This window comes from Bacillus sp. USDA818B3_A (genome assembly GCF_009928415.1).
GTDB lineage: Bacteria > Bacillota > Bacilli > Bacillales > Cytobacillaceae > Neobacillus.
On record NZ_JAABNN010000010.1, the window covers coordinates 14,884 to 72,554 of the forward strand.

Annotated in this window: 50 protein-coding genes (1 of these 50 running past the window's edge); 42 read left to right on the forward strand and 8 right to left on the reverse strand. The window is 41.5% G+C overall.

Features of this window, described 5'->3' with window-relative positions:
- Positions 1-323: 323 nt before the first annotated feature.
- Complete coding sequence (locus GXK58_RS16415) at positions 324-617, reverse strand: YgaP family membrane protein (RefSeq protein ID WP_160724248.1); 294 nt, start codon at positions 615-617, stop codon at positions 324-326.
- 164 nt (positions 618-781) lie between these two features.
- Between GXK58_RS16415 and GXK58_RS16420 the strand changes: the two genes are divergently transcribed.
- From GXK58_RS16420 to GXK58_RS16500, 17 genes are all read left to right on the forward strand, one after another.
- On the forward strand, positions 782-2,527 hold the full coding sequence (locus tag GXK58_RS16420; RefSeq protein WP_160724249.1) for an adenine deaminase C-terminal domain-containing protein: 1,746 nt from the start codon (positions 782-784) through the stop codon (positions 2,525-2,527).
- Positions 2,528-2,597: 70 nt separating this feature from the next.
- Complete coding sequence (locus GXK58_RS16425; protein WP_160724250.1) at positions 2,598-3,644, forward strand: DUF3048 domain-containing protein; 1,047 nt, start codon at positions 2,598-2,600, stop codon at positions 3,642-3,644.
- Between the two features lie 30 nt (positions 3,645-3,674).
- Positions 3,675-3,986 (forward strand): YerC/YecD family TrpR-related protein, encoded by a 312-nt coding sequence (locus tag GXK58_RS16430; protein WP_160724251.1) that lies wholly within the window; start codon positions 3,675-3,677, stop codon positions 3,984-3,986.
- 193 nt (positions 3,987-4,179) lie between these two features.
- On the forward strand, positions 4,180-4,863 hold the full coding sequence (locus GXK58_RS16435; protein ID WP_160724252.1) for a heptaprenylglyceryl phosphate synthase: 684 nt from the start codon (positions 4,180-4,182) through the stop codon (positions 4,861-4,863).
- 71 nt (positions 4,864-4,934) lie between these two features.
- The gene (pcrA, locus tag GXK58_RS16440; protein ID WP_160724253.1) at positions 4,935-7,205 is read left to right on the forward strand and encodes a DNA helicase PcrA; all 2,271 of its coding nucleotides are present in this window, start codon (positions 4,935-4,937) and stop codon (positions 7,203-7,205) included.
- Between the two features lie 46 nt (positions 7,206-7,251).
- Positions 7,252-9,258 (forward strand): NAD-dependent DNA ligase LigA, encoded by a 2,007-nt coding sequence (ligA, locus tag GXK58_RS16445; RefSeq protein WP_160724254.1) that lies wholly within the window; start codon positions 7,252-7,254, stop codon positions 9,256-9,258.
- Positions 9,259-9,272: 14 nt separating this feature from the next.
- The gene (locus tag GXK58_RS16450; protein WP_160724255.1) at positions 9,273-10,433 is read left to right on the forward strand and encodes a CamS family sex pheromone protein; all 1,161 of its coding nucleotides are present in this window, start codon (positions 9,273-9,275) and stop codon (positions 10,431-10,433) included.
- A 136-nt stretch (positions 10,434-10,569) separates the two neighbouring features.
- Complete coding sequence (pruA, locus tag GXK58_RS16455) at positions 10,570-12,117, forward strand: L-glutamate gamma-semialdehyde dehydrogenase (RefSeq protein ID WP_160724256.1); 1,548 nt, start codon at positions 10,570-10,572, stop codon at positions 12,115-12,117.
- 285 nt (positions 12,118-12,402) lie between these two features.
- Positions 12,403-12,636 (forward strand): hypothetical protein, encoded by a 234-nt coding sequence (locus tag GXK58_RS16460; protein ID WP_160724257.1) that lies wholly within the window; start codon positions 12,403-12,405, stop codon positions 12,634-12,636.
- A 72-nt stretch (positions 12,637-12,708) separates the two neighbouring features.
- Entirely contained in the window at positions 12,709-13,695 is a 987-nt protein-coding gene (locus GXK58_RS16465; RefSeq protein WP_160724258.1) for a hypothetical protein, read from the forward strand.
- Positions 13,696-13,884: 189 nt separating this feature from the next.
- Positions 13,885-16,308, forward strand: coding sequence for a nitrite reductase large subunit NirB (gene nirB / locus GXK58_RS16470; protein WP_160724259.1), 2,424 nt, complete (start codon positions 13,885-13,887; stop codon positions 16,306-16,308).
- Positions 16,305-16,625, forward strand: a complete 321-nt coding sequence (nirD, locus tag GXK58_RS16475; protein ID WP_160724260.1) for a nitrite reductase small subunit NirD — start codon at positions 16,305-16,307, stop codon at positions 16,623-16,625. Before nirB ends, nirD begins: the two co-directional genes overlap by 4 nt.
- Before the next feature lie 21 nt (positions 16,626-16,646).
- Entirely contained in the window at positions 16,647-18,101 is a 1,455-nt protein-coding gene (cobA, locus tag GXK58_RS16480) for a uroporphyrinogen-III C-methyltransferase (protein ID WP_160724261.1), read from the forward strand.
- On the forward strand, positions 18,098-18,715 hold the full coding sequence (locus tag GXK58_RS16485) for a precorrin-2 dehydrogenase/sirohydrochlorin ferrochelatase family protein (RefSeq protein WP_160724262.1): 618 nt from the start codon (positions 18,098-18,100) through the stop codon (positions 18,713-18,715). Before cobA ends, GXK58_RS16485 begins: the two co-directional genes overlap by 4 nt.
- 210 nt (positions 18,716-18,925) lie before the next feature.
- Positions 18,926-20,518 carry a malate synthase A gene (gene aceB, locus GXK58_RS16490; RefSeq protein WP_160724263.1) on the forward strand — a complete coding sequence of 531 codons (1,593 nt, stop codon included), beginning with the start codon at positions 18,926-18,928 and terminating at the stop codon, positions 20,516-20,518.
- A 38-nt stretch (positions 20,519-20,556) separates the two neighbouring features.
- A complete protein-coding gene (gene aceA, locus GXK58_RS16495) occupies positions 20,557-21,846 on the forward strand; it encodes an isocitrate lyase (RefSeq protein WP_160724264.1) in 1,290 nt (429 codons plus the stop codon).
- Between the two features lie 281 nt (positions 21,847-22,127).
- Entirely contained in the window at positions 22,128-22,568 is a 441-nt protein-coding gene (locus GXK58_RS16500) for a YueI family protein (RefSeq protein ID WP_337248196.1), read from the forward strand.
- Positions 22,569-22,633: 65 nt separating this feature from the next.
- Here the strand turns inward: GXK58_RS16500 and GXK58_RS16505 are convergent, their stop codons facing one another.
- A complete protein-coding gene (locus GXK58_RS16505; RefSeq protein WP_160724266.1) occupies positions 22,634-23,089 on the reverse strand; it encodes an OsmC family protein in 456 nt (151 codons plus the stop codon).
- 90 nt (positions 23,090-23,179) lie between these two features.
- Between GXK58_RS16505 and GXK58_RS16510 the strand changes: the two genes are divergently transcribed.
- Positions 23,180-23,665: a VanZ family protein gene (locus tag GXK58_RS16510; RefSeq protein WP_160724267.1), complete on the forward strand. Its 486-nt coding sequence runs from the start codon at positions 23,180-23,182 to the stop codon at positions 23,663-23,665.
- Between the two features lie 6 nt (positions 23,666-23,671).
- On the opposite strand, the gene GXK58_RS16515 is transcribed toward GXK58_RS16510, so the two are convergent.
- Positions 23,672-24,334 (reverse strand): lysozyme family protein, encoded by a 663-nt coding sequence (locus GXK58_RS16515; protein ID WP_160724268.1) that lies wholly within the window; start codon positions 24,332-24,334, stop codon positions 23,672-23,674.
- Positions 24,335-24,531: 197 nt separating this feature from the next.
- On the opposite strand from GXK58_RS16515, the gene gatC reads away from it, so the two are divergent.
- The 11 genes from gatC (at position 24,532) to dgoD (ending at position 38,436) form a co-directional block, all read left to right on the forward strand.
- Entirely contained in the window at positions 24,532-24,825 is a 294-nt protein-coding gene (gatC, locus tag GXK58_RS16520; protein ID WP_160724269.1) for an Asp-tRNA(Asn)/Glu-tRNA(Gln) amidotransferase subunit GatC, read from the forward strand.
- Positions 24,826-24,837: 12 nt separating this feature from the next.
- Positions 24,838-26,295: an Asp-tRNA(Asn)/Glu-tRNA(Gln) amidotransferase subunit GatA gene (gatA, locus tag GXK58_RS16525; protein WP_160724350.1), complete on the forward strand. Its 1,458-nt coding sequence runs from the start codon at positions 24,838-24,840 to the stop codon at positions 26,293-26,295.
- A 15-nt stretch (positions 26,296-26,310) separates the two neighbouring features.
- Positions 26,311-27,738, forward strand: a complete 1,428-nt coding sequence (gene gatB, locus GXK58_RS16530; RefSeq protein WP_160724270.1) for an Asp-tRNA(Asn)/Glu-tRNA(Gln) amidotransferase subunit GatB — start codon at positions 26,311-26,313, stop codon at positions 27,736-27,738.
- A gap of 427 nt (positions 27,739-28,165) precedes the next feature.
- Positions 28,166-28,960 (forward strand): IclR family transcriptional regulator, encoded by a 795-nt coding sequence (locus tag GXK58_RS16535; protein ID WP_202171382.1) that lies wholly within the window; start codon positions 28,166-28,168, stop codon positions 28,958-28,960.
- A 195-nt stretch (positions 28,961-29,155) separates the two neighbouring features.
- The gene (locus GXK58_RS16540; RefSeq protein ID WP_160724271.1) at positions 29,156-30,469 is read left to right on the forward strand and encodes an ABC transporter substrate-binding protein; all 1,314 of its coding nucleotides are present in this window, start codon (positions 29,156-29,158) and stop codon (positions 30,467-30,469) included.
- A gap of 51 nt (positions 30,470-30,520) precedes the next feature.
- Positions 30,521-31,453, forward strand: a complete 933-nt coding sequence (locus tag GXK58_RS16545) for a carbohydrate ABC transporter permease (RefSeq protein WP_160724272.1) — start codon at positions 30,521-30,523, stop codon at positions 31,451-31,453.
- Positions 31,453-32,283 carry a carbohydrate ABC transporter permease gene (locus GXK58_RS16550; protein ID WP_160724273.1) on the forward strand — a complete coding sequence of 277 codons (831 nt, stop codon included), beginning with the start codon at positions 31,453-31,455 and terminating at the stop codon, positions 32,281-32,283. Before GXK58_RS16545 ends, GXK58_RS16550 begins: the two co-directional genes overlap by 1 nt.
- 58 nt (positions 32,284-32,341) lie before the next feature.
- Positions 32,342-35,530, forward strand: a complete 3,189-nt coding sequence (locus GXK58_RS16555; RefSeq protein ID WP_337248194.1) for a glycoside hydrolase family 2 TIM barrel-domain containing protein — start codon at positions 32,342-32,344, stop codon at positions 35,528-35,530.
- Between the two features lie 67 nt (positions 35,531-35,597).
- Positions 35,598-36,221, forward strand: a complete 624-nt coding sequence (locus GXK58_RS16560; RefSeq protein WP_160724274.1) for a bifunctional 4-hydroxy-2-oxoglutarate aldolase/2-dehydro-3-deoxy-phosphogluconate aldolase — start codon at positions 35,598-35,600, stop codon at positions 36,219-36,221.
- A 42-nt stretch (positions 36,222-36,263) separates the two neighbouring features.
- Positions 36,264-37,283, forward strand: coding sequence for a 2-dehydro-3-deoxygalactonokinase (locus GXK58_RS16565; RefSeq protein WP_160724275.1), 1,020 nt, complete (start codon positions 36,264-36,266; stop codon positions 37,281-37,283).
- Between the two features lie 4 nt (positions 37,284-37,287).
- Positions 37,288-38,436 carry a galactonate dehydratase gene (dgoD, locus tag GXK58_RS16570; RefSeq protein ID WP_160724276.1) on the forward strand — a complete coding sequence of 383 codons (1,149 nt, stop codon included), beginning with the start codon at positions 37,288-37,290 and terminating at the stop codon, positions 38,434-38,436.
- Positions 38,437-38,773: 337 nt separating this feature from the next.
- On the opposite strand, the gene GXK58_RS16575 is transcribed toward dgoD, so the two are convergent.
- Positions 38,774-39,205, reverse strand: a complete 432-nt coding sequence (locus GXK58_RS16575; RefSeq protein ID WP_160724277.1) for a VOC family protein — start codon at positions 39,203-39,205, stop codon at positions 38,774-38,776.
- 160 nt (positions 39,206-39,365) lie between these two features.
- Here GXK58_RS16575 and GXK58_RS16580 point away from each other — a divergent pair, with 160 nt between their 5' ends.
- Positions 39,366-39,902: a DUF1697 domain-containing protein gene (locus tag GXK58_RS16580; protein WP_160724278.1), complete on the forward strand. Its 537-nt coding sequence runs from the start codon at positions 39,366-39,368 to the stop codon at positions 39,900-39,902.
- A gap of 17 nt (positions 39,903-39,919) precedes the next feature.
- The gene (locus tag GXK58_RS16585; RefSeq protein ID WP_160724279.1) at positions 39,920-40,471 is read left to right on the forward strand and encodes a thioredoxin family protein; all 552 of its coding nucleotides are present in this window, start codon (positions 39,920-39,922) and stop codon (positions 40,469-40,471) included.
- 57 nt (positions 40,472-40,528) lie between these two features.
- On the opposite strand, the gene putP is transcribed toward GXK58_RS16585, so the two are convergent.
- Positions 40,529-42,022 (reverse strand): sodium/proline symporter PutP, encoded by a 1,494-nt coding sequence (gene putP, locus GXK58_RS16590; protein WP_160724280.1) that lies wholly within the window; start codon positions 42,020-42,022, stop codon positions 40,529-40,531.
- A 198-nt stretch (positions 42,023-42,220) separates the two neighbouring features.
- A complete protein-coding gene (gene plsY / locus GXK58_RS16595) occupies positions 42,221-42,850 on the reverse strand; it encodes a glycerol-3-phosphate 1-O-acyltransferase PlsY (RefSeq protein ID WP_160724353.1) in 630 nt (209 codons plus the stop codon).
- A 393-nt stretch (positions 42,851-43,243) separates the two neighbouring features.
- On the opposite strand from plsY, the gene GXK58_RS16600 reads away from it, so the two are divergent.
- From GXK58_RS16600 to GXK58_RS16640, 9 genes are all read left to right on the forward strand, one after another.
- The gene (locus tag GXK58_RS16600) at positions 43,244-44,185 is read left to right on the forward strand and encodes a diacylglycerol kinase (RefSeq protein WP_160724281.1); all 942 of its coding nucleotides are present in this window, start codon (positions 43,244-43,246) and stop codon (positions 44,183-44,185) included.
- A gap of 142 nt (positions 44,186-44,327) precedes the next feature.
- Positions 44,328-44,873, forward strand: a complete 546-nt coding sequence (locus GXK58_RS16605; protein WP_160724282.1) for a cysteine hydrolase family protein — start codon at positions 44,328-44,330, stop codon at positions 44,871-44,873.
- Positions 44,874-44,937: 64 nt separating this feature from the next.
- Positions 44,938-46,410, forward strand: coding sequence for a nicotinate phosphoribosyltransferase (locus tag GXK58_RS16610; protein ID WP_160724283.1), 1,473 nt, complete (start codon positions 44,938-44,940; stop codon positions 46,408-46,410).
- A 154-nt stretch (positions 46,411-46,564) separates the two neighbouring features.
- Complete coding sequence (gene rlmD, locus GXK58_RS16615; RefSeq protein ID WP_160724284.1) at positions 46,565-47,935, forward strand: 23S rRNA (uracil(1939)-C(5))-methyltransferase RlmD; 1,371 nt, start codon at positions 46,565-46,567, stop codon at positions 47,933-47,935.
- Between the two features lie 15 nt (positions 47,936-47,950).
- Complete coding sequence (locus GXK58_RS16620) at positions 47,951-48,445, forward strand: DUF1456 family protein (protein WP_160724285.1); 495 nt, start codon at positions 47,951-47,953, stop codon at positions 48,443-48,445.
- 18 nt (positions 48,446-48,463) lie between these two features.
- Entirely contained in the window at positions 48,464-49,171 is a 708-nt protein-coding gene (locus GXK58_RS16625) for a M48 family metallopeptidase (protein WP_160724286.1), read from the forward strand.
- A gap of 156 nt (positions 49,172-49,327) precedes the next feature.
- Positions 49,328-50,440: a cell division protein FtsZ gene (locus GXK58_RS16630; RefSeq protein WP_160724287.1), complete on the forward strand. Its 1,113-nt coding sequence runs from the start codon at positions 49,328-49,330 to the stop codon at positions 50,438-50,440.
- A gap of 177 nt (positions 50,441-50,617) precedes the next feature.
- A complete protein-coding gene (locus tag GXK58_RS16635; RefSeq protein WP_160724288.1) occupies positions 50,618-51,388 on the forward strand; it encodes a TerC family protein in 771 nt (256 codons plus the stop codon).
- A 125-nt stretch (positions 51,389-51,513) separates the two neighbouring features.
- Entirely contained in the window at positions 51,514-52,263 is a 750-nt protein-coding gene (locus GXK58_RS16640; RefSeq protein ID WP_160724289.1) for a sulfite exporter TauE/SafE family protein, read from the forward strand.
- 49 nt (positions 52,264-52,312) lie between these two features.
- Here GXK58_RS16640 and GXK58_RS16645 read toward each other — a convergent pair whose 3' ends face one another.
- Together GXK58_RS16645 and GXK58_RS16650 are read right to left on the reverse strand one after the other, a co-directional pair.
- Positions 52,313-54,490, reverse strand: a complete 2,178-nt coding sequence (locus GXK58_RS16645; protein ID WP_160724290.1) for a glycosyltransferase family 39 protein — start codon at positions 54,488-54,490, stop codon at positions 52,313-52,315.
- Between the two features lie 19 nt (positions 54,491-54,509).
- Positions 54,510-55,493: a glycosyltransferase family 2 protein gene (locus GXK58_RS16650; RefSeq protein WP_160724291.1), complete on the reverse strand. Its 984-nt coding sequence runs from the start codon at positions 55,491-55,493 to the stop codon at positions 54,510-54,512.
- A gap of 170 nt (positions 55,494-55,663) precedes the next feature.
- Between GXK58_RS16650 and GXK58_RS16655 the strand changes: the two genes are divergently transcribed.
- Positions 55,664-56,569 (forward strand): Gfo/Idh/MocA family protein, encoded by a 906-nt coding sequence (locus GXK58_RS16655; RefSeq protein WP_160724292.1) that lies wholly within the window; start codon positions 55,664-55,666, stop codon positions 56,567-56,569.
- Between the two features lie 241 nt (positions 56,570-56,810).
- On the forward strand, positions 56,811-57,671 hold the 5' portion of the coding sequence (gene nagE / locus GXK58_RS16660; protein WP_160724293.1) for an N-acetylglucosamine-specific PTS transporter subunit IIBC. It continues 585 nt past the right edge of the window; the window shows 861 of its 1,446 coding nt (coding positions 1-861); it begins with the start codon at positions 56,811-56,813; its stop codon lies beyond the right edge, outside the window.

The following is a 57,671-nucleotide window of genomic DNA, read 5'->3' on the forward strand; positions in this document are numbered from 1 at the left end:
CCGAGGGTGCTCTTATTTGGCAAGTTCAGTCGACAAAAGAGCCTATTGTCTACCGAAGATGCTCTTATTTGACAAGTTGAGTCGACAAAAGAGCCTATTGTCTACCGGCAATGCTTTTATTTGGCAAGTTCAGTCGACAAAAGAGCCTATTGTCTACCGACGATGCTCTTATTTGACAAGTTGAGTCGACAAAAGAGCCTATTGTCTACCGACGATGCTTTTAATTAGCAAGCTCAGTCGTCAAACACATCTAATTTCCTAAAAGAGAAAAAGAAAGAGCTCTGCGAGGTAAATGAACCAACCCCAAGAGCTCTTCCTAAAGTTCAAGTCGGATTATAAGCCCCATCCAAATCCGCCAGCTCTTCCGTTTCATCCGACGGAGCAGTCGCATGCTGATGATCCTTCACCATATCCGACCACCGTTCACATAAAGCCGTCAAAGGACAATAACGGACAATTCCCTCAGCAACCTTCATCGCACCACAAAAAGCAATAAACAAATAAGAATCTCTCCAAGGGCGCTTAATCATCTTAGAAGTACTCCAAGCGACAATCGTTAACCCAAACGTAATCCGAATTAACGCATTCAAAATCCCTATATTAGGTGCAATTTTCACCTTGATCACTCCTTCACAACTTTTATACAAATTTTTGAAATACTTTACTGCTTTAAAAAGTAAAATATGATAAGATAAGTATCTAAAGTCATTTTGTAAGGGCTTTCTTTATTATTAAATCAACATATTATTATATAGATAGTTTTTATAGGGAGGGACATGGTATGCTGGAACAACGCTACCGCTGGAAAAACAAACAATTACGCATGCATGTATCCGTTTTAGAAGGAAAAACATCACCAACAATATTATTGAAAAATGCACTATATTTAAATCAGACCTTTCGCAAATGGATGAGAGCGAACATCTGGATTTATGAAGACCGCATTGTCTATGTTGGCGATAACATGCCTTCTTTGATCGAGGACTGTGAGATCATTGACTGCACTAATGAATTCATTGTGCCAGGATACATCGAGCCGCATGCACATCCGTTTCAATTATATAATCCCCTGACATTAGCCGCCTATGCATCCCAATTTGGCACAACAACGCTAATTAACGACAATATGGCGCTAATTTTACATTTAGAAAAAAAGGAAGCGTTTTCACTATTAAGAGACCTCCGCTCTATCCCATCAAGCATGTATTGGTGGAGCCGTTTTGACTCACAAACAGAATTAATGAATGAAGAAGAGAAGTTTTCACATAGTAATGTAAAAGCGTGGCTCGAACATGATGCTGTGCTGCAAGGCGGGGAATTAACAGGCTGGCCTAAATTACTCGATGGCGATGACATGATGCTTCATTGGATTCAAGAGGCCAAACGAATGCGCAAACAAATCGAGGGTCATTTTCCGGGCGCTTCTGAACAAACATTAGCAAAAATGATGCTGTTAGGAGCGGATAGCGACCATGAGGCTATGACCGGAGAAGATGTATACAATCGGCTTATGCAGGGCTACATGGTCTCCTTACGGTACTCATCCATCCGTCCTGACCTTCCGCAAATTTTGGATGATATGAAACGGCTTGGGATTGAAGCTTATGACCGGCTAATGTTTAATACCGACGGTTCATCCTCTACTTTTTATGAACAAGGGATGAATGACCAAATGATCAGAATCGCGATCGAAAAAGGTGTACCAATGGTGGATGCCTATAACATGGCAACCATCAATATTGCCCGGTATTATAATATTGAACATCTCCATGGCACGATTGCCACAGGCCGTATTGCCAACATTAATTTCTTATCAAGTATGGAAGATCCAACGCCAGTTTCCGTTTTAGCCAAAGGTAAATGGGTAAAGAGGAACGGTGTAAAAGTGGAAGGCATGTATGGAGAACTTAACTGGAATGAATATGGATTTAAGCCATTGGAAATGGATTGGCACCTGTCGGTTGACGACATGCAATTTTCTATGCCGTTTGGAATTAAGATGGAGAACTCCGTCATTACAAAACCATATTCCATTTCCATTGATGCATCAGTAGAACAACTTCCAAAAGATTCGGATGAATGCTATTTCATGCTGCTGGACCGTAATGGAGTATGGAGAATAAACACATTGGTAAAGGGTTTTGCAAGAAACCTATCGGCTTTAGCCAGCTCTTATTCGAATACGGGTGACATTATCCTGATTGGTAAAAATAGAAGTGATTTAGTAAGCGCCTTCAATAGAATGAAAGAGTTAGGCGGCGGAATAGTCATGATGGAAGACTCCAAGGTTGTTTGTGAAATTCCTCTAAATTTAAGCGGAATCATGTCAGATGTTCCAATTGAAAAATTAATAGAACAAGAGACAAGATTATTAACAGAATTGAGAGACCGGGGATATCAATTTTCAGACCCTATTTACAGCCTTGCTTTTTTCTCAGCTACACACTTACCTTACATTCGGGTTACACAGCAAGGAATCTATGATGTAATGAACAAATCAGTATTCTTTCCGTCGATAATGCGATAAACTGTAGGTAAGTAAAGAGTTAAAGCGTGAAAGTGTCAATAAAAATGGATAAAATAGAGGTGTTCACTTCATGAAAAAATGGGCTGTTGCCATGGCAGCTACTCTTTTGCTTTTTACTGGGTGTACTGTTAAGGAAACCGTAAAAAAACCTGTTAATAATGACAAAACAGATGCGGGACAAGAGAATAAACCAGAAGATGCAGCGAAAGATAACCTCTATTTTTATCCATTAACAGGTATAGGAACAGACACTAAACCAGACCAGCGAGCCGTAGCTGTCATGGTTAATAATCATCCAAAAGCAAGACCGCAATCAGGTCTGATCAAAGCTGATATTGTTTATGAGATTCTTGCTGAAGGGGATATTACACGCTTCCTTGCTGTCTTTCAGAGCCAGAGACCCACAAACATAGGGCCGGTAAGAAGCGCAAGGGATTATTATATTGAGCTGGCAAAAGGTTTAAACGCACTCTATATTGCCCATGGTTATAGTCCAAAAGCCAAACAGCTGCTCGAAAGCAATTATGTAGATAATTTAAATGGTATGGTTTATGATGGTACATTATTTAAACGCTCCCGTTCCCGAAAACCACCTCATAACTCTTATATTACCTATAAAAACATTTTGAAAGGTGCCGGGCAAAAAGGGTATACGATGAAGAACAGTCCCCCTTCTTTTACTTTCTACTCTATGGAGGAAAGCAAAACACTATCGGGACAAGAGGCTAAGTCGGTCAGCATCACTTATTCAAAAAGCGGAACATTTAATTCAACATACGAATTTGATGAAACGGCCGGCAAGTATAAGCGTTTTTCTGCAGGAGAGCAAACCGTAGACCTAGAAACCGGTGATCCGATTCTGCTTGATAATATTTTTATTATTGAAGCGGTGCATCGAACAATTGATACCTATGGGCTTAGAGACATTGACTTAAAGTCTGGTGGAAAAGCATATTTGCTGCAGATGGGGAAGTTGAACGAGATCGAGTGGGCTAATAAAAATGGCAGGATTATTCCTGTGAAAAATGGTGAAGAAATACCATTGGTACAAGGGCATACTTGGGTCAATGTGATCCCAGCCGAGCCTGGACTCGAGGAAAGTGTTACAATTAATTAACTAACTATAATAAATAAAGGGGTAAAATACATGCAAATCAACAAATTGCGGGGAAAAGAACTCGACCAATTATTCCAGGCGGTTCTTTCATTACAAGATCTAGAAGAATGCTATCGCTTTTTTGATGATTTATGTACGATTAATGAAATCCAATCGTTAGCACAGCGTTTGGATGTAGCAAGAATGCTCCGTGAAGGTAATACGTATCATAAAATTGAAACGGAAACAGGAGCAAGTACAGCGACCATTTCCAGAGTCAAGCGCTGTTTGAACTTTGGAAACGATACGTATGAAATGGTTTTAGAACGGATTAAGGAAGAAAAGCAGACGGAAGAGGAATAACACAAACCGGAGACAGTTATCTTCGGTTTTTTTTTGTGGAAGTTAGGGCTTCTTGAGCTTTGCGTATCTGTTTAGGGCGCTTACACTTTTGATTGGATATGATTTCTATATATAGATTTATTGTTTTCTTTTTTAATACAAAAAAGCTAATGCTATAATGGTGTAATGGAAAGTTGATAGGAGGATTCCTTGAATGTATGATATTCGCGAGTGGCGGCATGTCTTTAAACTCGATCCTAATAAAGAAATAACCGATGTCGAACTTGAACAGATCTGTGAATCAGGTACAGATGCCGTGATGGTAGGCGGATCGGACGGAGTGACACTCGAAAATGTCCTTGATTTGATGGCAAGAATTCGCCGCTACACCGTTCCATGTGTTCTGGAAGTGTCTAGCATAGAAAGTGTTACACCGGGATTTGATCTTTATTTTATCCCAACCATCTTAAATAGCCGAGATCCTAAATGGATTACAGGGCTGCATCATCAGGCGGTTAAAGAATTTGGAGAAGTCATTGACTGGAATGAATTCTTTATGGAAGGTTATTGTATTCTTAACGAAGATTGTAAAGCAGCAAAACTAACCCAGGCAAACGCCCATTTAACCACTGAAGATGTTAAGGCATACGCGATGATGGCTGAAAAAATGTTTCAGCTCCCAATCTTTTATTTAGAATATAGCGGTAAATATGGAGACCCGGCAGTAGCAGCGGAAGTGAAAAAGACACTGGAAAACACAACCCTTTTCTATGGCGGAGGCATTTGCTCTTTTGAGCAGGCAGCTGAAATGGCTAAACATGCTGATGTAATTGTGGTCGGGAACGTCATTTATGAAGATTTTCAAAAGGCTCTTGAAACGGTAAAGGCCGTTCGATAGAAATTTGCTTTACAAGGATATAAACAGTATGATAAAAACGAGAACAAATGTTTGTAATGGTGGTGGAATAAGTGCAATTTTTAACAGATAAGCTTTTAAACGGTCTTAATCCGGAGCAGCAAAGTGCTGTTAAGGCAACGGATGGTCCACTTCTTCTAATGGCAGGTGCCGGAAGTGGTAAAACAAGAGTATTAACGCATCGAATTGCGTATTTAATTGTGGAAAAGCGTGTGAATCCCTACAACATTCTTGCAATTACGTTTACAAATAAAGCCGCAAGAGAAATGAAGGAACGTATCGGTAAAATGATGGGCGGGGCGGCTGAAGAAATTTGGATTTCCACGTTTCACTCCATGTGTGTAAGGATCTTGCGCCGCGACATTGATCGGATGGGTTTTAACAGGAACTTTACGATTCTCGATACTACCGACCAGCAATCGGTCATTAAGGCCATCCTAAAGGATAAGAATCTTGACCCTAAGAAAAATGACCCGCGTGCCATCTTGGGGTCGATTAGTTCGGCCAAAAACGAACTAATCGATCCGGAAGAATACGAAAAGACTGCTGGTGGGTATTTTGAACAAACGGTTAGTGATGTTTACAAGGAATACCAAAAGCGGCTTAGAAAGAATCAAGCCCTCGATTTTGATGACTTAATCATGATGACGATTCAGTTATTCAAGCGGGTGCCTGAGGTACTAGAGTATTATCAGCGAAAATTTCAATATATTCACGTCGATGAGTATCAGGATACAAACCGGGCTCAGTATATGCTTGTACAAATGCTCGCGAGCAGGTTCCGTAATCTTTGTGTTGTCGGTGACTCTGATCAGTCGATCTACAGATGGCGCGGTGCCGATATTGCCAATATCCTTTCGTTTGAAAAAGACTACCCGAATGCCACAGTGATTCTGTTGGAGCAGAACTATCGCTCCACCAAAAGAATTCTCCTGGCTGCAAATAAGGTGATTGAAAATAACCTCAACCGGAAGAAGAAAGATCTTTGGACAGAAAATCCGGAAGGAAACAAGCTAGTGTATTACCGGGCGGATAGCGAGCAGGGGGAAGCCCAGTTTGTTGCTGGGAAAATTAAAGAATTAACGCGTGATAATAATCGTCAGCTTTCCGATATTGCGATCCTTTACCGGACCAACGCTCAGTCGCGTGTAATGGAGGAAGTGCTCTTAAAATCAAATATCGATTACTCCATTGTCGGCGGCATCAAGTTCTATGACAGAAAAGAAATTAAGGACATGCTTGCCTACCTGCGTTTGATATCTAACCCGGATGACGATATCAGTTTACAGCGTGTGATCAATGTACCGAAACGCGGAATTGGTTCAAGTTCATTAGATAAAATTGCGGACTTTGCTGCACAGCATGATATCTCTATGTATCAGGCTTTAGAATCGGTTGAACTCCTTGGCTTAAGTCCAAAAATTACAAAAGCAGCTGCCCAGTTTAGGGATTTAATTGGAAACTATACAAATATGCAGGAATTCCTCTCAGTTACAGAATTGGTAGAAGAAGTGCTCGATAAGACGGGATACAGGGAAATGCTTAAGGCCGAAAAGTCTCTTGAGGCCCAAAGCCGACTTGAGAACCTGGAGGAATTATTATCCGTAACCAAAAACTTTGAGAATGCAAGTGAAGATAAGAGCCTTGTTGCTTTCTTAACAGATTTGGCTTTAGTTGCTGATATAGACTCATTGGATGAAGATGGGGAAAAGGCGGATTCCATTACCCTTATGACACTGCACTCCGCCAAAGGACTGGAATTCCCAGTCGTCTTCTTGATTGGTATGGAAGAAGGCGTATTCCCGCATAGCCGTTCCTTAATGGAAGAAGCGGAGATGGAGGAGGAGCGCCGGCTTGCATATGTAGGTATTACAAGGGCTGAGCAGACCTTATTTTTAACAAATGCACAAATGAGAACCTTGTTTGGCAGAACAAATATGAACCCGGCTTCAAGGTTTATATCAGAAATCCCAGAGGATTTAATTGAAGGGGTGGAATCAGAGAAACCGGCAGCAGGCCGTACCTTTGGAGCTGGCGGAAGATCTTTTGGGTCACAAGGGACCGCATTTGGCTCGCAGCGCGCGACGTTTACAACACCGGCTGCCCCAAGAAAGCCTGTCATGCGCCCTGTTTCTGCTGGAGCTTCTGGTGGAGAGGAGCTCGGCTGGAAGGTCGGCGATAAAGCTGAACATGGCAAGTGGGGAATTGGAACGGTTGTAAGTGTAAAAGGACAAGGTGAAGGAACTGAGCTTGATATTGCTTTCCCAAGCCCTGTAGGAATTAAACGCCTATTAGCAAAATTTGCGCCTATTAATAAGGCATAATAGCTGTCTTGACAGTTTGGATTACCTTTATGAAAGGGCTGGATATATGGATCTTCAAACCGCTGAAAGAAATATTGAGGAAATAAGAAGCCTTTTAAATCAATATGGCTATGAATATTATGTGCTCGACAACCCTTCGGTACCCGATGCCGAATACGATAGGCTGATGCAGGAGCTGCTGGAACTGGAGGATCAATTCCCTGAACTAAAAACGCCAGATTCACCGTCAGTGCGTGTCGGAGGTTCTGTGCTTGCTGTTTTTGAAAAGGTAGAACACCGTACACCCATGTTAAGTTTAGGAAATGCCTTTAATGAGGAAGATTTAAGGGATTTTGACCGCAGGGTCCGGCAGGCGGCAGGCGGGAATGTTTCGTATGTCGCTGAGTTGAAAATTGATGGACTTGCCGTATCGCTCCGCTATGAAAATGGACTTTTTCTTCAGGGAGCAACCCGTGGGGACGGTACAATCGGCGAAGATATTACGGCCAATTTAAAAACGATTAATGCCATTCCGCTTCGGCTCCGTGAAAATGTTTCTATTGAAGTGCGCGGGGAGGCATACATGCCTAAGCGCTCATTTGAAGCCTTGAATCAGCAGCGGGCGGAACGGGGCGAAGAGCTGTTTGCTAACCCGAGGAATGCAGCAGCCGGTTCATTAAGGCAGCTTGACCCGAAAATTGCAGCATCAAGAAAACTCTCGGTGTTTTTATATGGAATCGGAAATACAGATGAAACAGGTGTCGTAACGCATAGTGAAGGCTTGGATTATTTAGACCAGCTTGGCTTTAAAACCAATAAAGAGCGTAAAAAATGTGCATCAATCGAGGATGTCATTGAATATGTCAACAGCTGGATCGATAAACGTCCGCATCTTCCATATGAGATTGACGGAATAGTAATCAAAGTGGATTCGCTTGCCCTTCAGGCAGCGCTTGGTACAACCGCAAAGAGTCCGCGCTGGGCCATTGCCTACAAGTTTCCGGCTGAAGAAGTCGTGACGACTCTTTTAGAGATTGAATTAAGTGTAGGGAGAACGGGTGTGATTACCCCGACAGCGATTCTTGAACCTGTTAAGGTAGCAGGCACAACCGTCCAGCGGGCTTCCTTGCATAACGAGGATTTAATCCGCGAAAAAGATATCAAAATCGGTGATAAAGTGGTTGTTAAAAAAGCGGGCGATATCATCCCTGAAGTGGTTAATGTTTTGGCTGATCAACGAACAGGGGAAGAAGTGGATTTTCATATGCCGGCACATTGTCCGGAATGTGAAAGTGACCTCGTCCGTCTTGAAGGTGAAGTGGCATTAAGATGCATTAATCCTAAATGTCCTGCACAAATTCGTGAGGGACTGATCCATTTTGTTTCCCGTGACGCCATGAATATTGATGGTCTGGGGGAAAAGGTGATCAGCCAGTTATTTGCTGAACAGTTAATCAGCGATGTGGCGGATATTTATAAACTGACCAGGGAGCAGCTTCTTGCCCTAGAAAGAATGGGGGAGAAGTCTGTCACAAACCTGTTAAACGCGATTCAAGCTTCCAAAGCTAATTCGCTTGAAAAACTGTTATTCGGCCTTGGCATTCGTCTTGTGGGGGCAAAAGCGGCAAAAACACTTGCGCAGCAATTTCTATCCATGGATAAATTAGCCCAAGCAACTAAAGATGAGTTAGTCAGCATCAATGAAATTGGTGATAAGATGGCTGATTCGATTGTCTCGTTTTTTGAGCAGGAAGAGGCTCGGGAGCTTATGAATGAATTGGCAGCGGCGGGCGTGAATATGGAATACAAAGGAGCAAGACCTGTTTCAGTCGAAGAATCTGACAGTATTTTTGCTGGCAAAACCGTAGTCCTAACAGGAAAACTGGAACAGCTATCACGAAATGAAGCGAAGGAAAAAATCGAAGCGCTTGGCGGTAATGTCTCCGGAAGTGTGAGTAAGAAAACACATCTCGTCATCGCAGGTGAGGATGCTGGTTCTAAGTTAACCAAAGCTCAGGATCTAGGTATCGAAGTGTGGGACGAAGAGAGGCTTTTAGTGGAATTAAATAAATAAGAGGTGGAACGAACGTGAGGAAAATCTCATTGCTCGCTCTCTCCCTGGTCTTTTTGCTAAGTGCTTGTGCACCTAACTTTCAAAAGCAAAATGAAACAGTTCAAACGGATGAGGAGTCATCAGATAAGGCGATTATTCCTAAGTACAATATCTCGAATAATTATTACAGGACCATCCTGCCATTTGAACAGGGGGAAGCGCGCGGATTAGTCGTTAACAATATTAATACCAGGTATGACTTGAATGAGTTTGAAATGGGTTTAATGAGAATTGCACAGAATAGCTTTGATACAGATAAATATTATTTCCAAGAAGGCCAGCAGCTGAAAGCGGAAACCATAAAAAAATGGTTAAATCGTCAATATACGGCTGCCCAGCTTAAGAAAAATGAAATGAAAGCAGCTGATAATATCGGCTTAAATCCAGTCAATACCAGTTCAGATGGCACTACTCCATCGAGCCCTATCTATCTAGCTCACATTCTGGAACATGACTACCTGACAAAAGATGATGAGGGAAATGTATCTCTTGCAGGAATTACGATAGGTCTGGCCTTAAATTCGATTTACTATTATAAATTACAATCGGATGGAGATACCTTAGAGAAAAAGATCTCGTTCTCTCAAATGGAAAGTGAAGGTAAGAAAATGGCGGCAGAAGTGGTTAAACGTCTCCGCGCCACGAAGGGTTTAAGCAACATACCAATCACGATAGCTTTATTTGAACAGCAAAGTAAAACATCGGTTGTACCTGGAAACTTTTTTACCTATACAACGGTTGATCAAGGAAGTTCTGAGCTAAATGGCTGGGAAAAGGTCGATGAAAAATACTATCTATTTCCTTCAACTGATGCAGAAAATGACCATCGTGACGATACCATTGCCTTCTTGAACTTTAAACAGGATGTAGAAGAATATTTTCCTAACTACAATGGGGTAATTGGAAAGGCATTTTATGTTGGTGATCAACTTCAGGATTTAAGTATTACGATTCCCATTCAGTTTTACGGAAAGACAGAAGGGATTGGGTTTACTCAATATGTAACAGGGCTTGTAATGGAACATTTCCCTAAATATCTATCTGTTTCTGTTAGTGTAACATCCGTAGATGGTCCCGAAGCATTAATTGTCAAAGAGGCTAACTCTACAGAACCATTTGTTCATATTTATCAATAAGACCCGGCGCTTGCTGGGTCTTTTTGTGCTGAAAGCATGGGTTTAGGCCTTTATTCAGGTATTTCCTAATCATTCTTAATCATGATAGAATGAACATGATGTAACCGTTTTATACATAAAGTGGGAGGGGATAAGAATGATACAACCTTACAAGCATGAACCATTCACTGATTTTTCACTGGAAGAAAACCGCCAGGCCTATCTTGAGGCGTTACAAACTGTTGAGGGATATTTAGGGCAAGATTATCCACTTGTCATTGGCGGTGAGAAAATCACAACAGAAGAGAAAATCATATCCTATAATCCAGCTAATAAAGAAGAAATAATCGGCCGTGTGTCAAAGGCGAACAAAGAGCTAGCTGAAAAAGCAATGCAAGCGGCTGTTGAGACATTTCATACTTGGAAAAAGACGAAAGCAGAAGTACGTGCAGATGTATTATTTAAGGCAGCGACAATTATTCGCCGCCGGAAACACGAGTTTTCTGCACTGCTTACAAAAGAGTCAGGCAAACCTTGGAGAGAAGCGGATGCAGATACAGCAGAAGCCATTGATTTCCTTGAATATTATGGACGCCAAATGCTTGCACTGAAAGATGGTGCCCCAGTCCAAAGCCGTCCAAATGAATTTAATCGGTATCATTATATCCCGCTTGGTGTCGGTATTATTATTTCACCATGGAATTTTCCTCTTGCGATTATGGCGGGTACAACGGTAGCTGCCATTGTATCTGGTAATACGGTTCTATTAAAACCAGCTTCAACCACACCAATTGTGGCAGCTAAATTTGTGGAAGTAATGGAGGAAGCAGGTCTTCCAAAGGGTGTATTAAACTTTGTACCAGGAAGCGGTGCGGAGGTAGGCGATTATCTAGTAGACCATAAAGATACTCGCTTCATTAGTTTCACAGGTTCACGTGATGTTGGTCTTCGGATATTTGAACGTTCATCTAAACTTAGTCCAGGTCAAATTTGGATGAAGCGATTAATTGCGGAGATGGGCGGTAAAGATACTATTGTTGTAGATTCAGAGGCAGACCTAGAGCTTGCTGCACAATCCATTGTTGCAGGAGCATTCGGGTTCTCTGGACAGAAATGTTCCGCCTGTTCACGTGCGGTTATTGTGGAAGATGTATATGACCAAGTATTAAACCGTGTTGTCGAACTAACAAACCAGTTAACTGTAGGTAATCCAGCAGAGCACGAGAACTACATGGGGCCAGTAATTGATAACAGTGCGTATAATAAAATTCTTGAATATATAGAGATTGGAAAGCAAGAGGGTACGTTAATGACTGGCGGCCATGGTGATGACTCGAAAGGTTATTTCATCCAGCCAACGGTTTTTGCAGACCTTTCACCAACATCCCGGATGATGCAGGATGAAATCTTTGGTCCAGTGGTTGGTTTTACAAAAGCAAAAGATTTTACAGAGGCAATTGAGATTGCAAACAACACGGAATATGGTTTAACGGGTGCAGTTATTACAAATAATCGCGCACACTTGGAGCAGGCGCGTGAAGATTTCCATGTTGGCAACCTTTATTTCAACCGCTCTTGCACAGGAGCAATCGTCGGCTACCAGCCATTCGGCGGATTTAACATGTCAGGTACTGATTCCAAAGCAGGCGGTCCAGATTACTTACTTCTGCATCTGCAGGCAAAAACAACCTCAGAAATGTACTAAAATACTTCAACACAAAGACCCCTTCTCCGGTGAGAAGGGGTCTTTGTGTTGAGGTGCTATAGCAGGACAGTGAAGGGATGCATGAATCTTTTTAAGTGGTCATTAATCAAATTCTAATTAAACCTTTACATGAAATTAATACAAAAGTATGAAGCAGATGATAATATTCGAGAGTACAAGATGAAAAGAAAATTTCTTAATAAGAATATCGTCATTAATGAAGAAACCATTCTATGCATATAGTAACCAAAGACCTATTAATAATTTGTTACCTTGGAGGTAATTATGCCTTTGATTCCAATCTATTTGTTCCATGTCACAGCTGCCGTACACAGTGAAAGTCTGCTCTGGACCTTTCTAATCTGTAATGCTTTTGTTGTCACTTCTGGAATGATCTTTATTTATAGGCTGTTTAAGCAAAAAAAAGTACGGAATGCCGGACTGCTGTTCGGAGCGGCATTAGCTATTAATTATATCCTTATAGCAATATTCGGAGACCCCTTTGACTTGTTGGGATAATAAGACAAATAAAAGCGGAGGTCACTTGGTAATGGGACAAATGAGCGTTATTGAAGAGAGGGGCTGATTGGATTGAAATATTACCGTTTATGGGTAATTGCATTTTTATTAAAATTCATTGGGTCTGCTTGGGATGCATCCTATCATTTTAAGTATTTATTTGAGGAATATTCCATTCCCCATATTGTAAATACACTCGGATTTGCCTTAGGTGGAATCTTGTTAGTTAAGGAATGGAGAAGTTCTACTTATATGGATGGGTTCTCAAGGAATTTAGTTACTATTGGGTACGCGCTGTTTCTGATTGGAATTCCTTTGGATTTTACCTACCATATCGCCTATGGGATTGATTTAACGACATGGAGCCCAACCCATTTTATTTATTATATTGCAACAGATATTATGATACTCGGTGTATGGCGAGGCTATCATCTGCATACACAGCATAACTTACCATCGTGGAAGTCCATGCATACTTGGTTTGCTATGTTTTTGCTAGAATGTTTATTGTTTCCAAACATGCAGCAGGAAAATGGGGCAATCTCTTTCGATCAGTACATTCATGGTAAATCGATTGCTTCACAGGAAATCCTTGAGTTGATCAGAGACCCGGCCTCACAGATATTTGGGGGTATCCCTGAATTTGTGTATCCGATCTATTCCATCTTAATGGTGGCACTATTAACCGTCCTAATGATTCGGATTTTTCGTGATTTCACCATGCCGATTACAGCGGCAGCACTTTATATTGTCTTAAGATTAATCGGAAAAACGGTCTTCTTCGCAGTCGGATATCCCACCTCCTATATACCGATTACAATCATCCTTATACCGCTGGCCTATTCATTGTTTAGAAGAACCAATTGGCTTGCTGGCCTCATTGGCAGCCTAACCTACTTTCTAAGCCTATACGCTATCCACAAGTTCGGAATACTCATCACACCTCCGATTCGTTTATGGGAGCTTGTCCCTGTGGTCCTAATTGGCACCCTCATTCCCGTCATCGCGGGCCTCCTCCCCTCCCAAGACGCACTAAAAAAAAGTAAACAACTCGTATAAGGTAAAAAGGGTGCCTGTCACCCTTTTTCTCATTGGAGCAGGGTTTTGTGTTCAAATGTTCACAATTAGCCGTTTAGATGTGACGAACGTCACAATTTTTCGGGGGAAGTCGATTTACAATCTAACTATAGAGAAAACTTACTACTTAAAATATAAAACTACTATTAAATATAAAGGAGCCAAACTGATATGAAGAAATTAGTAATGATTGGTAACGGAATGGCTGGAGTGAGAACAATTGAGGAAATTCTTAAGTTAAATACGGAGCCATTTGAGATTACCATTTTTGGCGAAGAGCCTCACCCAAACTATAATCGAATTAAACTTTCAAATATCCTTCAAGGTGATACAAGTTTTGACGACATTATCATTAATCCGCTTGATTGGTATAAAGAAAATAATATCCAGCTATATACAGGTGAAGCTGTTGTAAAGATCGATACGGAGGCAAAGTGTGTAATCAGTGATCAGGGCCGTAAGGTTGAATATGATGACCTGATTATCGCAACTGGTTCTAAATCTTTTATTCTTCCTATTCCCGGTGCTGACAAACAAGGTGTGACGGGTTTTCGTGATATAAAAGATTGTGAAATGATGATCAAATCAGCAAAAGAATATAAGAAGGCTGTAGTAATCGGCGGCGGACTATTAGGTCTCGAAGCTGCAAGAGGACTGCTAAACCTTGGCATGAAGGTGGATGTGGTACACTTAATGCCTCATCTTATGGAGCGGCAGTTAGATCCAATCGCATCTTCTCTATTAAAAACAGAACTAGAATCACAAGGTATGAACTTCTTAATGGAGAAACAGACAGTTGAAATAGTAGGTGAGACCCAAGTAACAGGTCTTCGTTTCAAAGACGGGTCTGAAGTTGAAGCAGATCTAGTGGTTATGGCTATTGGGATTAAGTCTAATATCCAAGTAGCTAAAGACAGCGGCATCTATGTGAACCGAGGCATTGTGGTTAATGACTACATGGAAACAAGCGTCCCGCATGTTTATGCTGTTGGTGAATGTGCAGAGCACAGAGAGATTGTCTATGGTTTGGTTGCACCATTATACGAGCAGGGTAAAATCCTCGCCAGCCGCATCTGCGGAACTGAATCAAGCCCATATGAAGGCTCTGTTACTGGTACCCAGCTAAAAGTTGCTGGTGTGGATTTATTCTCTGCAGGCGAAATTTTTGAAGATGGCACTACTAAATCAATTATGATTTACAATGAGTACGAAGGTCTTTATAAGCGAGTATTAACTAGAAACAATGTAATCGTAGGAATTGTCCTTTATGGCGATACAAAAGACAGCACACGATTATACCGTATGTTGACTAAAAAAGAAGACATCAGCGGGGTTTCTATTTTCCATACAGAATGTACCGGTGAAGCTGGCGTTGACGATATTGCTTCCATGCCAAACGACGAACTAGTCTGCGGCTGTAATGGTGTCACAAAAGGTGCGATTGTGGAAGCCATTCAAACACAAGGTCTAACAACACTTGACCAAGTCAGCCATTGCACAAATGCCGGCCGCTCTTGTGGCCGCTGTAAGCCAATGGTCGGCCAGATTCTTGCCCACACACTAGGTGATCAGTTTGATGCTGCTGCAGCTCAGAAAACAAGCATTTGTGGATGTACGACAATAAGCCGTGAAGAACTAGTAGCTGAAATTAAGGAAAAGGGCTTAACAAGCGTTAAAGAAGTTATGAACGTACTTGATTGGAACAACACCGAGGGCTGTACAAAATGCCGCCCTGCGATTAACTACTATCTTGGTATGATTCATATGGATGAATATAAGGATGATCGTGATTCTCGACTAGTGAACGAAAAAATGCATGCCAATATTCAAAAGGATGGCACGTATTCAGTCGTTCCAAGAATGTATGGAGGTGTAACAACAGCAGCAGATTTGAAAAAAATTGCGGAAGTTGCTGAAAAGTATGACGTACCTTTAGTAAAATTAACTGGTGGACAACGGATTGGATTGTTCGGAGTGAAAAAAGAAGACCTTCCAGCAATGTGGGAAGAGCTCGATATGCCATCAGGATATGCGTACGGAAAAACATTGAGAACCGTTAAGACTTGTGTTGGAGCACAATTCTGCCGTTACGGTACACAAGACTCCATGGCACTGGGAATCGAATTAGAGAAAAAATTTGAACGTCTGGATACACCGCACAAAGTTAAAATGGGGGTATCTGCTTGTCCAAGAAACTGTTCAGAAGCAGGCATCAAGGATATCGGCTTCGTTGGTATTGACGGCGGCTGGGAAATCTATGTTGCTGGTAACGGCGGTGTTGACCTTCGGGCCGGAGACTTGCTATGTACAGTGAAAAACGAAGAAGACGTAATGGAAATGACAGGTGCCTACCTTCAATACTACCGTGAAACAGCCGCTTACTTGGAGCGTACTTCTAAGTGGGTTGAACGGGTGGGACTTGATCATATCAAAGAAGTACTCGCAAACGAAGAAACTAGAAAAGCCTTAAACGAAAGAATGGATCAAACATTGAAAAAATATATCGAGCCATGGGATGAAGCCATTCAAAGTGAAGAAATCAAAGATAAGTATTATACAAGCCATAACATTACTGTTGGGAGTGAATCAAAATGATCGAAACCATTACCCGTATTCCAGTAGCACATTATGCTAATGTTAAAGCAAGGGCAGGCTATTCTATTAAGGTTGATTCAACAGAAGTGGCCTTATTTAAAACAACAGCTGGTGAAATTTATGCATTAGAGAACCGCAGTCCACATCCAAAGGGCGGAGTTTTATCTGAAGGTCTTGTCAGCGGTGATTTCGTGTATTGCCCGGTCTATGATTGGAAAATCTCATTGGCAGATGGAAAGGTTCAGGCGCCTGACGAAGGTCAGGTCCGGACCTTTAAGGTAGAAGTGAAGGAAGATATTATCTTTATCGTTTTATAAAAGGGGAAGGAAGGCTGCAAGATGAAAACAGGAAAAGTATTTCTAGTAGGAGCAGGACCTGGCGATGCAGGCTTAATTACAGTAAAAGGGCTGGATGCGATTAGACAGGCTGAAGTCATTCTCTATGACCGGCTTGCCAATCCTAAACTGTTAGATTATGCAGACAGTAATTGTGAGCTTATCTATTGCGGAAAATTGCCCGACCGCCATACATTGCGTCAGGAGAACATTAATGAACTCCTTGTGCAAAAGGCTTTGGCAGGGAGTGTTGTGGTCCGCTTAAAAGGGGGCGATCCTGGCGTATTCGGCAGGGTTGGTGAGGAAGCAGCTGCCCTTAGTGAATACCAAATTCCTTTTGAAATCGTTCCGGGCATTTCATCGGGGATTGCAGCCCCCCTTTATGCAGGAATTCCCGTCACACACCGGGAGCATGCGGAATCTTTTGCGGTGGTAACAGCTCATGATAAATCACAGGACGGCAAACCCCTCCTTGATTGGGAGGGACTTGCCAGAGGTGTGGATACCATTGCTTTTTACATGGGAGTCGGGAATCTGCCGTTTATATGTAAGAATCTAATCCAGCATGGGAAGCCTGAGTCTACGCCCGTGATATTAATCCATTGGGGGACCTTCGGCCGGCAAAAGACCTTGCAAGGAACGTTAGCAGATATTTCTGAGAAGGTGTCAGCGGCCAAGTTCAGCAATCCGTCGATCATCTTAGTCGGCGATGTCATCTCTCTCCGTGAAAAAATCAGCTGGTTTGAGAAAAAGCCATTGTATGGCAGGCAAATACTGCTGGCGAGGACAAGTGCAGGCCCAAGTGAACTAGCAAAAGAACTTCTTTCACAGGGGGCAGACGTCATTGAGTTTCCAAAGTGGAAAGTAACAAAGATTCCACTTGATCTCGCAGGGATCACAAACTATGAAAAAATATTATTTACATCACCGGAAAGCGCTGCTGAATTTTTCTCGGCCGTTATAGAACAAGAAATCGATATTCGCCGCATACATGCTGAAGTTTTTGGTATGTCTAGTAAAACAATAAAGAGGTTGCGTGAGCGCGGCTTTATCGGTAAACCTGCCTCTGAGATTCAGGATTCTGAAAATATGCTGATTGTCGGCGATCATCACTTGTTGCATAAGGACTTTCCAAAAGCAAAAGTAATGATGACAAGTTCTAAGGAACTGGACCGGCAATTCCTGCCGATTTTTCAAAGGATGCTTGACGAAGCAGAGGTCAATACAATGATATTTCCAAACAGTGCCTCAGTCGAACCGTTTATGGCGGCTTTGGCAGAATGTAATATAAGTGCAGTCGAGTTCTTGAATAGTAAACAGGTACTTACGTTGGGCGAAACAACCAAATCCGCTGCCATACAAGCTGGACTTGTTTCAGCTGAAATGACGTTGAACCCATCGAAGGAAGCCTTAGTTAACCATTTGGTGGAGCATCCATTACAGGGAGTGCAAGAATGAGTACAAACTATCCGATTATGTTACAACTTGATGGGAAAATGGCAGTAGTAATTGGCGGCGGCAAGGTGGCTGAGCGAAAGGTTCGTGGACTGCTTGGCACGGGCGCCAATGTGAAGGTGATTAGCCCGGAAGCAACTGCTGCACTTCAGACCCTATTTCACGATGGTAAACTAATTTGGGAAAAAAGATCTTTTTTAAAAGAAGACCTTCAGGATGCTTCGCTAATCTTTGCCGCTACTGATAATAAGGATACTAATCAAATGGTTAAATCCTTGGCAGAAAAACATCAGCTGGTCACCATTGCGGATGACCCGGGACAATCGGATTTTCACCTTCCGGCCCATGTGCAACGAGGAAGGCTGAGTATTGCTATTTCTACAGGAGGCGCGAGCCCTACACTCGCCAAGAAGTTATGTGTTGAGTTAGAACAGCGATTTGATGAACGGTATGAGGATTATCTTGAATTTCTGTTTTCTGCAAGGCAATGGATCCTGAGAGAGGTGAAGGATCCTTCTCTAAAAAGAAAGCTGCTAACGGCGATTGTAAGTGAAGATTTTTTAAATAGTCAAAATCGTACGGAGGATTTCCGGCGTTTATATAAAGAATGGAAGTAAGAACGGGTGCCTTAATAGCGGGTACCCGTTTTTTGATATCTGTGTGGGGAAATTCAACGATTTTCCTGGATTGGAAGGTCCTTTCGATATAGACAAGGGAGATACACATTTTTAAAAATTTTTAAAAAAGTGGTTCCATTTTCCAAATTACTGTTATATAATACAAAACGAAGGTATAAACTGTATTATAACAAAGAGGTGATAGAGTTCATGTCGACACAAACTACAGGTATTGAAGTGGTTGGAGCTTTAAAAGCCCAGTATGATGAGATTTTGACCCTAGAGGCACTAAACTTAATTGAAGAATTAGAGCGTAAATTTGGAAGACGCAGAATCGAACTGTTGCAGTACAGAGAGAAACGGCAAGCAGAGATTAATAATGGCAAACTCCCTGAATTCCTTCCTGAAACGAAACATATCAGGAACGGTGATTGGACAGTCGCTCCATTGCCCAAAGATCTTCAAGACCGCCGTGTAGAAATTACCGGACCAACAGATCGGAAAATGGTCATTAATGCATTAAATTCTGGTGCTAAATTATTTATGGCTGATTTTGAAGATGCCACCTCCCCGACATGGGATAGTATTATTGAAGGACAAATCAACCTGAGAGATGCGATCAAAAGGACGATATCCTTTGAAAATCCAAATGGGAAACGATATGAGCTGAATAAAGAAACAGCTGTGCTCATTGTTAGACCGCGTGGACTTCATCTTGAAGAAAAACATGTGCTATTAGATGGCAAGCCCATTTCAGGAAGCTTCTTCGATTTTGGGATGTACTTTTTCCATAATGTAAACACACTGATCTCAAATGGAACGGGACCATACTTTTATCTGCCAAAGCTTGAGAGTCATTTAGAAGCAAGGCTTTGGAATGATGTCTTTGTCTATACACAAGAGAGACTGGGAATTCCTCAAGGAACCATTAAAGCAACCGTACTGATAGAGACAATTTTGGCGGCATTTGAAATGGATGAAATTCTTTATGAATTAAAGGAACACTCAGCCGGATTAAACTGCGGCCGGTGGGATTATATTTTCAGCTATATTAAAAAACTGCGTAATCACGCAGATGTTATACTGCCGGATCGTGCACAAGTAACGATGACTTCACCTTTCATGCGTTCTTATTCATTGTTAACCATCAAAACCTGTCATCGCCGTAAGGCACCGGCAATGGGCGGAATGGCTGCGCAAATCCCTGTTAAAAATAACCCAGAGGCAAATGAGGCAGCGTTTGCTAGTGTTCGAGCGGATAAAGAGCGTGAGGCACGGGATGGCCATGATGGAACATGGGTTGCACATCCTGGACTCGTACCGGTTGCCATGGAAGTATTCAATCGCGAGATGCCGACACCCAACCAAATCCATACCGTCAAACAGCAGAACATCACCATTACTGCTGCTGACTTGCTCGAGGTTCCAAATGGGAAGATTACTGAAAGAGGTGTCCGCACAAACATCAATGTAGGTATTCAGTATATTGCCTCATGGTTAAATGGGAGAGGTGCCGCACCCATCCACCATTTGATGGAGGATGCAGCCACGGCGGAAATTTCACGGGCTCAAGTCTGGCAGTGGATCCGCCACCCAAAAGGCATTTTGGACGATGGCCGTAAAGTGACTGCTGAAATGTATGAGCAATTAAAGTTGGAAGAATTAGAGAAAATCAAATTGGAGACAGGGGCAGAAAGCTTCGAGAACGGGCGCTTTGCTGAAGCTGTTCAATTGTTTGACCGGTTAATCTTGAATGATGACTTTATTGATTTCTTAACATTGCCCGGATATGAGCAGTTATAAGTTTCTTATTTTAATAGATTAATAGGAGGAATTTTAAAATGACAGATCAAAGAGCTGCGCAATTACAAGAAAGCTGGGAATTGGATAGCCGCTGGAACGGGATTACCAGACCCTACACTGCTGGAGATGTAATTAAGCTTCGTGGTTCGGTGGATATTGAACATACATTGGCTCGTAAGGGTGCTGAAAAGCTGTGGAAACTACTAAATGAAGAAGATTACGTTAATGCTCTTGGAGCGTTAACCGGCAATCAGGCTGTTCAGCAGGTAAAAGCAGGACTAAAAGCGATCTACTTAAGCGGCTGGCAGGTTGCCGCTGACGCGAATCTTTCAGGACATATGTATCCCGACCAAAGCTTATACCCAGCAAACAGTGTACCAAGTGTGGTCAAGCGGATTAATCAGGCACTGCAGCGCGCAGACCAAATCCATCATTCAGAAGGCGACCATTCGACTGACTGGTTTGCTCCGATTGTTGCTGATGCTGAAGCTGGTTTTGGCGGGCAGTTAAACTGCTTTGAATTGATGAAAGGAATGATTGAAGCCGGTGCATCAGGTGTTCATTTTGAAGATCAGTTGTCTTCTGAGAAAAAATGCGGTCATTTAGGCGGGAAGGTGCTGCTCCCAACTCAAACAGCGGTGCGCAATTTGATTGCTGCACGCTTGGCTGCGGATGTGATGGGGGTTCCAACCGTTCTCGTTGCCCGGACAGATGCCAATGCGGCTGATTTGATTACAAGTGATATTGATAGTAATGATGCTCCGTTTATTACGGGGGAACGGACACCAGAGGGCTTCTTCCTTACAAGGGCAGGAATTGATCAGGCAATCGCCAGAGGTCTAGCCTATGCTCCATATGCAGACTTAATTTGGTGTGAAACTTCTGAGCCGAATATTGAGGAAGCCAGGAAGTTTGCGGAAGCCATTCATGAGAAATTCCCTGGTAAACTATTAGCCTACAATTGCTCACCATCCTTTAATTGGAAGAAAAAACTGGATCAGGAGACGATTGCGAAGTTCCAAGAGGAGCTTGGGAAAATGGGTTACAAGTTCCAGTTTGTAACGCTTGCCGGCTTCCATGCCTTGAACCACAGTATGTTTGAGTTAGCGCGCGGATACAAGGAGCGGGGTATGGCGGCTTACTCTGAGCTGCAGCAGGCTGAGTTTGATAGTGAGCAGTACGGCTATACAGCGACACGCCACCAGCGTGAAGTAGGTACAGGTTACTTTGATCAGGTGTCTATGGTGATATCTGGTGGAACGTCTTCGACTACGGCGTTGAAGGGGTCGACAGAAGTAGAACAGTTTAGCAGTCCTAGTAAAAAGTAATCGTGAGGGTGGCGGAGCCTTTTCTCCTGTTTGGAGGGAAGGCTCTTTTGTTGGAATTGGAGGTGGAGGTGGTGTTACTCTCGGATAAGCTGATTTACTCTTGGATAAGACAGGTTTATTCTCGCATAAGATGTAATACTCTCGGATAAGATGAATTTACTCTTGGATAAGATTTGATTACTCTCGTAGAGGCGCTGTTGTGATCCAGTGTACAAAACCAATTTTGGATTGTAACGTTTATTAGGGTATTATCATACATAATAATAGCTTTTTACATGGAGATGATAGGCTTGGAAAGAAAAACAGTTGAAGATGTCCTGCAGCAAGGCATCTATGGGCCTTTAGAAACAAAACCAGAAGAGCGGCGAAAATACCTAGGAACCCTGCGCGAACGAATTATTATCGCATTAACACAAAGCCAGGTTGCTGAAGAAAAAACGTACCCCCAAGTAGAGCAATCGATGAAAGAATATCCGAAAGCGCAGCTATTGCTGAATGGAAACATGGCCTATGAAGAGTTATCCAAATACGTAAAATTAGCAGCTAAGAATAAGATTGGCCATAAGATTGTAACAAACAAAGAGCATGAGACCGACATCGGTTTAGTATTAGCGATGAGCTCTGCCATTGACAAGGAAGAAATCTATATCAGCAAACAAGTGCCGATCCTTGAAAAGGTTCCAGAGAAGAAAAGTCTATTTGCCAAACTATTTAAACGATAAAATGGAGTGTGTGATTAAAAAAAATCACACACTTTTATTTTTCAAATGTCTATAATCGCATATCCTTATGATTCAGCTGCTATCTCAACCGTTGCTTGCAGTTCCAACTCCACATTCCCTTGAATGGCCCGGCTGATCATGCATGAGGTTTCCGCTTTTCGCGCAAGTTTCTCAGCTAAGTCCGCCTCTTTTTCAAGCGCATTGCTCTTCAACACAATTAGCGGGCGATGAATAATTTTTTTATACGTGAATACACCGTTTGTTACATCGACGATGGCCTCAGAGTCCATCGTTAATGATTCCTTATCCAGCCCGGAGCGCTCCATCATTGCGGCAAGAGTAATAATATAACACGTTGCAGCCGCCCCAAGCAGCATTTCATCCGGATTCGTGCCGACACCCGGACCGTCCATCTCCGGCGGGATGGAAATCTTCGTTTTTAAATTCCCTGCTTCAATCTCGCCAATATCATTCCGTAAACCCGGCCAGTTTGCCTTTAAGTGAAAATGATGTTCTGCCATACAAATTCCTCCAATCACTCATTTTATCCACACAACGTTTGCCATCTATGGTATGGTATTGTTTGATACTTTAAAAATGGAGCAGTGATAATGAAGCTGATTTTTAAATTCATCCTGTTAATAATCCTACTTGTCTATATAGCCATATTGTCAAAATTAATCTTGTTTAAATATATCCCTCTTTCTCAAATTGTTGAACACTTTAACTTTACATACGATGAATACCATTGGCGTGACAATAACTTTGTCCCTTTTAAAACCATTTATTTTTATATGTATCTTGCTGATATTAATCTAAGTATCCGCATTGCGAATTTGGCAGGGAATATCATCGGTTTTTCTCCATTTGGTTTTATCTTACCATTGCTTTCAAGACGATTTCAAAAGCTTAGACGGGTCATCTTGTCTACTTTTTGCTTAAGTTTAGCGTTTGAAATGATTCAATTAGTATTCGAATTTGGCAGTTTTGATGTCGATGACCTGATCCTCAATACATTAGGAGGTATTCTGGGATATATACCTGCTAAAATTTTTCTGATGACTGCCGTAAATCGCTCTCAAAATAAAAACGCCTAATGAATCCTAAAAGGATCCACTAGGTGTTTTTTCGTCTGTTGTCACTGGAATAGTATCGGCTAGCAACTGAATGTTTTTGGTTACCTTCGTACTGTAGGTGAAGTCTCCATAGCAATAGGGATAGCGGAAATTACTTTTATCACCGCTGCAATTATAAAGGGTTGGTTTTTTCTCAACCTGAATCAGGGAAAATTCCTTTGCCAGTTCCTCGCTATGTTTTCCACCGTGCTGTGCTACGTAGTCAATATAGCCGATGCCCATATTATATGACTGGATAATCGTTGAGAAATCCACCTTCTTTTGGGTTCCGTAAGTAAGGACCCGTTGAAAATGCTTTACCCCAGCCTGTATGCTCTGTTTAGGGTCATTAATTGTATCCTTTGCCAATCCAGCCGATTCTGAGGCCTGCATCGGGTCTCCGCCAAGACCATGACTTTCCTGCTGCATCAAGGCAATAACGACGGCTGTATGCTCCTCAAGGCCATATTTGGCTAACTCATCGTGGATATGAGGCTGATATTTTTTTACCTCAGCAAAGGGGTCAACATTTTTTACAAGCAGAGGGGAGTTTTGTTTATCAAAGTGATTTTGAAACCATGCCAATGCGCAAAAAAGCAAGAACAGAACGAAAAACGTTCTCCATTTCTTCCGTTTTCGTTTCTTTTTCATCCACTTACTCTCCCAAAATAGCAGCTTTTTTGATTATTATAAATGACGGGGCTTAGTGCTGTCAGGTTTTATAATTTATTAAATTTAATCTAAAACTCTCTCTATTTGTTAATACTGAGAAAGGAATCATTGCGGTAACGCAGAAAAGTTTGGTATTATCAATTATAAAATAATAAAGGGAAAAGGGGGTCAAACAGATGTCACGAATTTCAACGGATCAAGTAAAACATGTGGCAAACTTGGCACGATTAGCCATTACGGAAGAAGAAGTCGAAAAATTTACAAAACAACTGGATAAGATTATTACTTTTGCTGAACAGTTAAATGAATTGGATACAGAAAATGTAAAGCCTACATACCATGTCCTTGATATGAAAAATGTATTGCGCGAAGATATTCCACAAAAAGGACTGCCGCGTGAAGAGGTACTAAAAAATGCACCTGAGCATAAGGACGGTCAAATTAAGGTACCATCGATTTTGGGAGAGTAAGGAGTGAAAGAATTGAGTCTATTTGATTATAAAGTTTCGGACCTTCATGAATTAATACATAAGAAGGAAGTAACAGTATCTGATCTTGTAGAAGAATCATATAAGCGGATTGGCCAAGTTGAGGATAAGGTACAAGCCTTTTTAACCTTGGATGAGGACCGTGCCCGGGCAGCCGCAAAGTCACTTGATGAAAAGCTGAACACTAACGATTCAAAAGGGCTTTTATTTGGCATGCCGATTGGTGTAAAAGATAATATTGTCACCAAGGGACTAAGAACAACTTGTGCAAGTAAGATACTAGAAAATTTTGACCCGATATATGATGCAACGGTTGTTCAAAAACTGCAGCAAGCAGAAACCGTTACAATTGGTAAGTTAAATATGGACGAGTTTGCGATGGGTTCATCAAATGAGAACTCCCATTACCAAAAAACACGCAATCCTTGGAATCTTGAAAGAGTGCCTGGCGGTTCTTCCGGCGGCTCTGCAGCATCTGTTGCCTCTGGAGAAGTGTTGTTCTCCCTAGGATCTGATACTGGCGGTTCGATTCGGCAGCCGGCATCTTTTTGCGGCGTCGTTGGGATGAAGCCAACTTACGGACGTGTGTCTCGTTTTGGTCTTGTTGCCTTTGCTTCATCACTTGACCAAATTGGTCCAATTACAAGAACAGTTGAAGACAATGCATTTTTATTACAAGCAATCTCCGGTCTAGACCCAATGGATTCAACTTCTGCGAATGTGGATGTTCCAAACTTTGCATCAGCCTTAACAGGCGATATTAAGGGGTTAAGAATTGCCGTTCCTAAAGAATATTTAGGTGAAGGTGTGACGGAAGCAGTCCGCCAATCTGTCATGGATTCTTTAAAGGTTCTTGAGAGCCTTGGCGCTGTCTGGGAAGAAGTTTCTCTGCCGCATTCCAAATATGCCTTAGCAACTTACTATTTGCTGTCCTCATCAGAGGCTTCAGCAAACCTTGCCCGTTTTGATGGTGTACGTTACGGTTATCGTACTCCAGATGCTGAAAGCTTAATTGAATTATATAAAAAGACACGAGCAGAAGGCTTCGGTGATGAAGTAAAACGCCGGATTATGCTTGGAACATTTGCACTTAGCTCGGGTTACTATGATGCTTATTATAAAAAAGCACAGCAGGCCCGGACGTTGATTAAAAAGGATTTTGAAGATGTCTTTGCTAATTATGATGTCATTGTTGGACCGACAACTCCAACACCTGCATTTAAAATTGGTGAAAATATCGATGATCCATTGACCATGTATATCAATGATATTTTAACAATCCCAGTGAACCTTGCCGGCGTACCAGGAATCTCGATACCATGCGGTTTCGATGCAGGCCTTCCGCTTGGATTGCAGATCATTGGCAAACATTTTGATGAAGCAACGATTTATCGTGTGGCCCATGCGTTTGAGCAGGCGACAGACTTTCATAAGCAGAAGCCGGAATTGTAGGGGGTGGAGAAAACGATGGAATTTGAAACAGTGATTGGACTTGAGGTCCATGTTGAGTTAAAAACCGATTCAAAAATCTTTTCAGCCAGTCCAAACCACTTTGGTGCTGAGCCGAATACGAATACAAGTGTAATTGATCTTGGTTATCCAGGTGTGCTGCCTGTCCTCAATAAGAAGGTGGTTGAGTTTGGGATGAAGGCAGCAATGGCCATAAATTGCGAGGTTGCCACACATACAAAATTTGACCGAAAGAATTATTTTTACCCGGACAACCCGAAGGCCTATCAAATCTCCCAATTTGACCAGCCAATTGGTGAGCATGGCTGGATTGAAATTGAAGTAAATGGCTATACGAAAAGGATTGGGATTACAAGAATTCATCTTGAAGAAGATGCCGGCAAGCTGAACCATGAAAAAGGCTATTCTTTGTGCGATTACAACCGTCAAGGAACACCGCTCGTTGAGATCGTTTCTGAGCCGGATATCCGTACGCCTGATGAAGCTTACGCTTATCTTGAAAAGTTAAAATCAATTATTCAATATACAGGCGTATCTGATTGTAAGATGGAAGAAGGGTCGCTGCGCTGTGATGCCAATATTTCTATTCGTCCTGTCGGACAGGAGGAGTTCGGGACAAAAACTGAGTTAAAGAACTTGAACTCATTCAACTTTGTCCGTAAAGGTCTTGAGTATGAAGAAAAACGTCAGCGGGAGGTCGTTTCTTCAGGAGGAACGATTGATCAGGAAACACGCCGTTTTGATGAAGCGACAGGCTCCACTATTTTAATGAGGGTAAAAGAAGGTTCTGACGACTATCGTTACTTCCCAGAACCAGATTTACTTGATTTATATATTGATGAGGATTGGAAAGCTCGAATTCGTGCGGAAATCCCTGAGCTTCCGGACCAGCGCCAAAAGCGTTATATTGAAGAACTCGGCTTACCTGTTTATGATGCCAAAGTATTGACTGTAACGAAAGAAATGGCTGATTTCTTTGAAGCAACTGTCAGCGGCGGCGCGGATGCGAAGCTTGCTTCGAACTGGGTGATGGGTGATGTGTCTGCATACCTGAATGCCGAGGGTAAGGAACTTGATCAGGTGGCGTTAACTCCGGAGGGGTTAGCAGGCATGATTAAGTTGATTGAAAATGGAACGATTTCTTCTAAGATTGCCAAGACCGTTTTTAAAGAGTTAATTGAAAATGGCGGCGATGCGGAGCAAATCGTGAAAGAGAAAGGGCTTGTGCAAATTTCTGATGAAGGCACACTTCTTAAGATTATCGCAGAGGTACTTGATGCCAATCCGAAATCGGTTGAAGATTTCAAGGACGGTAAGAATAAGGCGGTTGGGTTCCTTGTTGGACAGCTGATGAAGGCTACTAAAGGACAGGCTAACCCGCAGATGGTGAATAAATTATTGCAGCAGGAATTGCAAAAACGATAATAGAAAGCTTGGCTGGCAGATATAGTTTCTGCCAGTTTTTTTTATAGTCCGATTGGCATACGCCTGTCACCAATGCGTTTTTGCTTTTTTCTTGGAATTGTCGAAACAATACTCGACAAATTCTTAGCATTCCTTAGAAATAAGTTGTACGTTAACAAGGTTTTTTCAACTTTTAATCAAACGTTTGATTAAAAGTTGAAAAAGGAGATTTCGTCAAAATAAGTAAAGATAGTCAAAGTTTCGACTCTAGGGTATAGAACTTTTAATAATTTGAGTATAAAAGAGAACTGGGAAATCTCTATCAGTATAAAGGTCTGAATTTTTATTATTTTTAAAAACATAATTGACAACGCTTTCATTAAAAAATAAACTGATGGTGTAATTGGAATGTCGTTCCACGATAAGGAACATTTGGTATAAATTTGAAATGGCGGTGAGGAAAATAGCGATATCCAAAAGCAACTCCTCTATTCAATCTGTTGAAAGGGCTTTGAAAATACTAGATTCATTAAAGGAAAATCCCAATGGGTTAGGAATTACTGAAATTGCCAATAGGTTAGAGATCGCTAAAAGTTCTGCTCATCGCTTAACCACTACATTATTGACATTTGGCTATGTTCATAAAGACAAAATCACAGATAAATATTTATTGGGATTAAAGCTTGTTGAGCTCGGGGAACAAGTATTAGAAACCCTTGATTTACGAAAGGTAGCCTCTCCCTTTCTGCAAGATTTGGTAAATGAATTGGGAGAAACCGTTCATCTAGTAGTAATGGAAAATAATGAAATTGTTTACATTGATAAGATTGAAGGCCCTCAGACGATAAGAATGTATTCAAGAATCGGCAAGAGGGCACCTGTCCATTGTACCGGTGTTGGCAAAGCAATTATGGCTTTTTTACCCGAAGAAGAGGTCAATCAAATCCTAATTCACAAAGGGTTAAAAAGGTATACGGAATTTACCCATACCACTAAAGAAACATTAATAGCCAATCTAGAGGAAATCCGGCAACTGGGCTATTCGATCGACGAACAAGAACATGAATTAGGTATTCGCTGTGTTGCTGCTCCGATCTTCAATCACCATAAACAGGCGATAGCAGGACTAAGTGTAGCAGCCCCCATTTATCGCCTTCAGGAAACAATGATTAAGGAGTATGCTAGGAAAATTACTGATTGCTCAGGCAAAATATCAAAAGGGCTGGGATATAGAATAGGATAAATAGTTTCCGGTTCCGATCTTGTTTAACCGGAGCCAGCTTCAACTCCATTCTGGTTTAATAAAATGAATCTCTTAAACATTTTGAGGAGGTGGTCAACATTTAAAGTTTTGTTTTCACTATCTAATATGATCACGATTAAACAACTGAGATTATTACTAGCGGTGTTGACTATTCATTTTCGAGGGGGTATTTAGATGAAGAAAAGGTATTTTTCGATATTCATAGCTGTTATCATGCTTATTTCTTTGTTAAGTGCATGTTCTGGAGGAAAAACAACTGCAGGTGAAGAAGGTCTTGAAAAAACAGCTCCAAAAGGAGAAGTTTCAGGTGAAATAACAGTAGCTAGCTGGAATCTGGCTGCAGACTCATTAAAAGAAGAAGCAGCTAATTTCATGAAAAAGTATCCAAAAGCAAAAGTAAAAATAGAGTATGTTACTAGTGATTATAAAAGTATTACACCTCCATTAACGTCTGGAAAAGGAGCACCGGATGTCATGCAAATTCAACAGCGTGACTTTGCTAACTTCTTAGATGTATTTGAAGGACAGTTCGTTGATTTAACGGCAAGATTAGATGGAAAAGAACAGGAATTTGCTGAAGTTGCTCTTAATCAGGTAAAAGACAAAGATGGCAAGGTCATGGGACTTCCATGGGACCTCGGGCCAGTGGGAATTTATTACCGCAAAGATATGTTTGAAAAAGCGGGAGTGGATCCAGCTTCCATCAAAACTTGGGATCAATATATTGAAGCAGGTAAAAAAATTCAAGCTGCAAACAATGTAAAAATGCTTGCTTTAGGAATGAGTTCTAAAGATATTGCGGAAATGTACCGCATGTTAATGAACCAATTGGGCGCCCAATATTATGACCAGGATGGCAATATTCAATTTGCCACAGAAAAAAATATTGAAGCCATTAATATGTTCAAGAAATTTGTTGATGCGGGACTAGTAGTAGATGCTCCAACATGGGACGACCGAATCCGTGCATTTGCTAATAACAAAATTGCGACGGCCGTATATCCAGTTTGGTATGCCGGAACCATTAAGACACAAGCAGAGGATCAAAAGGGAAAATGGGGCATTATGCCGATGCCTGGATTTACTGATGGTGGTCCAAATCAATCTCATTCAGGCGGATCTACTTTGGCTATTTCTACTCAATCAAAAAATAAAGAATTAGCTTGGAAGTTTATTGAGTACACGCTAATGACGAATGAAGGTCAAGATGTTCAAATGAAATATGGCTTGTTCCCATCTTGGCAGCCTTATTATGAAACAGAAAAGTTTAAAGAAGTAGATGAGTATTTCGGCGTAGCATTATCGGAATTCTTTGGTAAGGTTTCTACTAATATTCCAACCATTGATTACGGGGCTCATTTCCTAGACGTCAATGATGCGATTGTTGGTGCTCTTGGGGACGTGATGGAAGGAAAAGATGTAAAAGAGTCCTTGAAAAAAGCGGAAGAAAAAGCTGCAAAAGCTACAGGACTAAAGATTAGTAAATAAAGTTAGAAGTACCCCTGACTTTTCAGGGGTACGATAATGGAGGTGGATTAGGTGTCATCAATCGAACGAGAAAGGCAAACGAATGCTGCCTATACGGAAATTCCGGCTAAAAGGGGAAAAAGATTTAAACTCCTTAATTTGAGTCCATACATTTTTATCACACCTTTTTTTCTTCTCTTTTCCGTCTTCATGTTATATCCGCTTATCTACTCCTTTGTATTAAGCTTTAGTAAATGGCGGGCAGGGGTAACGACATTTGTCGGGTTAGAAAACTATAAAATGTTATTAACGGACCCATCATTTTGGCATTCTCTTGGCAATACAGGGTTAATTTTGGGACTTCAAGTACCAATTATGCTGATTTTAGCAACATTCATTGCAACGGTGATTAACTCTGAACAAATAAAAGGTAAATGGCTCATCAGGCTAGGTTTTTTTCTTCCCTGTTTAATTGATTTAGTTACATATGCCTTGGTATTTTCCCTGCTCTTTAATGAACAGTATGGAATGGTGAATCAAGGACTTAATGCGATCGGACTGGGAGATGTAAAATGGACCTCCGATGGCACCTGGGCAAAAGTATTAATTATTATTGCTGTCACTTGGCGTTGGACAGGATACAACGCAATCATCATTCTTTCAGGCCTCCAGGCTGTTCCGAAAGATTTATATGAATCTGCCAGTATTGATGGGGCAAGCAAGCTGACAAGCTTTTTTAAAATTACCTTACCAATGTTAAAACCCGTCCTTCTTTTTGTCGGGATTATTTCTACTATTGGAACATTGCAGCTATTTGCTGAGCCTTACGTATTAACAGGCGGAGGGCCAAGAGAACAGACACAGACTGTCATCCTCTATTTATATGATAAAGCGTTTGGTTCGTTTGATTTTGGTCTGGCATCAGCGGGCGCTTATATCGTCACAGCCATTATCGCCATTTTATCTTATTTCCAAATCAAGATATCTAAAGGAGGGGAAATCTAGTGCATGTTAAACGTGAATTTAACAAGTTATTATTATATATCTTTGCACTCATGGGTGTGACCATTTCTATATTTCCTTTCTATTGGATATTTACGGCAACTACTTTAACAGAATCACAAATTTTTAAAGTTCCGCCAACGTTTGCCCCGGGCGGGAATTTTATCAACAATCTAACTAAATTAACGGACCAATGGGAAATTTGGAGAGCATTAATCAATAGCTTACTAGTTTCTGGTATTACCACAGTTACTACCATCTTTTTCTCAGCATTGGCTGGATATGCGTTCGCGAAATATCGTTTTAAAGGACGCGACCCGTTATTTTATACCGTACTATTAATGATGATGGTTCCAACCCAGGTCATGTTAGTACCAATGTTTATTATCATGATGAATTTTAATTGGATTGATTCCTACTATGCCTTAACTATTCCTTATTTAGTTACTCCAATGGGTGTGTTCCTCATGAGACAGCAAATGTTGGCATTTCCGGATGACCTTATTGAAGCGGCAAGAATAGATGGCTGCCGTGATTTCGGTATTTTTTTCAGAATAGTCCTTCCGGTTATGAAGCCTGCTTGTGCTGCACTGGGAATCATTACTTTTATGCATCAATGGGGAAACTTTATCTGGCCCTTGGTAGTTGTATCCTCCAAAGAAATGTATACGCTGCCATTGATGCTTTCCATGATGGTTCAGCCAGGGCAGGTAGTTCATTACGGTCAAGTCATGGTTGCTGCATCAATTGGGCTGCTGCCAATGCTAATCTTGTTCTTATTTTTCCAAAAGCACTTTGTCTCCGGGGTGTTTAGCGGTTCAGTGAAGGGATAAGAGCCGCCACGGTATGAACCCTAGTTATCAATTTAATAAATTTATAGATGGGAGAAACATGATGACAAAAGAATTAAGAGCTTGGGAAAACTTATCTGTCCTGCAAAAAAATCGTTTAGATGAACGGGCATATTTCCTTTCATATGAAAATGAACATCAAGCATTAACCTGTGACAGAGGCAGGGCCCAAGGGTTTAAGCTCCTAAACGGAGAATGGAAATTCAACTACGCTCTGAATCCAGAATTAGCACCTAAGCAATTTTTTGAAGAAACATTTGATACCAGTGAATGGGATGATCTTTATGTTCCTTCGAACTGGCAGATGCATGGCTATGGCAGGCCGCATTATACCAATGTCCAATTTCCATTTCCTATTGATCCTCCCCGTGTACCGACTGAAAACCCGACGGGCTCTTACAGACGGGAATTTGTCATCCCGGCTGAGTGGTTAAATGAGGCTGTTTTCCTGCGGTTTGAAGGGGTCGACAGTGCTTTTCATTTGTGGGTTAATGGCCAGGAAGCCGGCTATAGTCAAGGAAGCCGCCTCCCAAGTGAATTTGATATTTCTTCGTTTATTCGTGAAGGGAAAAATGTGCTGGCTGTTCAAGTTTATCAATGGTCTGAAGCAAGTTATATCGAAGACCAGGATATGTGGTGGCTGAGCGGTATTTTTAGAGATGTGTATTTACATGCGAGGCCTAAGGTTCACGTATGGGATTATTTTGTCAAAACAAATCTTGATAAAAACTATGAGAATGCAGAATTGGAAATTGAAACCATTCTATCAAATCAACAAATTCAAGAGGTTTCTAACTTACAGCTGGAAATCAAGTTATTAAATCATTTATATAAAGAAGTCACTGTAAAAGATTTGAAGAATATTAACATTGGCCGAATAAATGATACTAAGTTATCAGTCAGGATTCCGATAAATAATCCCGAAAAATGGACTGCAGAAAGCCCCTATTTATATCATTTGCTTCTTACATTAAAGGATGAAAAAGGGAACGTTATCGAAGTGGTTCCAACTAAAGTCGGATTCCGCTCTGTTGAAATTAAGGAAGGTGTGCTGCAGGTAAATGGGACAGCGATTATGATCAAAGGCGTCAACCGGCATGATCATCATCCTGATCTTGGAAGAGCGGTTCCTTTAGATTCGATGCTAGAAGATATTCGCTTGATGAAGCTGCATAATATTAATGCGGTTCGGACGTCACATTATCCAAATGATCCGCGATTCTATGATTTGTGTGATGTATATGGTTTATATGTAATTGATGAAGCTGATTTAGAATGTCATGGCTTCCATGTGATTGATGATATTAATCAAATCAGTGATGACCCCACTTGGGAAGAAGCTTATGTCGACCGGATGAAACGAATGGTCGAGCGCGATAAGAATCATGCCTCTATCATTATGTGGTCGCTTGGGAATGAATCCGGGTATGGCAGAAATCATGATGCTATGGCAGAGTGGGCCAGATTTAAGGATCCAACACGCCCAATCCATTATGAGGGTGAATCCCGTTTTATCATGACAGAGGATCAAAACAATCCAACCAGAGATCCAGTTGCCTCCGATGTTCATACAACCATGTACACGGCTGTTGAAATTATGGAGGAATTAGGGAAAAGAGAGGACCTAACAAAGCCGCATATTCTTTGTGAGTACGCGCATGCAATGGGGAACGGTGCGGGCGGATTTAAGGAGTATTGGGATACCTTCTATAAGTATCGCAGGCTGCAAGGCGGGTTTGTTTGGGAGTGGATTGACCATGGTATCAGACAAGTAACGGAAAACGGTGAGGAGTATTTCGCTTATGGCGGAGATTTCGGTGAAACACCGCATGATTCAAACTTTGTCATTGATGGTCTGATTATGCCAGACCGAACACCATCTCCAGCATTGGTTGAATATAAAAAGGTAATTGAACCAGTTAAAGCAGAAATCGTTGATTTAAAGAAAGGGATCGTAGAACTAACGAATCGTTATGATTTCATTTCTTTAGACCACTTGCAATTGTCTTGGTCTGTTGTCTGTGATGACCAAATCATCGATCAAGGTTTGCTTCCTATCAACGGTATCCATGCAGGCCAATCAAAGCAAATAATGATTCCGTTTGTACTGCCAGCTAACATAAAGGTCAGAACTGACTACTGGCTAAATTTAAACTTCCTGACAATAATGGATACATTCTGGGCAAAAGCAGGGCATGAAATAGCATGGGCGCAATTTAAGCTTCCTGTTTCTGCTATCCAGGCCGAAGAAGTAAAGCCACTGCAATTTCCGGTTGAAGTGAATGAAACAGCTCGTTTGATTACCGTATCCGGAAACGGCTTTGAGTTAGCTTTTGATAAGATATTTGGTGTGATTGATTCATGGGCCGTTGAAGGAATTCAAGTTTTGGAGGAAGGGCCAAAGCTTAACTTTTGGAGAGCACCGACAGACAATGACAAGCTAGCCAGCGGTAAATGGAAAAACATAAGCTCGAAGCAAGAATGGCAAAATCATGGCCTGCATTGGATGCAGCACCGAATCGACGATGTTTCGTATTCTATTTCGGCTGATAAGAAAAAAGTGGATATTCAAGTGATGGTACGAATTGCCCCTCCAAGACTTTCATGGGGAATAAACACTCTATACACCTATACTGTTTTTGGCAGCGGGGACGTCGTCCTTAAAGTAAAAGGTGAACCTCAAGGAGATTTGCCGGAGACCATGCCGAGAATCGGTTTAACAATGAAGCTTCCTAAGCGGTTTGAGAATGTCAGCTGGTACGGACTTGGACCTGGTGAAGCGTACGTGGACAGCAGGATGGCGAACCGAATGGGTGTATGGTCCAGAAAAGTGGATGACTTGTACACTCCATATGTCTGGCCGCAAGAAAATGGAAATCGTCATCAGGTGAAATGGGTTTCCTTAACTGAAGCTAATGGTTTTGGGGTATTAGCGATCGGGAATCCTGAAATAGATTTCAGTGCTCACTATTATACGCTTGAAAACTTTGACAAGGCAAATCATACCTATAATTTGAAAAAGCAGGACTTCATCACCTTTAATCTGGATCATAAGCAGCATGGTCTTGGTTCTTCTAGCTGCGGTCCGGATGTATTAGAAAAGTATCGATTAAGACCAGAAGCTTTTGAATTCGAAGTCCGTTTTAAACCATATTCCATTAACGAATCCTCTCCTATTGAACTTAGTAAAGTTCAGTTAGAGGATGTGGCTGAAAAACTATTTATATAGACTGGGTGAATCCTATTGTGCGTTCACTGACAATAGGATTCATTATTGATTAAAGGAAGTGATTCCGATGCACGAAATTTTACGAAAAATGGAAAACGAAAAGATCGTTTCGATCATAAGGTGTAAATCAACAAATGATATAGAATCGGTGGTTTCCGCATTGTATGATGGAGGAATTCGTTTCGTTGAAATGACGATGAATACTCCTAATGCTCTTCAAGCGATAGAAATAGCCGTGCGGAAGTTTCCAGACATGCAGGTAGGGGCTGGAACCGTCCTCGATGCGGAAACGGCAAGGCTGGCCATCCTTTCTGGAGCATCCTTCTTACTGGCACCAGTGTTACACGAAGAATCGATGACAATGGCCAATCGTTACAATATTCCCTTGATTCCAGGTGTTTTAACGCCAACTGAAATTTTAAAAGCTTATGAGTTAGGAGCACAAGTGGTGAAGGTGTTTCCGATTCGGGCATTTGGACCAAAGTATATTAAAGACATAAAAGGACCAATGCCATACGTCAATATCATGCCTGTGGGCGGGGTGGATGTAGAAAATGCCAAGGAATATTTGGATCATGGAAGTTTTGCCCTGGGGATTGGATCGACGTTGGTAAATGACAATTTGATAGAGCAGAAAAACTTTACCGAGATTTATAATCGGGCTAAAAAACTGGTAGAGGCTGTTCGATAAGTTGTGACTAAAAATGAAAATGAGATACGAGTGGTGATGTGAATGTATATGATTGCTATTGATTCTGGCACAACTAATTCTCGTATTCGGCTTGTTAATGACAAGCAAAACAAAGTCATAGATGTTATTAAGCTAAACGTAGGTGTAAGAAATACGGCAATAGACGGGAATGCGGATGTACTCAAAAGAAAAATAGCGGAAGGACTGCAAGAGATTATTCTGCGGAACAACCTCCGAAGCACCGACATTCAGTATATTGTGGCAGCAGGGATGATTACTTCTAACTTAGGGTTATTTGAGGTAAAGCATATAGAAGCACCGGCGAAGTTAGAAGACTTTGCAAAAGCCTCTTCGGTACGAACAGAAGATTATTTCTGTCATATCCCATGCATTTTTGTACCGGGAATGAAAAATAAAATCGAGTACTACGAAGGGGAATTAGCCGATCAGCTTGACCGCCATGACGTAATGAGAGGAGAAGAAGTGGAATCATTTGGACTTGTAAACCAAATAGGTTTACAAGGAAAGGGGATGATCGTTCTTCCGGGTTCTCATACGAAATTTGTTTTTATGGAGGACAGGCAAATTGAATCTTGCTATTCCACCTTATGTGGTGAGCTTTTATTCGCTGTCAGCAGGGAAACGATCCTTTCAAGTTCTCTGGATAAAGAGTTGATTACTAGTGTTGAACCGGAATATCTGATTGAAGGCTATAAAGCTAGCGAGAAGTTCGGTTTGACACGGGCCCTTTATCATGTTCGTTTAGCAGATGTATTTAACCAAATGAATAAAAATCAACGTGCAAACTATTTGGTTGGTGCGGTGATGTCTTGTGATATTCGAACAATCCTAAAGAGTAAGCGGCTTGAAGAGCTTGATTATGTGGTAATTGGCGGTGGTAATCCATTGCGAAGGGCATTTGGAGAAATTTTTTCCTATTTGGACTTAAAAAACGTGACTGTATCGAGTGATGAGCAAGTAGACTTTTCCACAGTCATCGGATCGAAAGTGATTGGCGATATTGTTTTTTTAACTACTATTACTTCCAAAAGAGGTGGATGATTCAATGAAAATAACTAATCTTGAATGCTTTGTCGTTCCTCCACGCTGGTTATTTTTAAAAGTTGAAACGGATGCGGGGATTGTTGGCTGGGGGGAACCAATTGTTGAAGGAAAAGCCCATACAGTTAAAGCCGCAGTCGAAGAAATGGGAGAATATTTGATTGGTAAGGATCCTATGAGAATTGAGGACCATTGGCAGGCACTGTATCGTTCTGGTTTCTATCGGGGCGGACCTATTTTAATGAGTGCGATCGCCGGGATTGATCAGGCATTGTGGGATATCAAGGGTAAATATTATAACGCTCCGATTTATGATTTGCTTGGAGGGGCTTGCCGAGAGTCAGTTCGCGTATACTCTTGGATTGGCGGCGACAGGCCAAGTGAAGTGGGGATGGAAGCGAAGGAAAAGGCTGAAGCCGGATTTACGGCAATTAAAATGAATGCAACGGAAGAACTTCAGTACATTGATTCCTTCAATAAAATTGATAGGGTTCTTGAACGTGTAGCGGCTATTCGGGAATATTGTGGGAATGATCTGGAAATTGGAATTGACTTCCACGGAAGGGTTCATAAACCAATGGCAAAGATCTTAGCCAAGGAACTTGAGCAATTCCGCCCGATGTTTATTGAAGAGCCTGTTCTTCCGGAGAACAATGAAGCATTGCGGGAAATTGCCCGAGCAACTAGCATACCGATTGCAACTGGGGAAAGAATGTTTTCTCGTTGGGACTTTAAACAGTTGTTATCCGATGGATATGTAGACATTATTCAACCCGACCTGTCACATGCTGGAGGAATTACAGAGTGCAGGAAGATTGCTGCAATGGCAGAAGCCTATGATATTGCCGTTGCCCCGCACTGCCCGCTCGGCCCGATTGCGCTCTCAGCCTGTTTGCAGGTTGATGCTGTTTCCCATAATGTCTTTATTCAGGAACAAAGCCTCGGTATTCATTATAACAAGGGCAATGATTTGCTTGATTATATTGCCGATCCCACTGTTTTTGACTATAAAGATGGTTTGGTACTGCTGCCAAAAGGGCCAGGATTAGGAATTACGGTCAATGAGGAATTCTTGAGAAGACAGGCAGATGTAGGGCACAACTGGAAGAATCCTGTATGGAGACATAAGGATGGTACGATTGCGGAATGGTAGCAGTTTAATAGAATAAAAAGCTGGCAGATTAGATTCTGCCAGTTTTTTTAAGGATAAAAGAGAACAAAAATTTGATTTAATAATTGGTCGGCTTCAGCTACTAGAAGCTATGAACTAACTCTTGGTTAACAGGCTTATGCTTTACCTAATGTCGAAACATGTCTCGACAATCTTTTCCACATTTCCCGGGAAAAAGTCCCCTGTTTATAAGGTATATAGGAAAACTAAACAAACGTTTAGTTAACATCGGATAGTGTTAGAGGATGTCGAATCTTAAACTTGTTTAGTAGAAATAGATACAGACAAAGAAAACGAAGATGTCATGCATCCTCGTTTTCTAGAACGAAATCATCGCACCGCGTTCATCAAAGACAGCACTCGGATTCCAAGCCACTTCCCAGAGGTTCTTTTCAGGGTCAGCAAAGTAGGCTGTACGGCCGCCCCAAAAAGCGTCACTAGGTTCTCTTAAAATAATCCCGCCAGCTTCTCGAATTATATCAATCGTTGAATCTACCGTGTCTGGCTTTTCTACGTTTATAGCAAAAGTGACAGGACGAAAAGTTTCGAGGGATTGGGACAGCTCTACACCGGCATCTTTTGCCAGCTCTGCAACTGGAAAAAGGGAAAGCAGGACGCCGGCAGTTTTAAAGACAGCATAGTGATCGGAGCTAGTCTCCGTTTCCTCCCACCCTAAAGATTGATAAAACGCACGAAGTACAGGCAAATCGTATGCACCGAGAGTAAGTAAACTAACTCTTTGTGGGACCATGTTTTATTACCTCCATTTATTTCTATGCTAATTAACAATTCTTCATATAATTACTTGTTTCCTTCTAATTAATGAAATGAAAGCTTATTCCCTGGTTTAACAACCCCACAAAATGGTAAGATTTAGGCAGTTAGATATTTCTAAGGAGCGAGGCTGTGGAATGACCATTTATATTGCGCTGTTACGGGGAATTAATGTGGGCGGCCATCATAAAATGAAAATGGCCGATTTAAAAAGCCTATTAGAGTCAATGGGATTGCAAAAAGTCAAAACGTATATTCAAAGTGGAAATGTCTTGTTTGAATCGGAAGACGGTGCTGAACAACTTAGCAAACGGATGGAGAACGAACTTAACCGTATATTTGGTTTCCCTGTTCCGGTTGTTTTAAGAACCGCTGAGGAGCTCAAACAGTTGATTCTTGATTGTCCCTACTCAACTGATTCATTGAATGAGGGCGAAAGTGTACAAATTGCTTTTTTAGGAAGAGAACCTGCTAGAGAAGGCATCGACCATATGTACGCTTACAATAATGAATTTGAAGAGTGTAAGATTAAGGGGAAGGAAGTATATTTCTATTTCCGCAAGAGTATTAGGGATTCGAAGCTGGCGCCGCAGCTCCCGAAGCTCGGCGTGCCGGCAACCGTGCGTAATTGGAAAACAGTTAGTAAACTTGAGGATTTGTCAAAGTCATTATAAGAGAGGTGTGTTTAAAGATGAATTTAAATGAATGGTTTCAAAGAGGAATGACGGTTGATGAGTACATTAACTCAATGAAGCAAAATAAAGAAGAGATGCTGGCTATTTATGAGAAGTTTAACCTCACAGAAGAGGACCAAAACAAGTTGGCTGGTCTAAGAGAACTGCACTTGAGGGTAATTGCGTTAACTGAAGATTGGTGCGGGGATGCGCTGCTCAATAACCCGATTTTGATGAAGATATCAGAGGCAGCGGGTATCGAACTACGCTTTGTCCTCCGTGATCAAAATCTCGAGTTGATGGATCAATACTTGACCAATGGCACGTCACGAGCGATTCCTATTTATATTTTTATAAATCAAGAAGGGAACGAGACCGCAGTATGGGGACCGAGAGCATCTGAGATGCAGGCGCTTGTGACTGAACGGCGTGCAGCACTTCCGGATAAGGAAGCACCGGATTTCGAGGAGAAGCAAATGGCGATGTATAAGGAGCTTAGAGCCTCGTATGTAAGCGATGCCGGCATTTGGCAGACGGTTGCTGATAGTATCCTTTCTAAATTAAAATAAACTATTTATTGCATTAAAAAACGCTCGGATGAAAAAGTTCCGAGCGTTTTCTATTATCTAACCCTTATTTACTAATCGAACACTTTCTGAAAATTCCTTTTCTATTTCTTCATTTTTCTTATAGGTCAATAAGCTGACAATGACGGCCACTAGCAAGTTAAGTAGAAAACCAGGGACAATTTCATAAAGTGATTCACCGAAAAGAATTTTACCAAGGTCATAATTTTTCCAGACAATAACGGTCACTGCCCCGACAATCATCCCTGACAAAGCTCCCCATTGGTTCATTTTTTTCCAGAAAAGACTTAATAAAATAATTGGTCCAAAAGATGCTCCGAAGCCTGCCCATGCATATGCAACAAGATTTAAGATGGTATTATCTTGGTTGAAGGCAAGCACAGAAGCAACGACCGCAACAAGTAGCACGGCCATTCTTCCTAAAAAAACTAGTTGTTTATCCTTCGCATTTTTGTTTACAACCATTTTATACAAGTCTTCAACAAGTGCACTAGAAGTCACAATCAATTGTGAAGAGATTGTGCTCATGATCGCCGCTAGAATGGCGGCTAAAACAAAGCCGGCGATGATAGGATGGAATAAAATTTGCCCAAGTTGAATAAATACTGCTTCAGGATCATCGAGGGTAAATTGTGGATTTTGTTTAAAGAACGCAATACCAATAAGTGCAGTAAAGATCGTCCCTAATAAAGAAAAAATCATCCAGCCCATCCCAATCAAGCGGGCGCTTTTTGTTTCTTTTATTGTTTTAATGGCCATAAAGCGGACGATGATATGCGGCTGTCCAAAGTATCCGAGCCCCCATGCACATGCTGAGATGATTCCAATAAGGGTAGTTCCTTTTAACAGATCCAGATGCGTCGCATCTATGGCACGAATGGTATCAAACGTTTCTGCCGGGCCTCCGGTATGGAAGATGCCAATCGCCGGTACAAGAAGCAGGGCAATTAACATCATTAACCCTTGAATAAAATCGGTATAGCTCACTGCTAAGAACCCGCCAAATAAGGTATACGCTACGACAACCCCGCCAACAATATAAAGACCGGTATGGTAGCTCGTCCCAAAGGAGCTTTCAAAGAAGACCGCTCCAGAAACCATCCCCGATGAAACATAAAAAGTGAAGAAAAGGAGAATGACGATACCTGATACGATCCTGAGCAGTTTGGTTTTGTCTTTAAAACGGTTTTCTAGATAGCTTGGTATGGTAATAGAATCATTTGCGACTTGTGTGTATGAACGAAGACGCGGTGCGACCAAGAGCCAGTTCAGATAGGCACCTAAAGTTAGACCGATGGCAATCCACGCGTCGGCTAATCCATTTACGTATATGCCTCCTGGTAATCCCATTAAAAGCCAGCCGCTCATATCGGCGGCACCAGCACTTAGGGCAGTAACGGCTGGTCCTAATGATCTTCCCCCAAGCATGTAATCAGTCAGATTGTTCGTTTTTCGATACGAGTACCAGCCAATGAATAACATCATGGCTATGTAAATCCCTATCGAAACTAGTTGCAGCGTTTCATTGGACATATTATTCCCCCTATTATTTTGTGAAAATAAATAACATATAAAATTGCATATATAAAAAATATTCTATCAATTATATAAACCTATTTCTAGTATAATTAGATGTTTTTTTAAAATAAGGGAAAATGCTCGTAGAATAATAATAGAGGGGGTGCCGTACTTTCGGAGATAGTAAGGGCTCTTCAAAATGAAGGCCCCATGTTACATTTTAAACCCGCCGCCATTCTTAGGAGGGATGCGGTCTTTAGGAAGGTTCTTATCGGTAATTTTTGGTTCGATGCCAAGGATGAAGTTACGTATGTTGGAGCGGTGCAGAAACAGTAAAAAAAGAGAGAAAAACAGGAAGAGCAGTTCTAATTCTAGTTTAGGTGAGATTAGGGCATAGACGAGCATGCTAAGGCCAACGGAGATAGAGCCAAAGAATACATACTTAGTTATAAAAATCACTAAGAAGAAGCAAACATAGGCTATGATGAGTAAAGGAAGGTTGGCGACCAACAGGGTGCCAGCGGTGGTAGCGATGGCCTTCCCGCCTCGAAAGCCTGCAAAGATGGGAAAGCAATGGCCAACAACTGCTAATAGACCAAAGAAGAGCGGTTCCGCTTCCAGGTGAAAGTAGATTGGCAGGTAGGAAGCTAAGGCCCCTTTTGCAAGGTCGATAAGAAGAACAATTATGGCCCACTTTTTACCAAGAACTCTTAGGGTGTTAGTTGCGCCGGGATTCTTGCTTCCCAGTTCACGTATATCTACGTCATAGAAAAGTTTGCCCACAATTAAAGCGGTAGGAATGCTACCAATTAAATAGGAAGCCACGAGTAACGTCCAAAACATTTTCATCATTCCCTTTTTAAATATTTCTAATAGCATTCTAACATATAGAAATGGTAATATTTTGTTGAAATATAATATGAAGGAAAAAACGGGGACTTTATTTATGAATCAGAAAGGTAGACCTCTCTGCCATTTCCTATCCAACTAATATAATATCAGACGTGTAGTAGTGAAGTCAGTTGGATATGATATAACAGTTAAAGTAACTAAAAGCTTGTATCTAGGAATGCGAGGCAGTGTCTCAATCCGTTAAGGGTTAATACACCATTAAGCAATGCTTATGACCTAAAGCTGTAGACAAATCAATTACAATATATTTGTAAGCGAGAATAATAATTGGTAGAATATTCAACAGACAACGTCAATTGTTATATAAAAAATAGGATGATGATAATGAAAAGAGCAAGACTGATATACAATCCTACTTCAGGCCGAGAAATTCTGAAGAGAAATCTGCCGGAAATCCTTGAAAAACTAGAGATCGCAGGATATGAAGCATCTTGCCATGCGACTACAAGCGCTGGGGATGCCACCAAAGCTGCTCGCTTAGCCGTAGAGCGTCAGTACGATGTGGTCATTGCTGCTGGCGGCGATGGAACCATCCATGAGGTCGTGAACGGACTCGCCGAACAGGAGTTTCGTCCGAAATTGGGCATTATTCCTGCGGGAACAACCAATGACTTTGCCCGTGCTCTCCAAATTCCGCGGGATATTGGTACGGCAGTGGATATCATCACAAGGGGAGAACTAATTCCTGTTGACATCGGGCGGATTAATGATCGTTATTTTATCAATATTGCAGGCGGCGGCCGAATTACTGAGATTACATATGAAGTGCCAAGCAAACTAAAAACCATGCTCGGGCAGCTTGCTTACTATTTAAAAGGGATGGAAATGCTTCCGTCCATTAAAGCGTCAGACCTCCGAATAGAGTATGATGGAAAATTGTTTGAGGGCGAAGCCATGATGTTCCTCGTTGGCCTGACGAATTCCATCGGTGGATTCGAAAAACTGGCACCGGATGCATCGATTAATGATGGATTATTTTCGTTATTAATTTTGAAAAAGGTAAACCTCGCAGAGTTTATTCGAATTTCAACCTTAGCCGTCCGCGGTGAGCATGTGAATGATCCGAACGTTATTTATACACAGGCTAATCGTATTAAGGTTTATTCGAGTGAAAAAGTCCAGCTCAATCTAGATGGAGAATTTGGCGGATTGCTACCGTCGGAGTTTGAAAATCTTTACCGGCATCTAGAAGTGTTTGTACCTCTAGATGATATCCGTCCGAACGACCGGCCGACTGATTGGGTTTCAGGGCAGCGATATAGTTAAGAAAAGCGTAAGCGCCTGTCATCCTAGACCAGTCGACCCTGGCTATTTTTATACATGCTTGAAGTCCGATCCATCTGGAGCGGACTTTTTTCCATATCCTGTGTATAATGGTTAAAGGATGATGTGAAGGAGGAATCTGGGTATGAGGGCTTTGATAAATATTGATTACACATACGATTTCGTCGCAGATGCCGGGGCATTAACATGTGGAGTGCCTGGTCAAATCATTGAAAGTAAAATTGTTGAGCTGACAAAGGAATTTATTCAAAATGGTGATTATGTCGTTTTTGCGATTGATGTTCACGACAAGGGCGACGAGTATCACCCTGAGACGAGATTATTCCCTTCTCATAATCTAAGAGGAACATCTGGCCGTGATTTATTTGGTTCTCTTCAGGGTGTCTATGATGAAAATAAACAGCTTGAAAATGTTGTATATATGGACAAAACACGCTATTCAGCCTTTGCCGGAACAGATCTCGAAATCAAATTGCGGGAACGGGGGATTACTGAGGTCCACCTTGTTGGCGTTTGTACGGATATCTGTGTGCTTCATACGGCCGTCGATGCCTACAACAGGGGATTTAAAATCATTGTCTATAAGGAGGCCGTTGCTTCTTTCAATCAGGCTGGCCATGAATGGGCACTCGGCCACTTTGAACAAACCCTCGGTGCTCTGGTGAAATAGGGTTTTAAATGGTATGATGAATTATAATGTTAATAAGCTGTAATAGTATTCCGGAGGTTTAATTATGAAACACTTTTATCATGATGATAGTTTATCTCTGCATACCGATCTCTACCAAATTAATATGGCGGAGACGTATTGGAGAGATGGCATACATAATAAACGGGCGGTATTTGAGCTTTTTTTCCGTAAGCTGCCATTTGGTAATGGCTATGCTGTGTTCGCTGGGCTAGAAAAGGTGATTCAATTTATCCAGGGGTTCCGTTTTAGTGAGGAAGATCTTGAATATTTGAAAAATGAAGTGGGTTACAAGGACGATTTCCTCGATTACTTAAAAAATATGCGCTTTACTGGGACGATTCGTGCGATGCAAGAAGGCGAACTTGTCTTTGGAAATGAGCCGATTTTAAGAGTGGATGCACCGCTGGGAGAGGCACAGATTATTGAAACAGCGTTACTTAATATTGTGAACTATCAAACATTAATTGCGACCAAAGCATCAAGAATCAAGCAGGTTGTTGGCGATGCGGTGGCGATGGAGTTTGGGACAAGACGGGCACAAGAAATGGATGCAGCCATTTGGGGAACAAGAGCTGCTTATTTAGCAGGTTTTGATTCAACCAGTAACGTGAGGGCAGGAAAACTGTTTGGAGTTCCTGTATCTGGTACGCATGCTCATGCGATGGTCCAAGCTTATAAGGATGAATACACGGCTTTCCACAAATATGCGGGAACACATAAGGATTGCGTCTTTTTAGTTGATACATATGATACCCTTCGTCTGGGTGTGCCTAATGCCATTAAGGTGGCAAAGGAGCTGGGCGATAAAATTAATTTCATCGGTATCCGCCTTGATAGCGGTGACCTTGCCTATCTTTCCAAAGAGGCTCGTAAAATGCTGGATGAAGCTGGATTTACAGATGCCAAGATTGTAGCCTCCAGTGACCTTGATGAATATACGATCATGAATTTAAAAGGGCAAGGAGCGAGGATTGACAGCTGGGGAATTGGAACCAAGCTGATTACTGCCTATGACCAGGCAGCCCTTGGTGCGGTATATAAACTTGTCGCAATTGAGGATAAAAAAGGCGAGTTAGAGGATACAATCAAAATTTCCTCCAATCCGGCTAAGGTGACCACTCCGGGGATGAAGAAAATTTACCGAATTATTAATAATATCAATCACCATGCTGAAGGTGACTATATTGCGATGGAGGATGAAGTACTGCCGGAAAAACGGTTGCGTATGTTCCACCCAACCCATACGTTTATTAATAAGATCGTTACAAATTATACAGCCAAAGAACTGCACGCAGATATATTCACTAACGGAGAGCTTGTCTATGAAGTCCCATGTTTGGAAGAGTCGCGAGATTACTTAAAGCAAAATCTTGATGCCCTTTGGGATGAATATAAACGTACGATGAATCCGGAAGAGTATCCAGTTGACTTAAGTCAAAAGTGCTGGGATAACAAGATGAGAAATATTGAAGAAGTAAAAGAAAAAGTGGCTGCGATGAAAGCGGAAGAGGAATAAAAATAGGGACGTCCTGATTATTAAGGGACGTTTTTGTTTTGGTTATTTTTTGCACTGCATGGCAAAATTGTACCCTCTATGAGCCCCATTTCGTGTTCTACTGCATTATGTGTTACAATCTTTCTAGTCAATTTCGGAGCAAAGGAAGAATTGAATGAACAAAACCATACCAGTAACTAAAAACGATTATATAGATGTTGTGTTTGAAGATTTAACCCATGACGGAGCAGGGGTTGCAAAGGTAGAAGGATATCCGTTATTTGTCCCAAACGGACTGCCGGGAGAGAAGGCAAAAGTAAAGGTAATCAAGACGGGTAAAAGCTATGGTTTCGGAAGGTTAATCGAGCTTTATGAAAAAAGCCCTTTTCGAGTGGAAATCCCTAACAGTGACCGGAATAAATACGGTGGCTGTCAGCTAGAACATATCAGTTATGAAGGGCAGCTGAAATACAAAGAAAATCAGGTTCGGGAGGTATTAGCTCGAATCGGAAAACTAGAGGATGTTGTCGTGCATCCAATTCTAGGGATGGAACATCCATGGCACTATCGAAATAAAGCACAGGTGCCTGTTGGTGAAAAAGATGGCAAACTGATTGCCGGTTTTTTTAAACAAAGAACACATGAAATTGTCGATACGGATGAAAGCCTCATTCAATTGCCAGAAATAAATGAGGCAGTACAGACAATTAAAGAGATTTGCAGCGAGTTAAAGATTCCTGCCTATCAGGAGGAGACCCACAAAGGGGTGCTCCGTCATATTATGGCCCGTTACGGAAAACAGACGGGAGAACTTATGGTTGTAATGATTACGAGAACAGCTGAACTTCCAAATAAAGAGAAGCTGGTTGAAGCAATCGTTGCCCGGCTGCCAAAGGTCAAATCCATTGTTCATAATGTTAACTCGAAACGGACCAATGTAATCCTCGGTGAAAAAACCAAGGTGCTATGGGGAAGCGACATCATTTATGACTATATTGGAGATGTGAAGTTCGCCATCTCAGCTTTATCGTTTTACCAGGTTAACCCAGTTCAGACAAAGGTCCTTTATGAAAAGGCACTTGAGTATGCGAACCTGAGCGGTGAAGAAACGGTGATTGACGCCTATTGCGGAATCGGGACGATTTCGTTATTTTTAGCCCAAAAGGCTAAGAAGGTCTTTGGTGTAGAAGTGGTGCCGGAAGCGATTGAAGATGCGAAGCGAAATGCACAGTTGAACGGAATTACCAATGCGGAGTTTGCTGCCGGCGAGTCGGAGGTTGTGATTCCGAAGTGGTACAAGGAGGGTAATGCTGCGGATGTGCTCGTCGTTGACCCGCCCCGAAAAGGTTGTGATGAGGCATTGCTGCAGACGATTATTGATATGAAGCCCAAGAAAGTGGTCTATGTATCCTGTAATCCAGCGACACTCGCCCGGGATTTGAGGATCCTCGAAGATGGCGGCTATAAAACGGTTGAGGTACAGCCGGTTGATATGTTCCCGATGACCACTCACGTTGAGGCAGTGGCAAAGATAGAATTAAAATAAATAGGAGGTCCATTGATGGACAATAACGATATATTAATTCGCTTGAGATATGCGCTAGAAATAAAAAACAAAGAAATGGCCGAGATTTTTAAACTTGGCGGTGTGGACGTAACCGTCCCAGAAGTGATACAAATCCTGACAAAATCAGATGATGATATGGAGGATCATGAACAAATCAACTGTAATAACAGCATGTTCGACTCATTTTTAAATGGTCTGATTATTTTTAAAAGAGGGAGACAAGAGCCTAAACCAGAACAGTCTAATCAACCAGAACCGGTTACACCTAAGACTGCAAACGTAAATAATCTCTTGTTAAAGAAAGTAAAAATTGCGCTGGCATTAACTACTGAAGACATGCTGGATATATTCGAAAATGCAGGAATCCGAGTATCAAAGGGAGAACTCGGTGCCCTGTTAAGAAAAGAAGGACATAAGAATTATAAAGAATGCGGAGATAAATTTGCCAGGAACTTTTTGAAGGGGCTGGCTGTTAAATACCGGGGATAATGGACGTTTGGTGATAAGATGATACATACCTACTTGGGTGAGACGATACGTTTTGAAATAAAATACAAAAATCGAACTTCGATTGGAATGACGATTGATAGCTATGGAAATCTGGAGTTCCAAGCTCCAAAAGGGACACCTGATGAAAGAGTCATTCAGTTAATAGAGCAGAATTGGGATGTTATTCAACAGAAATTAAAGGAAATGAAAGATAGGCTGGATGGCCCGCAGAAAAAGGTTTATGAGCAGGGCGAGGGCTTTCTTTATTTAGGAAGAACTTATCCGATTGAAATGATTCTAAACAATAATATCGACCAAGACTATGTGGAGTTTGAAGGAGATAAGTTACAAATCCATGTGCAGCAGCTTGAGGATGAAAAAGTACAACAAGCCCTTAGGCGTTTTTATTATCAGCAATGTAAAGCGTTAGTAGAGAAGAGTATTGCCGCCTATCAACAGTACTTTAAAACCAAACCGCGTTCCATACAGATTACGGATAGTAAAAAAACATGGGGAACCTGTGATTCAAGGCAGCAGTTAACTTTTAATTGGAGGCTGGCAATGGCTCCTCGTGAAGTAATCGAGTATGTGGTCGTTCATGAAATGTGTCATATGGTTCACATGAATCATGATCGCTCATTCTGGCGCCTGGTTGGAAAAATCATGCCTGATTATAAGGAAAAAGAAAACTGGCTGGCTTTATCCAATTGGAAAATGACGGTCTAGTCGGTGCCTGTCACCAAAAGTAACACCTGCAACTTATTAATATTAAGAAAAGAACCTACTAAAATGGAAGGTTCTTTTTTCTATGCTTATTAAAAGGGAGTCTAAATTTTAAAAATATGAGTATGATTTTAGAAGAAAGGGAGGGGATAAGGGAATATGGCGAAATCAGTTGGGATTTTAGGTGTCGGTCAGGCCGGCGGAAATATAGCTGAAATTGCAGCTACCATGGGCTTCCAGGCCGCTCTTATTAATACAAATCAACGTGATGGGACAGTGAATACAAGGGTGGAAAAGAAGTACTTTGTTCCGGGTTACAGCGGGGCAGGCCAAAATAGGTCAATTGGGTTAAAAGCAGTAAATGAGCATTACAGGGAACTAATCGACTTTGTTAAAAAGTCTTTTAAGAATATTAACCTGTTATTAGTAGCCTTCTCAACAGACGGAGGAACAGGGTCAGGGATGAGCCCACTCTTAATGGATTTATTATTAGATCATCTTCCAGGGATCAATATAGGTGCAATTGCAGTGGTTCCAGATCGTAATGTACTGGCAGGAAACCGGATTAATGCCGCTGCCTGTATCGAGGAGATTTCTAGAATTGATGCGCTGTCCTCTGTCTTCCTAGTCGATAATGATCAGCTGCGTAAATTCACTCCCCAATCCAGTAAACATCAGATTTACTTATCTTCCAATCATCAAGTGATGGAGGCAATTAATAATGTTCTGCAAGTGACAAAAAAGAGTTCCTTTTTTGGAAACTTCGATGAAACCGACTTAATGAATATATTGAGCACAAGAGGGGTTACTCTTATCTCATCAACCGCCATCACAGATGCGAAGACAACGGCTGATGTTTCAAGTAAAATACAGCAATCCTGGGTAAGCTCCATTTTCTGCCCGGTTGAAACAACAGGGGTGATTCGAGCTGGATTAATTTATGAAGGCCCAGAAAGTATGGCAAAACTCATTAATGTTCCATCCATTTTTGAGGCGGTTGGCGAACCGCTAGAATTATTCGAAGGAACATATATTTCGGAATCAGATCCAACGATAACGACGGTACTGGCGGGACTTGCGTTTCCTACTCGCCGCTTAAAGGCTCTTGAAGAACTTCTTGAGAAAAATAAAGACCGATTGCAGCAACTGGTAAATAAGGAGCATTCCCAGCATTATCAATCGCAAGTTTCCTGGGCGTCCAACTTAAAAGCGCGGCCGCAGGAGAGAAAGTCGGGAAACACCACGTCTAAATTATCTAAATATCATAAATAACGAAGGGTCAGCCTACTATCATAGGCTGGCTTTTTTTATTGGACAGAGTTTCCCTACTTGGATTAAACATCCAAGTAGAGGAATATGGATGTACGAAAAGCGGAAAACTAGTAGTACCTGTGAAAATTACGTTAAAATAAAAGGAAGGCATGAAATGTTTTTTTAAAAAAAGGAGATTTGAACATGTGGGAAGAAGTAGTCTCAAACTTTGCCGCTATGCTTGATTGGCAGATGTGGGCAGATGTGTTGTCCTCGCCCAAAGCGTGGGGATTAATTGTATCTTTAGCGGTGCTCGAATGCATCTTATCAGCTGATAATGCGTTGGTCTTATCAGCATTTGTAAAACCTCTCCCGAAAGAGCTGCAAAAAAAGGCCTTGATCTATGGTCTTTGGGGCGCCTATATATTCCGATTTATTTTTATTGGGCTAGGGACTTTTTTAATCAAATTATGGTTTATTAAATTAATCGGTGCCCTATATTTACTTTGGCTCTCCGTCAAGTTCTTTATGGACAAGTTGAAAAGTAAAGATGATGGGGAAGAAGAAGATGTGCGTGAGCCAAAGGGCTGGTTAATGAAAACATTCGGTTTATTCTGGGCAACGGTAATCAGTGTGGAGTTAATGGATTTGGCCTTTTCTGTAGACAGTATTCTTACCGCCCTTGCAGTTTCCGATGAAGTTTGGGTTGTCTTGCTTGGCGGTATGATTGGGATTCTGTTGATGCGGGGCGTAGCAACATTCTTTATCAGTTTGATGAACAGGGTACCAGAACTCGAAACGACAGCCTATTTTTTAATTCTGTTTATTGCCATAAAAATGGGACTTACCCTTGTCGATATCGAGATTCCGAATGAAGCGTTTATTATCGTTTTGGTTGTAGCCTTCGTTATTACATTTATCGTTCATGGCATCCGCAAAAACAGAGCGGAAAAATATTCACATGAATAACACACAGCTGCTATTGACATAACAGGCAGGAAAATCCAATATGAATATAAAAGCAGAAGAATATAAATAGGTTCTTCTGCTTTTTTCAATACAATAAAAAAGTTTGTTACATAGGGGATAATAAAATGTTCAGTTTATTTCATTTAAGTGGATCAGAGTGGATTTGGATTATAGTGGCAGCTGTATTGATCGGTTTTTCAAAAACGGGAATTAGTGCTTTTTCGATGCCAGTTATCCCGATTATTGCCTTAATCTTCGGAGGGAAAGAGTCAACAGGAATGATATTGCCATTATTAATAATTGGAGATATCTTTGCCATTTATTATTATAATCGTCATGCCGATTGGAAAGACATAAAAGCTTTATTGCCTTGGGTAGCAGCTGGTTTGATAGTAGGTCTGGCAGTGGGTGAATATACAAATGACGGCCAATTCAAAATGATTATCTCTGTTTGTGTAATTTTATGCTTAATCATTTTGCTGTATATGGAGAGAAGGGGAAACGAAGCTAAAGTTCCCAATGGAGTATGGTTTTATGGATTGACGGGAGTATTATGCGGGTTTGCCTCGATGATCGGCAATGCTGCAGGACCAATTTTCAGTGTGTTTCTATTAGCTAAGGGGTTTAAAAAGGATAATTTTCTAGGTACAACTGCTTGGTTTTTCTTTATTGTCAATGTGGCAAAGGTTCCTATGCAAATGGCGGTCTGGCATAATATCCATTTAAAAACGCTTTTGATGGCATTAATTATGATACCGGCGATTGCAGTTGGTGCTATTTTAGGGGCATTTTTGATTAAAAAGATTAACGAAAAGCCTTTTCGGATCATTATTTTAGTTGTTACGGCTTTATCTGCTATCAGATTACTAATCTAAAAAAAGGACTAAGGGTCGACCCTTAGTCTTTTTTTAATAGATAAAAAACTTAGCCCTTATAAACATATAAAGTTTCTGCACGTCCAGGTCCAAATGTTTGGTTCTGAGAACTAGAATCGGATTGCCAATCACTGCTAGGGACTTCTTCACAATTGTCCTTTATCCACTGTGTCACAGATTGACTTTGAGTACCGCCTATGCCGCCGCGTCCAGAGATTAAGAAAAACTTAATATATCCAGCTTTTGCCATTTTTTCTAGTTTAGCAGGCGTTAGGACGGGGTCGCTTCCTGAAAAACCGCCCATTGCCATAACGGAATAATTAGTATTGAGGATATATGGTGCTGCAGTCTGTGTGCTGTCGGTCGCTAAAAAGTATTTTTCACCGTCATAATTTTTTTCCAAATAAGAAAGCAACTCGGTGTTTAATTGATCTCTATTATCCATCCCTTTGTCAGAATTGCTAGGTAAAGCATTAGCCGGAATGCTTGCAGAATCTTGATTGGCAGGCGGTGTCATGCTGCCATCTTGATTTTGGGATGCTCCGGGGACAGAATTACCACCCATATTTGGTGCTCCCCCTGGGAAGCCCATATTACCTGCCATTCGAGCCCCGCCGCCCATTCCTCCCATACCAGAACCAGGTCCTGCAATCGGAGTGCTTGCATTATTCGTTTTATTAATCGTTATATCCGTCCAGTATAACGGTAAAATCAATAAAGCCAGCAGAGCCGTCATTGGTAAGGCTGGGGAAAAGGTATCTTTCTTCATGCGTTGAACCATGAGAATAAAGAGGACAACGCCGACAAGAACCGTCCCAATTACCAAAAATTTAGATTGTGAATTCTGGTGAAGAATTAACGCTTCAAACAGGAATGTAGCTAGGATGGCGAAAGGAAGAAGCCCAGACTTCCATCCGTCATTGTTTGTAAAGTAATTCCAGAGTACTGTCCATCCTATTCCCACTAATGCCGCAATGGCCGGTCCCATCATGCTTAAATAATATTGATGGAAGAACTCAGCCATGCTGAAGAAAACCATCATGGGAATCAACCAGGCAAGCCAAAAGACTGCAAATTTAACACGCATATCGAATTGTTTTGTTTTCTTGTATTCCGCCGCTAAACCAATTACGGCGAAAAGGATAAATGGTAATAACCAGCTAATTTGGCCGGAAAGCTCCGATGAGAATAGACGGAATGGACCCGGAGTGCCAGTGCCGAACATCCCGCTCGTACCGCCATTCATTTTACCGCCTGAGCCATCTTGGAAGTTTGGCGGAGCCCCGTTAGCCGCTTGCTCTTGAGAGTTAGTTCCTGCGGATGGCTGGGTTCCTTGTCCGGAAGCCGTACCTGATTGATTTGAAAAACTCGCAGTTGTTGATGTGCTAGTATCTTGTTTTTGTGTCTCAGCAGCCCCGCTATCAGAACTAGAAGCGCTACGATCTTGCCCCAATAACCGCTGAATCCCGTTATAGCCAAAAGCCAGCTCCAAGACGGAGTTAGTCTGACTGCTTCCGATATATGGCCGCTCGCTAGCCGAAACAGAATCAACAGCAAGAGCCCAAGATAAAGAAACTCCGGCCATGACCACTGTCGCAGCGATTAAATGCAGCAACCGCTTCTTCCAGCTTAATTTAACAGCGAACCAATAAAACAAATAAATCGCTGGTACAACCATATAGGCTTGGAGCATTTTAATATTAAAGCCAACCCCTATTAAGAAAACACTCAGAAGTAACCAGCTTAGCTTTTTCTTATCGACCGCTTTCATCAATGCCCAAGCAGCAATTAATAGAGTAAGTATTAAAATACTGTCTACATTGTTTGTTCTTACAACAGCCACAAAAATGGGCGAACATGCAAGAACTAAACTGGATAATAATCCTGCTGCACGATTGAATTTTGGTTTAACAAGAATGTACATAAAATAAACTGAAATTACACCGGCTAGCGCTTCCGGCAGTAATACACTAAAATCACTAAGGCCAAAGATCTTGGCGCTTAGTGTTTGAATCCACAGAGCCACAGGCGGCTTATCAACGGTGATGAAACCCTCAGGGTCAAACGATGCATAGAAGAAAGCATGAAAATTCTGCATCATACTTTTTACTGCTGCTGTATAATACGTATTCGATCCAGCATTATTTATATTATAAAAATTTAAACCTATCGATAATAGGAGAATCCCAACTAAGAGAGTATCAACTCTTTTCATTACTGTTTTCATATAATTACCTTCCGCCTGTTTATTTTTTGATTGTTAACAGTTCTTCTCTTCTCCTCTTCAAATATGTTTTTTCGATACCATACGAGTCCCGGACAATATACAAGGGCCGATCTTTGGTTTCATCATAAATCCGTCCGATATATTCCCCTATAATCCCTAATAAAATCAATACAATGGAACTAAAGAACAGTTGGATGATGATTAGTGATGACCAGCCGGGGACCGTTGCTTCGGTGAAAATTTTTAAATAGAAGACATAAAACATATAAATGAAACCAGCAATAGCGAGAAATCCGCCTGCATAGCTTGCTAATTTTAAAGGTTTATAGGAAAAGGATGTAATCCCGTCCATTGAAAGCTTAAACATTCTTTTTAAAGGATACTTAGTCTCGCCTGCAGCCCGTTCATCCCGTTCGTATTCGATTGCGGTCTGTTGAAACCCTACCCAGCTGGCAAGTCCCCGGACAAATCGATTTTTTTCCTGGAGCCCTTTCATTTGATCGACGACCTTTCGATCCATTAAGCGGAAATCTCCCGTATCGATTGGTATATCAATATCTGTTAAAGAGCGGAGTGTTCGATAGAAAAGAGAGGCAGACTTCTTTTTAAAAAAGCTCTCACCTTTCCGGGACAGCCGCTTAGCATAGACGACATCATAGCCTGCGATCCATTTTTCAATCATTTCTAATATCAGTTCCGGAGGGTCCTGTAAATCTGCGTCAATAATGACAACAGCTTCACCTTGTGCATAATCCATTCCGGCAGAAATGGCGATTTGATGTCCAAAATTACGTGAAAAGTTAATTAGTTTGACTTTTTCATCGATGAGCCCCAATTCAACAAGTAGTTCCTCCGTTTTGTCTTTGCTGCCATCATTGATAAAAAGCAATTCATAGGGGGCGTTTGTAGAGTCCATGACAGTGGTTAACCGATGATAGGTTTGCTGAATTACTTCCTCTTCATTAAATACAGGTACAACAATTGAATATTTTATTTTTTCCACCGTTAAATTCTCCTTTCAAAAGAAATGATGAGAATGGAATCCGTGGTATCTGCCTCTACTTTAACGAAATAAACTTAATTATTTCTTAAAGGAACTTTTTAAAATTGGGTTTTTAACCAGGGGAATTGATATACTTTATGTACATATTAACTTTTTAGGAGAGAGGCACAGTGGGTAAATTTGGTGTAATTGGCATTGGAGATATTGCGCAAAAGGCGTATCTGCCAGTCTATAGCAGTATGAAGGATCAAGAATTTCACTTTTTTACACGTAATCAAGAAAATCTAAGCTCCATTGGCCGCCAATATCGGTTTGAACATCTGCACCCTACATTAGAATCCTTGTTGAACAGTGGGATTACTGGGGCTTTTGTTCATTCCTCGACGGCCTCACACGAGCGAATCATTGAGCAATTGCTGCGAAACAATATCCATGTATTTGTTGATAAACCCATTACAGATGATTATGAACGTACAAAAAGGCTGGTGGATCTAGCTGAACAAAAGGGCTTAATCTTAATGACTGGTTTTAATCGCAGGTATGCCCCCCTATATCAAGAATTAAAAGAAACCGTTGATCCCAATATGGTCATTGTTCAGAAACATCGGAAAGCACTTCCTGGTGAACCAAGGACGTTCATCTATGACGATTTCATTCATGTAGTGGATACAATGCGATATTTATTTCCCTGCCCAATTGAGGATTTGATTGTTAATGGGAGAATGGTTGACGATAGGTTATACCATGTCGTGGTGCAGTTTATTTCGAGTGGGGCAACGGCTATTGGAATAATGAATCGGGACAATGGGACAAATGAAGAAATCGCCGAGGTGCTGGGATCTATAGAAAAACGCAGCGTTTTTAACGTCTCGAAAATGGCCGTTTCTAGAGGAATGGAAACCATTGAGGTAAGGGGCAGTGACTGGGAGTCCACTTTAAAAAAACGCGGCTTTGAACAAATGGTAGCGGATTTCGTTCAAGCAGTCATTACGAATTCAGGAACGCGGATTCCGGCCTCGGAGGCATTGGTAACCCATGAGATCTGCGAAGCAATCCTTTCAAAACTAACTAGATAATAATAGGTGTATTTGGCACGTAGGTAAAGAAATACCTGCGTGCTTTTTTATTTTCATGAATGTCCAAATATCAGTAATAGGAACTAATACCTGCCAGTAAAATGATAATAGACAGGTCCCGAAAGGAGGTGACTGTTAAATAAAATCAGCAGCTATCTTTGTCGTTTTCTAGTTATTATTTATTCGTTTTTTGTTTAGATAGCTGCAAGCATGAATGACAAACAACTAGGGGGGAATCAAAATGAAGAAATACCTGCAAAGATTAGGTAGTTCATTGATGTTACCGGTAGCCGTCTTGCCGGCAGCAGCGATTCTTATGGGGATTGGATATTGGATCGACCCAACCGGCTGGGGGGCAGATAGTCCATTGGCTGCTTTCTTAATTAAAGCTGGAAGTTCGATAATTGATAATATCCCAATCCTATTTGCCGTCGGCGTTGCCTTAGGAATGTCAAAAGAGAGAGATGGTTCCGCAGCACTAAGCGGTTTGGTTGCTTTTCTAGTTGTGACCACATTGCTTTCAACCGGTTCAGTGGCGTTGCTAGAAGGGGTGGACCCCGCAAAAGTCGATCCTTCTTTTGAAAAAATAAAAAATGCTTTTGTCGGAATCATTTCCGGAATTGTCGCTTCAGTTATGTACAATCGTTACAGTCAGGTTAAGTTACCTGATGCCTTGGCATTCTTCAGCGGTAAACGTTTAGTGCCAATCATGACGGCCATTTCCATGTTAGTGGTTTCCGGGGTATTGTTCTTTATTTGGCCAGTCATTTACACGGCTTTGGTTACGTTTGGAGAAGCAATCAGTGATTTGGGGGCTATTGGTGCGGGTCTTTACGGATTCTTCAACCGTCTGTTAATTCCAACCGGGTTACACCATGCCTTAAACTCGGTATTCTGGTTTGATGTGGCTGGAATCAGTGATATAACCAATTTCTGGGCGAGTAAGGGTGAAAAGGGCGTAACGGGGATGTACCAGGCGGGATTTTTCCCAATCATGATGTTCGGGCTGCCTGCTGCCGCTTTAGCCATGGTGCATACGGCTAAAACAAAGAAGAGGAAGCAGGTCGCTTCATTAATGTTAGCCGCAGGCTTTGCCGCCTTC

Bases quoted from the DNA above. Each gene is read 5' to 3' on its own strand.
- GXK58_RS16505 (WP_160724266.1), bottom strand. From the start codon at position 23,089: ATGGCAGAACATCATTTTCACTTAAAGGCAAACTGGCCGGGTTTACGG.
- GXK58_RS16535 (WP_202171382.1), top strand. From the start codon at position 28,166: ATGGCGGTGAGGAAAATAGCGATATCCAAAAGCAACTCCTCTATTCAA.
- GXK58_RS16560 (WP_160724274.1), top strand. From the start codon at position 35,598: ATGCACGAAATTTTACGAAAAATGGAAAACGAAAAGATCGTTTCGATC.
- GXK58_RS16420 (WP_160724249.1), top strand. From the start codon at position 782: ATGCTGGAACAACGCTACCGCTGGAAAAACAAACAATTACGCATGCAT.
- dgoD (WP_160724276.1), top strand. From the start codon at position 37,288: ATGAAAATAACTAATCTTGAATGCTTTGTCGTTCCTCCACGCTGGTTA.
- GXK58_RS16435 (WP_160724252.1), top strand. From the start codon at position 4,180: ATGTATGATATTCGCGAGTGGCGGCATGTCTTTAAACTCGATCCTAAT.
- GXK58_RS16605 (WP_160724282.1), top strand. From the start codon at position 44,328: ATGAGGGCTTTGATAAATATTGATTACACATACGATTTCGTCGCAGAT.
- aceA (WP_160724264.1), top strand. From the start codon at position 20,557: ATGACAGATCAAAGAGCTGCGCAATTACAAGAAAGCTGGGAATTGGAT.
- GXK58_RS16585 (WP_160724279.1), top strand. From the start codon at position 39,920: ATGAATTTAAATGAATGGTTTCAAAGAGGAATGACGGTTGATGAGTAC.
- aceB (WP_160724263.1), top strand. From the start codon at position 18,926: ATGTCGACACAAACTACAGGTATTGAAGTGGTTGGAGCTTTAAAAGCC.
- GXK58_RS16425 (WP_160724250.1), top strand. From the start codon at position 2,598: ATGAAAAAATGGGCTGTTGCCATGGCAGCTACTCTTTTGCTTTTTACT.
- GXK58_RS16565 (WP_160724275.1), top strand. From the start codon at position 36,264: ATGTATATGATTGCTATTGATTCTGGCACAACTAATTCTCGTATTCGG.
- ligA (WP_160724254.1), top strand. From the start codon at position 7,252: ATGGATCTTCAAACCGCTGAAAGAAATATTGAGGAAATAAGAAGCCTT.
- GXK58_RS16430 (WP_160724251.1), top strand. From the start codon at position 3,675: ATGCAAATCAACAAATTGCGGGGAAAAGAACTCGACCAATTATTCCAG.
- GXK58_RS16645 (WP_160724290.1), bottom strand. From the start codon at position 54,490: ATGAAAACAGTAATGAAAAGAGTTGATACTCTCTTAGTTGGGATTCTC.
- GXK58_RS16610 (WP_160724283.1), top strand. From the start codon at position 44,938: ATGAAACACTTTTATCATGATGATAGTTTATCTCTGCATACCGATCTC.
- GXK58_RS16460 (WP_160724257.1), top strand. From the start codon at position 12,403: ATGCCTTTGATTCCAATCTATTTGTTCCATGTCACAGCTGCCGTACAC.
- cobA (WP_160724261.1), top strand. From the start codon at position 16,647: ATGAAAACAGGAAAAGTATTTCTAGTAGGAGCAGGACCTGGCGATGCA.
- GXK58_RS16640 (WP_160724289.1), top strand. From the start codon at position 51,514: ATGTTCAGTTTATTTCATTTAAGTGGATCAGAGTGGATTTGGATTATA.
- GXK58_RS16515 (WP_160724268.1), bottom strand. From the start codon at position 24,334: ATGAAAAAGAAACGAAAACGGAAGAAATGGAGAACGTTTTTCGTTCTG.
- putP (WP_160724280.1), bottom strand. From the start codon at position 42,022: ATGTCCAATGAAACGCTGCAACTAGTTTCGATAGGGATTTACATAGCC.
- GXK58_RS16600 (WP_160724281.1), top strand. From the start codon at position 43,244: ATGAAAAGAGCAAGACTGATATACAATCCTACTTCAGGCCGAGAAATT.
- GXK58_RS16575 (WP_160724277.1), bottom strand. From the start codon at position 39,205: ATGGTCCCACAAAGAGTTAGTTTACTTACTCTCGGTGCATACGATTTG.
- nirD (WP_160724260.1), top strand. From the start codon at position 16,305: ATGATCGAAACCATTACCCGTATTCCAGTAGCACATTATGCTAATGTT.
- GXK58_RS16625 (WP_160724286.1), top strand. From the start codon at position 48,464: ATGATACATACCTACTTGGGTGAGACGATACGTTTTGAAATAAAATAC.
- GXK58_RS16555 (WP_337248194.1), top strand. From the start codon at position 32,342: ATGATGACAAAAGAATTAAGAGCTTGGGAAAACTTATCTGTCCTGCAA.
- rlmD (WP_160724284.1), top strand. From the start codon at position 46,565: ATGAACAAAACCATACCAGTAACTAAAAACGATTATATAGATGTTGTG.
- GXK58_RS16630 (WP_160724287.1), top strand. From the start codon at position 49,328: ATGGCGAAATCAGTTGGGATTTTAGGTGTCGGTCAGGCCGGCGGAAAT.
- plsY (WP_160724353.1), bottom strand. From the start codon at position 42,850: ATGTTTTGGACGTTACTCGTGGCTTCCTATTTAATTGGTAGCATTCCT.
- GXK58_RS16485 (WP_160724262.1), top strand. From the start codon at position 18,098: ATGAGTACAAACTATCCGATTATGTTACAACTTGATGGGAAAATGGCA.
- GXK58_RS16510 (WP_160724267.1), top strand. From the start codon at position 23,180: ATGAAGCTGATTTTTAAATTCATCCTGTTAATAATCCTACTTGTCTAT.
- pruA (WP_160724256.1), top strand. From the start codon at position 10,570: ATGATACAACCTTACAAGCATGAACCATTCACTGATTTTTCACTGGAA.
- GXK58_RS16620 (WP_160724285.1), top strand. From the start codon at position 47,951: ATGGACAATAACGATATATTAATTCGCTTGAGATATGCGCTAGAAATA.
- nirB (WP_160724259.1), top strand. From the start codon at position 13,885: ATGAAGAAATTAGTAATGATTGGTAACGGAATGGCTGGAGTGAGAACA.
- gatC (WP_160724269.1), top strand. From the start codon at position 24,532: ATGTCACGAATTTCAACGGATCAAGTAAAACATGTGGCAAACTTGGCA.
- gatB (WP_160724270.1), top strand. From the start codon at position 26,311: ATGGAATTTGAAACAGTGATTGGACTTGAGGTCCATGTTGAGTTAAAA.
- GXK58_RS16540 (WP_160724271.1), top strand. From the start codon at position 29,156: ATGAAGAAAAGGTATTTTTCGATATTCATAGCTGTTATCATGCTTATT.
- GXK58_RS16500 (WP_337248196.1), top strand. From the start codon at position 22,128: ATGATAGGCTTGGAAAGAAAAACAGTTGAAGATGTCCTGCAGCAAGGC.
- GXK58_RS16580 (WP_160724278.1), top strand. From the start codon at position 39,366: ATGACCATTTATATTGCGCTGTTACGGGGAATTAATGTGGGCGGCCAT.